Raw genomic sequence first — 56779 nt, forward strand, 5'->3', positions numbered from 1 at the left:
GCCACCGCCACGTTGGCGCAGGCACCGGCGCCGCGGCGCCTGCCGCCGCCGGTGTCGACCGGCGACCTCGTGCGGCCGCTGATGCCGGCGCAATTGCAGGATTTCGATGCCTACATGGCCGATACCCTGAGTACGTTCAAGGTGCCCGGCATCGCGGTGGCCATCGTCAAGGACGGCAAGGTGGTGATGGAGCAGGGCTTCGGCGTACGCGAACTGGGCAAGCCGGATCGGGTCGACGCGCATACCCTGTTCGCGATCGCCTCCAACACCAAGGCGTTCACCGCGGCAGCGCTGCAGCAGCTGGCCGAGGCGGGCAAGCTGAAGATGGACGACCGGGTGATCGATCACCTGCCGTGGTTCCGCATGTCCGATCCCTACGTGACGCACGAGATGCGCATCCGCGACCTGCTGGCGCACCGCAGCGGGCTGAGCCTGGGCGCGGGCGACCTGCTGTACTGGCCGCCGACCTCGTACACCACGAAGGAGGTGGTCGAGCGGCTGGCGAAAGTGCCGCTGAAGAACGGCTTCCGCAGCCACTACGCCTACGACAACATCCTGTTCGCGGTGGCCACCCTGGTCATCGAGCAGGCGTCCGGCCAGCGCTATGCCGATTACGTGCGCGAGCACCTGTTCAAGCCGGTCGGCATGGACGAGTCGCTGATCGACATGACCTACCTCAAACCCGGCATGGACGTGGCCACCGGCCATGCGCCTTACGATTTCAAGGACGTCGAGCCGGTGCCGCCGATGGCCTGGCTCAACGATCCGGGTGCTGGCGGGATCTATGCCAGCGTGCACGACCTGGCGAAGTGGATGAACGTGCAACTGGCTGGCGGCGCGTTGCCCACGAAAGATGCCGACGGCAAACCGCAGCGTGTGTTCTCCGCAAAGAGCCACCACGAGATGTGGTCGATGCTGACGCCGATCCCGATCAAGCCGGCGTCGATTCCGGAACTGGCTCAGCTGACCCCGGATTTTTACGGCTACGGCGAGGGCTGGTTCCTGAGCGACTACATGGGCCAGAAACTGGCCTGGCATACCGGCGGCTGGCCGGGTTTCGTGTCGCGCGTGACGATGGTGCCGAAACTGCACCTGGGCGTGGTGGTGCTGACCAACCAGCAATCCGGTGCGGCGTTCAATGCCGTCACTTACCGCGTGCTGGATGCGTATCTGAACCCGTCGCACAAGACCGATTGGGTCGCGGTCTACCAGAAGGCGGTGCAACAGGCCGAAGCCAAGGCGGACGACAGCGTGGCGAAGCATGAACAGGCACGCGATCCACGCAGCAAGCCCTCGCTGCCGCTGGCCGACTATGCCGGCACCTATCGCGACCCGTGGTACGGCGATGTCGTGATCACCAGCGAGCACGGCAAGTTGCGCCTGCGTTTCAGCAAGACGAAGCAGTTGATCGGCACGCTGACGCCGTGGCAGCACGACAGCTTCACCGTGCGCTGGGACGACCGCTCGCTGGATGCCGATGCCTTCGTCGATTTCGCGCTGGACATGGACGGCCATATCCGCGAGATGCGCATGCAGCCGATCTCGCCGCTGACCGATTTCAGTTTCGATTTCCAGGACCTGCGGCTGGTGCCGGTGGCGAATGAGCATCCACCCGTGTCGAAGCATTGAGAACTTGCCGCAACGTCTGTTGCACCACGTCCAAGGGGAAAATCATGGGTTACCGTCGTCATCTGACAGCGATCCTGCTGTCATTCGGCCTGTTGGCAGGTGTTGCCCAGGCACGCGTCCAGAACGCCACCGAACACGGCTTCTTCCACGTCCGGCTCGGTGCCGCCAGCGCGCAGCCGACCTCGGGCCGCCTGCTGCTCTTCGCTATCGATGCGAAAACCGCGGAAGCGGCGGCCATGGCCGAATCGAAGGGCAAGAGCAGTGTGGTCGAAGAGGTCGATGCCAACCCGTTCCGGGCTACCGAGACCAGCGTCGCCGCTCGCGAGATAAGTCGCTGGATGCCAGGGCAGGAAGTGGATATCGATACCGACCGCCTGGCATTTCCGACGGCCTGGTCAAGCTTGCCGCCGGGCGATTACTACGTGCAAGCGGTGCTGGATGTCGATCACGACTACAACTACGGCGGCCGCGGTGCGGGCGACCTGATCAGCGCGGTGGTGAAGATGCATCTGCCGGCGTCGTCGATTCCCACGTTGAGCCTGGAGCGGGTGCTGCCTGCACACGATCCCTGGGCCCTGAGTGAGCGGACGCCGGAGGCACAGCGCAAGGCCCTGCCGGCGGTGCGCCAGCACGCCCGGCTGATCGATTTCGACAGCCCGTCGCTCGGCGCATTCTGGGGGCGCACGATCCACATGCGTGGTCGCGTGCTGTTGCCGCCGGATTACCACGCGGATTCGAAGAAGACCTGGCCGGTGGTGTATTACACCCAGGGTTTTGGCGGCAACAACGATCGTGTGATCGGCACCATGAGCAACGTCTACACGGCGATGGCGCAGGGTGAAATGCCGCCGATGATATGGGTGTTCCTCGATGAGTCCGGCCCGACCGGTACACACGAGTTCGCCGACTCGGTGAACAACGGACCATGGGGGCACGCGCTGACCACCGAGCTGATCCCGCATCTCGAAGCCAGCTACCGGATGGACGCCCGGTCGAGCGGGCGCTTCCTGCAGGGGCACTCCTCCGGTGGCTGGGCCACGCTGTGGCTGCAGACGCGTTATCCGAAGATTTTCGGCGGCACCTGGTCGACCTCGCCCGATCCCGGTGACTTCCATGATTTCACCGGCATCGATCTGTACGCGCCGCATGCCAATGTCTACCACCGGCCGGACGGCTCGGCCTATCCGCTGGTGCGGGATCACGCCAAGGTGCTCGGCACGTTCGAACAGTTTGCGAAGCTTGAACGGGTGCTGGGCAGCTACGGCGGCCAGCTGGCTTCATTCGAATGGGTGTTCTCGCCGCGTGGCGAGGATGGCCGGCCCGAGCCGATGTTTGATCGCGACACCGGCGATGTCGACCCGGCGGTGGTGACGTACTGGCGTGATCACTACGACATCGCCTGGCGCCTGCAGCATGAGTGGCCGGAATTGAAGGCCGACCTGGACGGCAAGATCCATCTCTACGTGGGTACCGCCGACACGTTCTACCTTGATGGCGCCGCGCACAAGCTGAAGGCAGTGCTCGACGGTCTCGGCGCGAGGTCTGACATCCGCTTCCTGCCGGACCGCACCCACTCCGACCTTTACCGGATCGGCAAGGACCGGCATGGCCTGCTCAAGCAGATCAGCTGGCAGATGTATGCGGTGGCGCGTCCGGGTTCGACCTTGCGCGCGCCTGCGGCGGCTGCGCCTTGAGTCGGTCGCGCGGCGGTTTCGCAAGTTCCTTCGGAACGGCCGTCTGCCGGATGAACGCGACCGATCGGCAGTCTCTTGCGAACATGATTTTGCGGCATAGTTGCGCGGCAGGCATCCGTCGTCACCGATGCCTGGGTGCATCACGAATTCGTCCTGGAGGGAGTCCGCAATGAAATCATCGATCTTGGCTGCAGTGGCACTGGCTGGCCTGTTCCTGGGTTCGGCCGCTTATGCGCAACAGGCATCCGCACCTGCCGGTTCGACCGGCCAGTGCAAGGATGGCAGTTACACCAGCACGGCGAGCAAGCGGGGTGCCTGCCGCGGGCACAAGGGAGTGAAGGAGTGGTACGCCGCCGCCAGCGCGCCGGCGGCCGCCGCGGCGCCGGCAGCTGCCGCGGCACCCATGGCAGCTGCGCCCGCTGCTGCGGCCGCGCCTGCGGCGAATACCGCCATGAAGTCGCACCACATGATGCCGGCCCCGGCCGCCAACGCCGCAGCCGGCGGCGGACCGGGCATGGTCTGGGTCAATGGCAAGGTCTATCACTGCTCCACCGACAAGTGGTACGGCAAGACGAAACATGGCGAGTACATGAGCGAGGCGGACGCCAAGGCGAAGGGCGCGCACCCGGAGCATGGCAAGGTCTGCACTCCGTAACCCATCGCGCTGTATGTGATGACCACGAGGCCGGCGCAAGCCGGCCTCGCTTTTTCTAGTCGATGTACCAGGGGTCGTAACTGCCGAAATACCACAGATGGCCTTCCGGATCGCGGCAGCTGTAGCCGGCGCCGCCGTAGTCCTTTTCCGAATATTCGTTGACGATCACCGCGCCGGTAGCGCAGGCCTGGTCGTAATGCGCCTTGCAGTCCGACACGATCACGCAGGCACATTGCGTTTCGCGGCCGCCGATCTCGTCGGGCTGGGCGATATGCCTGCCGAAGTCGTCATGGCGTACGCCACCCAGCATGATCATGCCGTTGCCGTAGACCAGCTGCGCGTGCTCGACTTCGCCGCGATCGTTTTCGTGGACGGCGTTCCTGGTGAAGCCGAATGCCTTGCACAACCACTCGATCGCCGCGTGCGCGTCGCGATAGCGCAGGCAGGGGATGATCGTGCTGCCAGCAGTCTTCGACATGGCGGTCTCCTTGAGTGAGTAGGGCGCCAGATTAGCCCTGCAGCGCGGCGTGGTCTTTTAGATTTCCGTCGATCAATCCAGCGGCAGATGATTCGGATACGGCCCGCGCACGGCCATGAATGCCATCGGCGTAACGCCGGCGAACTCGCGGAACTCATGGGTCAGATGGGCCTGGTCGCAGTAGCCGCAGTCGGGGTGGAGGGTTGCAGTCCAGCGCGGCGGTTCAGCCGGTGCGTTCGTCGTGCTCGGCCAGTGGCGGCAGGGTGCGGACCAACTGCGCGCGGATCAGCGGCAGGCGCGCTGCGCGCAGACGCTCCAGGATCTCGAACAGCAGATCGCTCTTCACGCCGCTGGCGTCCCGTGGACTGTTGACGTAGGCCACGCAGTTGAACGTCATCGCGCCGTCGTCGAGGTTCGCCAGTTGCACGTAGGGAGCGGGCGCGGCCAGGGTGCCGGGATGTGCGTTCAGCACGTCCAGCACCAGGGTGTGCACCTTGCCGGCATCGGTGTCCAGCGGCATCGGCAGCTTGACCTGCACGCGCCCGAGCGCATTGGCCTGGGTCACGTTGCGAACGTTCTCGGTGATCAGCTGCGAGTTCGGCACGATCACGGTGGAACGATCCCACAGCTGGATTTCGGTGGCGCGCACGTTGATCCGGCGGATGTCGCCCTCGACCGTGCCCAGGCTGACCCAGTCGCCCACCTTCACCGGCCGCTCGACCAAGAGGATCAGCCCGGAGATGAAGTTCTGCACGATCGCCTGCAGGCCGAAACCGATGCCGACCGACAGCGCGCTGACGATCCAGGTGATGCTGGTCAGGTTCACGTGCAGCGCGGCCAGCGTGAGCACCAGCACCAGCAGGCCGCCGAGGTAACCGAGCAGGGTGACGATGGAATCCTGCATGCCGGCTTCCATCGTGGACTTCGGCAGCAGTTGTTCGCGCAGCCAGCGCTTGAGCATGCGCAGCAGCAGGATGCCGATCACCATCACGGCCGCTGCGGTGAAGATGCTGCCGGGGTCGATCGGGAGGTCGCCCAGTTTCAGGCTGCTGAACGTGCGACTGGCGCTGGCCAGCAAATCGCCCGGGCCCGCACCGAACGGTGTGAGTACCGTGGCCAGTGCCAGCAGGGTCAGCAGGATCCGGGTCAGGCCGGCGAACAGGGTTGCGGCCTGATCCAGCGTGTGCGGCGCCAATTGGAAGGTGGCCTGCAGCCGCCGTCCGCCACGCCCGTGCGAGGAAAGCAGGGTATGGATCAAATCGTTCAGCAGGTGGAACAGCAGGTAGGCGCTGGCCACGATCACGCCGATCCACAGCATCTGCACCGCCACGAAAAATGCCAGGGCGATATAACCCAGCGCCACGCCCAGCCAGCTGGCCAGCACGCCGAGTACCGCCGCGGCTCCGAGCAGGCCGACCCACAGCGGACGATGTTCCACCTCGCCGTCGGCAGCCCGTTGCCGCCGCGCGCCGCGCAGGCGAAGCCACGCCACGCCGATCAGGCCGCTGACCACGAGTGCCATCAGGCCGCGCGTGGCCACCGTCGCCGGCAGGCTGGAGCCGATCGTGCGGCTGATCCGCTCGATCAGGCCGAACAGCAGGGCGGCGGCGCCGAGCAGCCAGGGAATCCGGCGCAGCCGCTGGGCGGCCAGATCGGATAGTGGCGGCAGGCGCCAGGAAGGCCGGCGCACCGACAGCAGCGCCCGGCCAAGGCCGGTGACAAAGGCGGCAAAGCACACCAGACGCACGGCGGAACTGGCCAGTGTGTCGAGGTCGGTATCAAGAATGTCGTTCCAGTTCAGCCCCAGATAGACCAGCTGCGCGGCGAGGCCGGTGGTGAACACCGCGGTCAAGGCCACCGCGGTGGCCATCGCGCTGCGGCGCAGATGGCCGTCCGGAACGCGCCGGGTCGCCAGTTGCAGCAGCAGCCGTTCCAGCAGCCAGCGGCCCACGCCGAGCAGGAGCGCCGCGCCGATCAAGCAGAGCAGCAATGGTCGCCGGTTTGGCGACTGCCACGCCTCGCTGCCGGCAGCGGCAGCGCGCGCGCCGAGCCGCTTGAGCCGAGCCAGGTCGTCGGGGAAGGTGCGCGCCGGATCAGCCCAGAAAGCGGCACTGAATGGCGTGGCCGTGCGCGAGGCCAGTCGCGCCTGGAACTCGTCGTTGCGCAGGCCGGTGAGCTGTGCCGCCAGTTGCAGCGCGTTCTGGTTGAGCAGTTGTGCCTGCTTGATCTGTGCGTCGAGGTTCGCCTGCGCCTTGTCGAGTTGCCGGCGCTGGCTGGCAACCTCGGCGGCTTCCGGCGGTGCCCCCTTGGCCGGCGGCGGACCCAGCACCGCGAGTTGCGCCTGCAACGCGGCCATCTGCGGTGTGAGGCTGCCGGCCAGCTGGCGCGCCTGGTCCTGCACGCCGAGGGCGGTATTGCGCAAATCGGCGAGCGGCACAGTCGCCTGCTTGTCCTTCAGCGCGGCCTTGACCGAATCGAGGCGGCCGCCCAATTGGTCCAGTGCCTGCGCCGGGGTCGCGGCGGACGCGGCGGGTGCCGGGAGGGGACTGCTGTTCTGGGCATGCGCGGCGAAGTTGCCGAGGCAGAGCAGCACGAGCAGGAGAGAGCGGCACAGGGTAGGCATCCGGCCATGATCGAAGCGATTCGACAGGCGGTCAATCGCGTTGGGCGTTGTCGCCTTGCCCGGCATGGGGACCGTTCAGATTGGTCCGCCTCAGCCCTGCTGCCGAGTCGACGCCAGCAGCGCTTCGCGCCGCGCCAGGCTGGTGGCGGGCCAGTACGCGTCGCGATCGTAATACTCCGCCACCGCGGGGATATCCGGCGACAGCACGATCCACGGCTGCCTGGTGGAGGTGAAGATATGGATGTCCGGCGGCAAGCGATACGGTTCCCGCAGCGTACCCACGCGGACGAATGCCACCGCCTTGCCGGCGCCGGCGTAGTGGCTCCACAGTGCCACGTGGCAGCGTGGGCAGCGCACGATCAGCTGTCCCTCGCCGCTGTTCGAAGGCGTCTCGACGAGTACCGGTTCGCCTTGCAGCAGTTCCAGCCGAGCGCTTTCGATCATCGCGTTCAGTGCGAAGGCGGCGCCGGACTCGCGCTGGCACCAGGTGCAGTGGCAGCAGTGCACGAACAGCGGCGCGTCGGTCATCCGGTAACGGATTTCGCCGCAGGTGCAGGTGCCTTCGAAACTCGGCTCGGACATGCTGGAATCCAGACGGACGCGACGCCACATCGTCACACCGGCCGCATCGCGTATCAAGCACAATGCGGCATCCATCAAGCTGGCCCGCCCATGATCTTCCGTTGGTTCGAATCCCTCATCGACACGTTCAAGGATCCGGTCGATGGCATGCCGCCGCAATCGGTGGCGCGTTTCTACATGTTCTATCTGCGCCAGGTATGGCCGGTGTTCGCCGCGGCGATCGTGGTCGGCTTCGGCGTGGCGGTGGTGGAGGTGTCGCTGTTCGGCTTCATCGGCCGCATCGTGGACATGGCGCGCGGCACGCCGGCGGATCTGTTCCGCCAGCATGGCCGCACGCTGGTGTGGATGGCGGTGGTCGCGCTGGTGGCGCGGCCGGTGCTGGGCGGCCTGCACGACCTGCTGATGAACCAGACGATCCTGCCCAGCCTGAACAATCGCATCCGCTGGCAGAACCATCGCTACGTGATCCGTCAGAGCCTCGGCTTCTTCCAGAACGATTATGCCGGGCGCATCGCCAACCGGATCATGCAGACCGGTGGCGCGCTGCGCGAATCGGCGGTGCAGATGGTGGATGCGCTGTGGTACGTGATCATCTACACCGGCAGCGCAATCGCGCTGTTCGCGCAGGCCGATGCGTGGCTCGCCGTGCCGCTGGTGGTCTGGGTGTTCGCCTACGTCGGCCTGCTCGCGTTCTTCATCCCGCGCGTCAAGCAACGCTCGTGGAAGGCGTCGGAGGCGAAGTCGAAGCTGATGGGGCGCATCGTCGACGGCTACAGCAACGTGCTCACCCTGAAGCTGTTCGCGCATACGCGCCGCGAGGAAGCCTACGTGGCCGATGCGATGGCCGAGCAGACCGACAAGCTGCGCTTGATGACCCGCATCACCACCCTGATGGACGTCAGCATCACCACCCTCAACGGCTTCCTGATCACCGGCACGTCGGCGCTGGCGATCTGGCTGTGGAGCGAGGGCCGCGTGACGGTGGGTGCGATCGCGCTGTCGACCGGGCTGGTGATCCGCATCAACAACATGTCCGGCTGGATCATGTGGGTGGTCAACGGCATCTTCGAGAACGTGGGCACGGTGCAGGACGGCATGACCACGATCTCGCAGCCGCGCGCGGTACAGGATCACGAAGGCGCGATGCCGCTGGAGGTAGTCAACGGCGCGCTGCGCTTTGATCATGTCCACTTCCACTACGGCAAGCAGGGCGGCGTGATCGCGGGGCTGAACCTGGACGTGCGCGCGGGCGAGAAGATCGGCGTGGTGGGTCCATCCGGCGCCGGCAAGTCGACCCTGGTCAACGTGCTGCTGCGGCTGTACGACCTCGAGGATGGACGCATCCTGGTCGACGGCCAGGACATCGCCGGCGTGACCCAGGAAAGCCTGCGCTCGCAAATCGGCGTGGTCACCCAGGACACCTCGCTGCTGCACCGCTCGATCCGCGACAACATCCTGTATGGACGTCCCGATGCCAGCGAGGCGCAAATTGCCGAGGCGGTGCGCAAGGCCCGCGCCGACGAGTTCATCCCGCAACTGATCGATGGCGAGGGGCGCAGCGGCTACGACGCGCTGGTCGGCGAGCGCGGCGTGAAGCTCTCCGGTGGCCAGCGCCAGCGCATCGCGATCGCGCGCGTGCTGCTGAAGGACGCGCCGATCCTGGTGCTCGACGAGGCCACCTCGGCGCTGGATTCCGAAGCGGAGGCGGCGATCCAGGACAGTCTCGACCTGCTGATGCAGGGCAAGACCGTCATCGCCATCGCGCATCGGCTGTCCACCATCGCGCGGATGGATCGGCTGGTGGTGCTGGACAAGGGCGCGATCGTTGAGACCGGCACGCACGCCGAGCTGATCGCGCAGGACGGTCTGTATGCACGGCTGTGGAAACGGCAGACCGGCGGCTTCGTGGCGGCGGACGATGCTTTGGCGTGAACCAGCTCGGCAGGGTACGCAGGTTTCCCGCCGTTCGCTCCCTTGCCAGCCTTGACGGACTTCGGCATGATTTTGTCAGGGTGAATCCAGCTGCAAGTCTTCCGACCTGAAGGCGCCGCGCGTTTGTGCGGTGCTGCGATGTGCAACGGATCTGCGGCACGCGAGGGGAAACGCGATGAGTAGCTGCAGGTGGCCGTCGGGGTTGGCGCTGTTGTTGCTGCTCGGTGGCTGCGCCACCGGCTATCACTCCGACCAGGGCGTGATCCGCGGTTACACCGGCGGCTACTGGGATCAGCCCGGCCCGGGCGAACTGCTCAAGGTGGGTTTTGGCGGCAACGGCTATATCGACCGCGACACCACCCATGCCTACCTGATGTATCGCTGTGCAGAGCTGGCGCTGCAGCGGCACAAGCCGTATTTCCGCATGTACGAATCCTTGCCGGATGCGATCCGTGACCGGCCCGCGATGGATCTCACCGTGGGCCGCGTGGCCGGCGCGATGGGCGACTGGGTGTTCGTCCTGTTCGACCAGAACTATTCAGCGGGCGACCTGTCGGCGACCGAGGTGGAGCAGCGCTACGCCTCCTATATCCATCCGCAGGGAGCCCACTCGTGAGCCGCCGCGGACGCATCACCCGTCGCCTCGGCGCTGGCCTGGCGCTGGCCATGCTCGGCGGTTGTGTCGGCCTGCCGATGTATCAGCCTGGGCCGAACCAGCCGCTGGCCACGATCAGGCTGTCGCCAAGCATGGCCAGCCAGTCGATGCCGTTGAGCATGTGCGACGGCCAGCACTGCTACGACCTGAAGAACAGCCATGGCGAATTGCAGGTGCCCGTCGGCCATCGCCTGATGCTGTTCAAGGTACTGGTGGCCACCGGTTACCAGCGGATGTACTCGTGTTCGCCGGACCTGAGCTTCGTGCCGTATGCCGGCGTCGTCTATTACGCCGATTTCGCGCTGCGCGCCGAACATTGCGTGCTGGGCCTGTACCGGGATGCGCCATTCAGCCGGGTCGGCGTCATGCTCGAGCCGACCGTGCGCGGCGTGCCGCACAAGCGCGCGGGGTGAGCTTGCGCGGTTGCCGCGGCGCCCTTTGAAGACGGCGGATCGGCGATCGCGGCTTCGACGCGATCAAGCGATACTGCCTCTCACTCCTTCGAAGGAACGATCCATGTCGTCTCGCCTGATTCCCGTCATGCTGCTTGCCGCCCTTGCGCTGCCTGCCCTGGCGAGGGCCGACGCGGTTGCCGACTTGCGTGCCAGGTTGGACCGCTTGCAGGCGACGCAGCCACTGACGGCGACCGTGAAGGTCAGCAGCACCGTGAGAGACGAAGACGGCAAGACCTCGCAGGCGCAGTTGGAAATCAGCGTGGCCAGTGGCGGCGACGGCCTGCGCATCGGCTTTTCACCGGCGCTGTTGCAACGCGCGTCGCGCGAAGCGGCGGCCAACGCGAAGAACAAGGACGCACCCACGCCGATCGAGGACCTGCTTGGCAAGCTCAGCCCGGTGAACGTGCAGCCGATGGTCGACTACGCGCCGGTGCTGCGCCGCCAGCTCGATGGAGTCACCCTGGCCGGCCAGCGCGACGAAGTGCGTGACGGCAAGCCCACGCACCTGCTGGTATTCGACGTGCCGTTGCCAGCCTCGGCCAGCAAGCAGATGACGATCAAGCACTACACCGGCCAGATCATGGTCTGGACAGGGGCGGATGGCGTGCCGGTGGCAGTGCGCAACGTGATGGATGTAAAGGGGCGAAAACTGCTGATCAGCATCGAGCTCGGCACGACCACCGACTACCGGCTGGCCGTCGTCGGCACGCGCCTGGTGGTGTTGTCGCGTCGTACCGAGGAAACCCATTCGGTGTTCGGCAAGGCCGGCAGCAGCGTCACCGCGGCGACCATGGTCCCGCTGCCGGCCACGCCGGGCGCCTGAATCCACGGCATGTCGGAGCGTGCGGGGCAGGTCGCAGACGGCATCGTCCACCGGAGAAGTGATGCCCTGTCGCAAGAGCCGGTCTGACCGTTTGCGGGCGACCAGGCCACCAGCATGGTTCCCTGCGTTGGGTGATCCGCGGAGGGCGACATCGCGTCCGGACGTCCAAACCCGGTCACCCATCGGTGACTGGGACCGCGGACTGCGACATGGTATCCAGACAGGCGCCTGGCGCCGCGGCACGCTTGCTCCCATGCACCCCGCCACGACGGCAACCCCGCGTGGCAGGCACCCGGCACCTGCCGATGGCCGCCCAGGTCGGTTATGGTGCCGGCAGGCACACATGTTGGTGCACCATGTTTCCCGGCGTCGCCTGACGGCGCCCAACCACGACCGGCAGCAACCCATCGCGCGGTCAGGCAGCAGCAAACCACCGCAACACCCACCTGTACAGGAGATTGCAGATGAACACCCGTTTTGAACGCACCGGCCCGTTGACCGAACTGAGCAGCTATCCGCAATGGGCGCAGGACATGGTGGCCGATTGCGCCAGCACCAAGCAGAAGGTGCTCGACCATGAACTTTGGGCGCGGATGGCCGATACGACGCTTGATCCCGTGGCAACGTCGAATTTCATGGTGGCGGTCTGGCCCTTCATCGAAAGATTTCCCTCCTACATGGCGCTGAATCTGCTGAAGACCCGTTACGGTCGCAGCCCGGGCGACGACCTGGCACGCCGCTGGCTGGTGCGAAATATCCGCGTCGAACAGAATCATGCCGAATACTGGCTGAGCTGGGCGGCGGGCGCAGGGGTGGCTCGCGATACGGTATTGAACGAGCGGCCGGCATTTGGCTCCCAGGTCCTGGCCGATTGGTGCGAGGACATCAGCGCCCATGGAACGCTGGCGGCGGGCATGCTGGCCACCAATTATGCAATCGAGGGCGTTACTGGCGAGTGGTCGCAGCCGATCTATGAAAGCCAGATCTATGCGGAGAGCTTTCCGCCGAATGTCCGCACGGGCAGCCTGCGCTGGCTGCAACTGCATGCGGCGTATGACGATATTCACCCGTGGGAGGCGTTGGAGATCGTCTGCACCATCGTCGGAGCCGCGCCCAAGGCAGTTGAAGTGGCCCATCTGGGAGAGTGCGTACGTCGCAGCTACACCAGCATGCACATGGTGGGCGATTTGTGCATGCAGGCACATCGGTATTTCAATACGACCAAGGCGGTGGCCTGAACTGGCGGCTCTGCCGATGGGCCATGCCATCGACAGCCCGCTCGTGACATAAGATAAGCTGCGGTCCATGCGCCATCAGCAGCACTTTTTGCAGCAGCCCCTGTCGCGGCGTTTGATGCCGCTGGGCTACGGGTTGGTGCTCGTTGTCGGCATGGTCGTGCTGCTGACATGGGTGGCCTTGAGGGCCCAGACCACTCTCGCTGGTTTTCTGAACAGCGAGAGCGTCTGGTCGAAGGCGCAGAAGCAGTCGGTGATTGCGCTTGACTCCTATGCGATCAGCGGCAAGGCAGCCGATCTCGATCTGTTCCTCAGCAACTATTCCATTCTCGATTCCGATCGCCGCGCGCGCGACGCGATTGCGTCGGGTCAGTTTGATCCGGACCTGGTGAACGAGGCATTCGTGCGGGGCAGTGTGATGCCGTCGGCGCAGCCGGGCATGATTCTGTTTCTGCGGAATTTTTCGGGTATGCCTCATCTCAGGGAGGCCCTGCAGGCCTGGCGGTCGACCGACGGAGAGATCGATCAATTGGCCGCGATCGCCAGTGAATTGCGCCAGGCGTATGCGACCGGGACCATTTCTCCCGCAATGGCCAGCCACCAGCAGGAGCGTATCCACCAGCTCAATCAGTCGATCGAACCGCAGGCGAACCGGTTTTCGCTGGAGATCGCCCATGGGGCTTCCTGGTTGGGACAGGTGTTGTTCTTTTGTGTGCTGGGGGCTGCATGCCTTGCTGCCGTGCTCTGGCTGGGCATGGCCCGGCGCATCCTGGCCAGCATCCGTGGCAGCGAGGAGCGCTATCGCCTGTTGTTCGACAGCGCCGGCGACGCGATCGTGATGGTCGATGAGACCAGCGGGCGCATCCTGGATGTCAACCGCATCGCCGCAGCGTGGACCGGCCGCAGCGCCAAGGAGCTGATCGGCGATCGCTACGTGCACCTGTTCATGCAGTCCATGGTGGGCCAGCAGACCGGGCGTGCCGCCACCAATGTCCTGCTTGCCGCTGACGGCAGCACCCGACCGGTGGAGACGCAGACCAGCATTGCCCGTTGGGGTGACGTGCCGGTATGCCAGGCGATCATCCGCGATATCTCCGAGCGCGTGGCAATGGAGCAGGAACGCCGGGTCGCGGCAGAGGCGCTCGCCAGCATCGCCGAGGGCGTGATCATCGCCGACGCCCGGCGACGGGTGATCTCCACCAATGCCGCGCATACCGAACTTACCGGCTTCACCAGCCACGCGCTGTTGGGTCGACGCCTGGACGACACGCGCCGTCTGGCCGACGGCAAGCCGCTGCCGCAGGCCATCTGGGACGGCGTGGCGGCCGGTCGCAACTGGAGCGGCGAGGTGCACAGCACGCGCTTCGATGGCAGCTACTACCCGGAGCACCTCAGCATCAGTGCGATCCGCAATGCGGACAACCAGGTGGTCTACTACGTCGCGGTCTGCACGGATATCCACGAAGCCCAGGCCAACCAGCGCCGGCTGGAACACCTGGCCCGGCATGATGCGTTGACGGGTCTGGTCAACCGGGCGGAATTCGAGCGCCATTGCAGCGACGCGATCGCGCTGGCCGAACGCGAGCGGCTGGCCGTGGTGGTGCTGTTCATCGACCTCGACGCCTTCAAGATCGTCAATGACAGCTACAGCCATGCGATCGGCGACCGCCTGCTGGTCAAGGTCGGCGAGCGCGTCCGCAAGCAGCTGTCCGATGGAGACGTCGCCGGCCGCATCGGTGGCGACGAGTTCACCGTGCTGTTGCCGCGGCTGAGCTTGCGCGAGGATGCCAGGGCAATCGTGAACCGCCTGCTCTCGACGCTTTCCGAGCCCGTGCTGCTGGACGACTACGAGATCGTGCTCACCGCCAGCATCGGCGTGGCCGGCTATCCGCTCGACGGCAGTGATGCCGCGACGCTGATCGCCAATGCCGATGCCGCCATGTATGCGGCGAAGACCGAGGAACGCAATGCGTTCCGCTTCTATACGCCGATGATGCACGCCGACAACCGGCGCCGGCTGCAACTGGCCACCGAACTGCGCCAGGCACTGAGCCGCAACGAGTTTTATCTGGTGTTCCAGCCCAGCATCGAACTGCACACCGGACGGATCGTGGCGGCCGAGGCGCTGGTGCGCTGGCGGCATCCGGAACGCGGCGAGGTGCTGCCGGCGGAGTTCATTCCGGTGGCTGAAGGCCTCGGCCTGATCCGGCGCATCGACGAGTGGGTGCTGCAGGCGACCTGTGCCCAGATCCAGGCCTGGGACCTGGCCGGGGTACCGCCGATCCGGGTGGCGGTCAACATCTCGGCGCGCTGGTTCGGCCATCCATCCTTCGTCGAAGGGGTCAAGCGGACCCTGCAATCGCGTCACCTGTCCGCCCGTCGACTGCTGCTGGAGATCACCGAAAGCGCGATGCTGCGGCTGGGCGACGATACCCAGCGCACCATGCAAACCCTGCACACGCTGGGTATCGACGTGGCGATCGACGATTTCGGCACCGGCTACTCGTCGATGGCCTACCTCAAGCTGCCCGCGGTGGCCTATCTGAAGATCGACCGTTCCTTCGTCACGGGCCTGCCTGGCGACGCGAACGACGCGGCCATCACCGAAGCGATGCTGGCGATGTCCAGGAGCCTCGGCCTGATCGCCATTGCCGAAGGCATCGAAACCGAGGCACAGCACGATTTCCTGTTGCGTGCGGGTTGCGCCGAAGGGCAGGGCTACCTCTATTCCTACCCGTTGAAACCGGATGAAATCCAGGCGCTGCTGAGCCCGAACCAGCCCGGTACTCCGGCCAGGCTCAGGCTGGTGCCGCCCAAGCGCGGCTGAGTGTCCGCGCCGACTGGTGGTTCAGAGTGGCGCGCAGTGGCGGGTAAGCCACTCAAGGTCGGCGCCGTCGAGCAACGGACTGAGCGCCGCGCGAACGATCGCATGGTAATCGTCCAGCCAGGCGCGCTCCTCCGGATTGAGCAGGCCCGGCTCCAGCGCACGGCGATCGAATGGGCACATCGTCAGCGTCTCGAACGCGCGGTATTCGCCGAATTCGGACTGCTCCGCCTCGACCACCACCGCCAGGTTCTCGTGGCGGATGCCATGTCGGCCGGGCTTGTACAGGCCCGGCTCGATCGAGCTGATCATGCCCGGCTCCAGCGCCACCAGCGCGCCGCCGGCCAGCGGCGGACGGATGCTGTGCGGGCCTTCGTGCACATTGAGAAAGTAGCCGACGCCATGACCCGTGCCGTGGCCGTAATCCATGCCTGCGGCCCACAGCGGCGCACGCGCCAGCGCATCCAGTTGCGGGCCGCTGGCGCCTTTCGGAAAGCGCGCGCGCGACAGGGCGATCATTCCTTTCAGTACCAGGGTGGCGTCGCGGCGTTGTTCCGGCGTGGTCTCGCCCAGCGCCAATACGCGGGTGATGTCGGTGGTGCCGCCCAGGTACTGGCCGCCTGAGTCGATCAGCAACAGACCCTTCGGGTGCAGCGTGCTGTGCGATTCGGGCGTGGCGCGGTAGTGCGGCAGCGCGCCGTTGGCCTGGTAGCCGGCGATCGTGGCGAAACTTTCGCCGATCCAGCCGGGCTGGGCCGAGCGCTCTTCATGCAGCAGGCTGTCGACATCCAGTTCGGTGACCGTCATGCCGGCCGCAAGGCGCTGTTCCAGTCGGCGGAAGCCGCGCACCAGGGCGGTGCCGTCGCGGCGCATCACCTCGCGGATGTGGTCCAGCTCGGTGCTGGTCTTGACCGCCTTGAACGCCGTGCTCGGGTTGGCCGCCTGGATTCGCTTCACGCCAGGCGCGACGGCCGCGGAGATCGCGCAGACGATGCGGTTTTCATCCAGCAACAGGCTGTCCGATCCGCCCAGTTCGGCGAGCGTCGAGGTGGTCGATGCGTAATCGGCGATGCCGATGCCGTCGGCGGCCAGCGCGGCGACCAGGGCATCGTCGAGCTTGCTGCGCTGGACGAACAGGGTGGCGCGATCGTCCGGTTGCAGCAGCAGGTGGGCGAGGAAGATCGGGTTGCACTCGACATCGCTGCCGCGCAGGTTGGTCAGCCAGGCGATGTCGTCCAGGCTGGACAGCAGGTGATGGCTGGCGCCGAGCTTGCGCATCGCCTGGCGAACGCGCTTGAGCTTGTCGGCGCGCGGCGTGGTGGCATAAGCCGGATCATGAGCGAACACCGGCGCCAGCGGCAGGGCCGGGCGATCCGCCCAGACCACGCCGGGGAGATCCAGGTCCGTCCGCACGCTGGCGCCGACATCGGTCAGCCGGCGTTGCATGTCCTTGCAGGCGCTCATGGCCACGCTGTCACCGGCCACGGCCAGCACCTCGCCTTCGCCCAGATGCTGCTGCAGCCATTCCAGATGCTCGGGGGTGTGCGGCACGCGCAGCTTCATCAGGTTGATGCCGCCGCCGGCCAGTTGCTGCTCGGCCTGGGCGAAATAGCGCGAGTCGGTCCACAGCCCGGCTTGCTCGCGGCCGACGATCAGGGTGCCGGCCGAGCCGGTGAAGCCGGACAGCCATTCGCGTGCCGACCAGTGCGCCGGGAGATATTCGGACAGGTGGGGGTCGGCGCTGGGAACCAGCACGGCGGCGACACCATATTCCAGCATGGCCGCGCGCAGGGCGGCGAGACGGGCGGGGACGGGGTTGTTCATCCGCGCATGCTAGCAGGCCGGTCGCGATGGTTTCACGCGTGACGAGGCGCTGGAAATGAACGCGCCGGAGAAATTTTCGCCCGCCACCTCGCGGCGCGGCGGTTCTGCCGCTAAAATGACTATTTCCAGCACGGCTGCTTTCCATGACCCCCCTGATTTTCGTCACCGGCGGTGTGGTGTCCTCGCTTGGCAAGGGCATTGCTGCGGCGTCGCTCGCTTCCATCCTCGAAGCGCGCGGCCTTTCGGTCACCATGATGAAGCTCGATCCCTACATCAATGTGGATCCGGGCACGATGAGTCCGTTCCAGCACGGCGAGGTATACGTCACCGACGACGGTGCCGAAACCGACCTCGATCTCGGTCACTACGAGCGCTTCGTGCGCACCCGCCTGGCCGGCAAGAACTCGATCACCACTGGCAAGATCTACGAGGCGGTGATCCGCAAGGAACGCCGTGGCGACTACCTGGGCGCTACCGTGCAGGTGATTCCGCACATCACCGACGAGATCAAGCACTGCATTCACGAGGCGACTCGTGGTTTCGACGTGGCGCTGGTCGAGATCGGTGGCACCGTGGGCGACATCGAATCGCTGCCGTTCCTGGAGGCGATCCGTCAGCTGCGCATCGAGCACGGCCCGGAGAAGGTGGTGTTCATGCACCTCACCCTGGTGCCGTACATCAAGGCTGCCGGCGAGATCAAGACCAAGCCGACCCAGCATTCGGTGAAGGAGTTGCGCTCGATCGGCATCCAGCCGGACATCCTGCTGTGCCGCTGCGAACAGCCGCTGCCCGAGGGTGAGCGGCGCAAGATCGCGTTGTTCACCAACGTGCCGGAGAACGCGGTGATCAGCGCGGCCGATGTCGACGTGATCTACAAGCAGCCGCTGTGGTTGCACCAGCAGGGTCTGGACGAGATCGTGGTGAAGAAGCTGGGGCTCGATGCGAAGCCGGCAGACCTGTCCGAATGGCAGCGCACCGTCGATGCGGTCGAGCATCCGAAAGACGAAATCACGGTGGCCATCGTCGGCAAGTATGTCGAGCACAAGGACGCCTACAAGTCGCTCGGCGAGGCACTGCGCCACGGTGGCATCAAGCAGCAGACGCGGGTGAACCTGGACTGGGTCGACTCCGAGCAGGTCGAGGCCGAAGGTGCCGCCAAGGTGCTGGGCAACGCCGATGCAATCCTGGTGCCTGGCGGTTTCGGCAAGCGCGGTTTCGAGGGAAAGGTGATGGCCGCGAAGTTCGCGCGTGAGCACGGCGTGCCGTACTTCGGCATCTGCTACGGCATGCACGCCGCGGTGGTGGACTTCGCACGACATGTCGCCGGTCTGGCCGACGCCGATTCCAGTGAGAACGACCGCAACACCCCCAATCCGGTGATCGGCCTGATCACCGAATGGACCACGGCGAGCGGCGAGGTCGAGCAGCGCAACGACCGCTCCGACCTCGGCGGCACCATGCGCCTGGGTGCGCAGGAATGCCGCCTGAAGGCCGGTACCCTGGCGCGCGAGTTGTACGGCCAGGATGTGGTACGCGAACGGCATCGACACCGCTACGAGTTCAACAACCGTTACCGGCAATCCTTCGAGGATCTGGGCCTGGTGGTCTCGGGCAAATCGATGGACGACCTGCTGGTGGAAATCGTCGAACTGCCGCAACAGCAGCATCCCTGGTTCCTGGGTTGCCAGGCGCATCCGGAATTCACCTCCACCCCGCGCGATGGCCATCCGCTGTTCATCGGCTTCGTGCGCTCCGCACGGGAGTACAAGGCCGTGCGCGACAGTCACAAGCTGGCGCAGGAGTCGATCGCATGAAGGTTTTTCACCTCCCTGTGTCTGGGTCCCGGCCAATCCATGGCCGGGATGACGGGCCGGCGACATCGCTGCAGCCACGAGGGCTGCAGCGATGAAACTCTGCAATTTCGAAGTGGGGCTGAACCAGCCGCTGTTCCTGATCGCCGGCCCCTGCGTGGTGGAATCCGAGCAGCTGCAGCTCGATACCGCCGGCACGCTGAAGGAGATCACCGGGCGGCTCGGGGTGAACTTCATCTTCAAGTCGAGTTTCGACAAGGCGAACCGTTCTTCGGGCGAAAGCTTCCGCGGACCGGGGCTGGAGGAAGGCCTGCGCATCCTGGGCGAAGTGAAGCGCCAGATCGGCGTGCCGGTGCTCACCGATGTGCATGAGTACACGCCGATGGACGAAGTGGCGTCGGTGGTCGACGTGCTGCAGACGCCGGCCTTCCTGTGCCGGCAGACCGACTTCATCCAGAAAGTGGCGCGCGCCGGCAAGCCGGTGAACATCAAGAAGGGCCAGTTCCTGGCGCCGTGGGACATGAAGCACGTCGTCGCCAAGGCCAGGGCCGTCGGCAACGACGCCATCATGGTATGCGAGCGTGGCGCCAGCTTCGGCTACAACAACCTGGTGTCGGACATGCGCTCGCTCAGCGTGATGCGCGATACGAACTGCCCGGTGGTGTTTGACGCCACCCATTCGGTGCAATTGCCGGGCGGCCAGGGCGCTACGTCCGGTGGCCAGCGCGAGTTCGTGCCGGTGCTGGCACGCGCCGCGGTGGCGGTCGGCGTGGCCGGCCTGTTCGCCGAGACGCATCCGGATCCGAGCAAGGCACTATCCGACGGCCCGAATGCATGGCCGCTGGGCAAGATGGAAGCGCTGCTGGAAACCCTGATGGAGCTGGACGCCGTGACCAAGCGGCACGGTTTCCTCGAACAGGATCTGCCGTTGTAGGAGCCCCGCTCGCGGGCGATGCTTTTTCCCGCCATCCCAACCAGGAGCATCGCCCGCAAGCGGGCTCCTACGACAAACTTCACTGACGGACGACCATGACCACATCGATCACCCGCATCCACGCCCGTGAAATCCTCGACTCGCGTGGCAATCCCACGCTGGAAGCCGAAGTCACCCTGGCCGGCGGCGGCTTTGGCCGCGCCGCGGTGCCGAGCGGCGCATCCACAGGCTCGCGCGAGGCAATGGAACTGCGCGACGGCGACAAGTCGCGCTACGGCGGCAAGGGCGTGAAGAACGCGGTGGCGAACGTCAACGGTGCAATCGCCGAAGCCTTGAAGGGTTTCGATGCGGCCGATCAGAAAGGTCTGGACGCCAAGCTGATCGCGCTGGACGGCACGCCGAACAAGAGCAAGCTGGGCGCGAACGCGCTGCTCGGTGTTTCGATGGCGGCGGCACATGCGGTGGCCGCCTCGCGCGGTGTTCCGCTGTGGAACTACCTGTCTAACGGCAAGCCCGGCGCGTTGCCGGTCCCGATGATGAACATCATCAATGGTGGCGAGCATGCCGACAACAATATCGACGTGCAGGAATTCATGGTGTTGCCGGTGGGCATGCCCACGTTTGCTGAAGCCTTGCGCGCAGGTGCCGAGATCTTCCATGCGCTGAAGAGCGTGCTGAAGGGCCGTGGCCTGAGCACGTCGGTGGGTGACGAAGGCGGTTTCGCACCGAACCTGCGCTCCAACATCGAAGCGCTCGATACGATCCTCGAAGCAATCAACAAGACCGGTTACAAGATCGGCGGCGAAATCCTGCTCGGTCTCGACGCGGCCAGCTCGGAGTTCTACAAGAACGGCAAGTACGACCTGGCCGGCGAAGGCAAGCAGTACAGCTCGGCCGAGTTCGTCGACCTGCTCGCCAGTTGGGCGAAGCAGTACCCGATCGTGACCATCGAGGATGGCATGGCCGAAGGCGACTGGGACGGCTGGAAGCTGCTCACCGACACGATCGGCGATCGCATCCAGGTGGTCGGTGACGACCTGTTCGTGACCAATCCGGCGATCTTCCGCGAGGGCATCGAGAAGAAGATCGCCAACTCGATCCTGATCAAGGTGAACCAGATCGGCACGCTGTCGGAGACGCTGGAAGCGATCGCGATGGCCGACGCGGCGAAGTATTCCGCGGTGATCTCGCATCGTTCCGGTGAGACCGAGGACACGACCATCGCCGACATCGCGGTGGCCACCACGGCAACCCAGATCAAGACCGGCTCGTTGTGCCGCAGCGACCGCGTGGCGAAGTACAACCAGTTGCTGCGCATCGAGGAGGCGCTGGGTTCGGTTGCGCGCTATGCCGGACGCGACGCGTTTCCCAACCTGACCCGTCTGCCGGGCTGAGCGGTCGCCCATGCTGCGCTGGATCGCCCTGCTTCTGCTCCTGCTGCTGATCGGGCTGCAGCTGAAGCTGTGGTCGGGCAGCGGCAGCATGCGTGAAGTGGACAGCTTGCGCCAGGCGGTGAAGAGGCAATCGCAGGAGAACGCCACGCTGCTGAAACGCAACCAGGCGCTGGCTGCCGATGTGCATGATCTCAAGCATGGCGACCAGGCCGTCGAGGCGCGTGCGCGCACCGAACTGGGGCTGATCAAGCCCGGTGAAGTTTTTTACCAGGTGGTCGAGCCACCGGCCCGGCCGGCCAGTGCTCCGGCGCCCGCAGCGACCACCGGATCGCCATGACCACACGGGCCCTGTGGTGCGTGGTGCCGGCTGCGGGGCGCGGCACGCGGGTCGGTGGGGACCGCCCGAAGCAGTACCAGTTGCTTGCCGGAAGACCGTTGATCGAGCACACCCTGGCGCGCCTCGCCGCGCACCCGCAAATCGCCGGCCTGCTGGTGACGCTGGCCGCCGGCGACCCGCACTGGTCCGGCGTGGAGACGCTGCAGGGCAAGCCGGTCCGCACGGCGGTCGGCGGCGTCGAGCGCAGCGATTCGGTGCTGGCCGGGCTCGATGCCTTGCCCGCCGAGGTGGGCGTGGATGATTTCGTGCTGGTGCACGATGCGGCGCGCCCGTGCGTGCGGCTGGCCGATATCGGCAAGCTGATCGAGCTTGCCGCGGCGACGGATGGCGGCCTGCTCGGGGCGCCGCTAAGGGATACGCTCAAGCACGCCGATGCCGCGGATCGGGTCGAATGCACCGAGCCGCGCGAGCGCCGCTGGCGCGCGTTCACGCCGCAGATGTTTCGGCGTGGCCCGTTGTCGACGGCGCTGCGCGAGGTGGCACGGCTTGGCATGAAGGTCAGCGACGAGGCGATGGCGATGGAGCAGGCCGGCTTCGCACCCTTGCTGGTCGAAGGCGCCGAGGACAATATCAAGGTGACCACGGCGGCGGATTTTGCGCTGGCCGAGTTCCTGCTCGGGAGAACGGCATGATGCGCATCGGAACCGGGTTTGATGTACATGCCTTCGGCGAGGGCGACCATGTCGTCATCGGCGGCGTGCGCGTGCTGCATGGGCGGGGCGTGGTTGCGCATTCCGACGGCGACGTGGTGATCCACGCCCTGTGCGATGCGATCTTCGGCGCGCTGGCGCTGGGCGACATCGGTAGACATTTTCCGCCCACCGATCCGCGCTGGCGCGGTGCCGACAGCCGCCAGTTCCTGCGCCATGCGGCGTCGCTGATGGCGCAGCACGGTTACGTGCTGGGCAATGCGGACATCACGGTGATCGCCGAGGCACCGAAGATCGGCCCGCACGCGCAGGCGATGCGGGAAAACCTCGCCGCTGACCTGGGCTGCGAGATCGACCGGATCAGCGTGAAGGCCACCACGACCGAGCAGCTGGGTTTCTGCGGTCGTGCGGAAGGCATTGCCGCACAGGCCTGCGTGCTTCTGGATCGCGTGTGAACGAGGCCGAGGCCCGACGCCCCACGCATCGTCTGCACGACCAGGTCGAGGCTGTCGCCGAACTGCTGCGTCGGCACGATGACGAGGGCTTGACGGCATCGGCGCAGGCGGTATTGCGCGAGCAACTCGACGAACTGCATCCCGCCGATATCGCCTTCATCCTGGAATCCCTGCCGCTGGACGACCGCCTCGCCCTCTGGCAGCTGGTCGGAGCCGATCATGACGGCGAGATCCTGCTTGAGGTCTCCGACGCGGTGCGCGATTCGCTGATCGCAGACATGGACCGGCACGAGATCCTCGCTGCGGTCGAGCCACTTGACGCCGACGAGCTGGCCGACCTGGTCGAGGACTTGCCGACCGCGGTGTTGCCCGAACTGATGGCGAGCCTGGGCTCGCAGCAACGCGAACAGGTGCAGTCCGCGCTGTCCTACGAGGACGACCAGCTCGGCGCGCTGATGGATTTCGAGATGGTCACGATCCGCGAGGACGTGAGCCTGGAAGTGGTGCTGCGCTACCTGCGTCGCTGGGACGAACTGCCGGAGCAGACCGACAAGCTGTTCGTGATCAACCAGGACAACCTGCTCACCGGCGTGCTGCCGCTGCACCGGTTGCTGGTGAACTCGCCCGACAAGATGGTGAGCGCGGTGATGGCGCCGGACGTCAACACCTTCCATCCCACCGACGATGCCTACGAAGTGGCGCAGGCGTTCGAGCGTTACGACCTGGTGACCGCGCCGGTGGTCGACGACCGCGGCCATCTGATCGGCCGCATCACCATCGATGCGATGGTCGACGTGATCCGTGAAGAGAGCGAGAGCGAGGCACTTGGGCGCGTTGGCCTGCGCGAGGAGGAGGACATTTTCGCCTCGGTGTGGGCAAGCTTGCGAAACCGCTGGATGTGGCTGGCCATCAACCTGATGACGGCTTTCATCGCCTCGCGCGTAATCAGCCTGTTCGAAGGCTCGATCGAGCGGCTGGTGGCGCTGGCTGCGCTGATGCCGATCGTGGCCGGCATCGGCGGCAATTCCGGCAACCAGACCATCACCATGATCGTGCGTGCGCTGGCCCTGAACCAGATCAGCGCCGACAGTGCGAAACGGCTGTGGCGCAAGGAGCTGACCGTGTCGTTGCTGAACGGGCTGGTGTGGGGTGGCGTGATCGGCGTGGTGGCGTGGCTGTTGTACGACAGCGCCTCGCTGGGCCTGGTGATGACGGCCGCGATGACACTGAACCTGCTGCTGGCGGCGTTCGCCGGCGTCGGCATTCCGATGATCATGACCCGTTTCGGTCGCGATCCCGCACTCGGCTCCAGCGTGCTGATCACCGCGATGACCGACAGTGGCGGTTTCTTCATCTTCCTGGGCCTTGCCACGATCTTCCTGTTGTAGCGTGTGCCTGCCGCGCTGCCCGAAGGCAGCGCGGCCAGTTGCTACGATGTTCGCGTGTTCCATTCCTTCGCAAAGGGATTTCCATGTCCGAGCTTCCCCGCGCCTGCGGCGAACCGCCATTGACGGCGCGATTGCGCGCCAGCCCCGAGGACTTCCAGGTCGAGGAGATTCTCGGCTATGACCCCGACGGCGCCGGCGAACACCTGCTGCTGTGGGTGGAAAAGCGCGGCGCCAACACCGACTGGGTGGCGCGGGAACTGGCGAAATTCGCCAGCGTGCCACCGGTCGCCGTCGGCTATGCCGGCTTGAAGGATCGCCACGCGGTGACCCGCCAGACTTTTTCGGTGCAATTGGCCGGCCGGCCCGATCCGGACTGGTCCACCTTTCCGCACACCGAGGTGACTGTGCTTGCCGCCACGCGCCATTCACGCAAGCTCAAGCGGGGCGCCCTGCGCGGCAACCGCTTCGTGCTGGTGCTGCGCGAGGTCAAGGGTGATCTTGCAGAGGCGGAGAACGTGTTGCAGCAGATCGCCACGCGCGGCGTGCCGAACTATTTCGGCGAACAGCGGTTTGGTCGCGAGGGCGCCAATGTGGCGCAGGCGCGCGCGATGTTCGCCGGACGTCGAGTCGATCGCGACAAGCGCTCCATGCTGCTGTCGGCGGCGCGTTCGCAGATATTCAACCAGGTGCTGGCCGCGCGGGTCGAGCGGGCCTGCTGGGACACACCGCTGGAGGGCGAGGTCTGGTCGCTTGCGGGATCGCGTTCGTGGTTCGGCCCCGAACCCCTCAGCGATGCATTGGCCGAGCGATTGGCGCACGGCGATATCCACCCTTCAGGACCGTTGTGGGGGCAGGGCGAGCCGCCGACGCAGGGCGACGCGGGCATGCTCGAGCGCGAGATCGGTGCGGCTCATGGCGACTTGGTTGCCGGCCTGGCTGCCGCACGGATGGATCAGGAACGCCGCCCGCTGCGCCTGCTGCCGGGCCACCTGCGCTGGCGCTGGCTGGCGGACAACGCGCTGGAGCTGAGCTTCGAGTTGCCGGCGGGGGCTTATGCGACGGTGGTGGTGCGCGAGCTGGCTCGAGGGCAGGAGTGAGTGGAGAGGAGTGAGAAGTGAGAGAAAGGCAGGGCTCAGCGATACCAATGCTCTATCTCACTTCTCACTCCTCTCCACTCACTTCTCACCCTTCAGCAAAACCACCACCGCCCCGGTACCGCCGAGCGCGGGCCGCGCCGAGGCGAAGGCGATGACATCGTCGCGTCTGCGCAGCAGGCGATCGGTGAGCGCCTTCAGTACCGGCCCGGCGGCTTTCGAGCGCAAGCCCTTGCCATGGATGATGCGTACGCAGCGGATGCCCGACTGGCGGGCTTCGGCCAGGAACGCGATGATGCTGGCCTGTGCGGCAGCGGCATTCATCTGGTGCAGGTCGAGGTCGTCCTGCACGCTGAACTGGCCTCGCTTGAGCTGGCGCAGCAGTTTCGCCGGGTAGCCGTCGTGCAGGTAGGCGAGTTCCTCGCCCATTTCCAGGCTGGCCGGATCGAACACGAAGTCCAGCAGTTCGCCCGGCACGGCCGCTTCGTCCGCTTCGAGCATGTGCGGATGCGGCGCGGGCTTGCCCGGGGCCGGTGCGGGCGCGACCGGGTTGAAACGTTGCACGTCGCCGATTGCCTCGCGGAACAGGCGGCGGTCGTCGTCGGTGATCTGGGCAGGGTGACGCGGCTTCATGGAGCCATCCTAACCAGACGTGCCGGCCGGATGCGACCGTTCCGTGGGGTGAACCCAAGTGAAACGGCGGGCACGCTACGGTAGACTTGCTTCCATCATGCAGTAGCCACGGACGTGTCGGTGGCGCACGCAGTCAGTCTTCTACGGAGCATCATGCGAGTTCTGGTCAGCAACGACGATGGCGTGGATGCGCCGGGCATCCGCGTCCTGGCCGAGCGCCTGCGCGCCGTGGGCGAAGTTACCGTGGTGGCGCCGGATCGCGATCGCTCCGGAGCCAGCAATTCGCTCACGCTTGACGCGCCACTGCGGGTGCTGCCGATGGGCAACGGCTACTACCGCGTGGCCGGCACGCCGACCGATTGCGTGCATCTGGCGCTGGCCGGGCTGCTCGACGATGAGCCGGACATGGTGGTTTCGGGCATCAACAACTCGGCCAACCTGGGCGACGACGTGATCTATTCCGGTACGGTCTCGGCAGCCATGGAGGGGCGTTTTCTGGGTTTGCCGGCGATCGCCGTGTCGCTGGTCAGCGAGGATCACAAGGGCGTGCACTACGACTCGGCGGCCCAGGCGGTGTTGCTGCTGATGCAGCGCCTGCTGGTCGATCCGCTGCCTGCCGACACCATTCTCAACGTCAATGTGCCGGATCGGCCGTGGTCCGGGATCGAAGGCTTCGAGGTCACCCGGTTGGGGCGGCGGCATCGTTCCGCGCCGTGCATCGCGCAGACCGACCCGCGCGGCCGGCCGATCTGGTGGATCGGCCCGGCCGGCGAAGTGGATGACGCCGGACCCGGTACCGATTTCAACGCGGTGAGGCGAGGCTTCATCTCGGTCACGCCGATCCATGTCGACCTGACCCGGTTCCAGGCGCTGGACAAGGTCAGCAGCTGGATGCAGGCGCTGAGCGACGGCATGGCCTTGGGTCGAACCGGCAAGAACGAGGCGGCCTGACCCGTGCACACGTATCCGTTGCCGCCGGCAGAACTCAAGGGCGAGGGCATGACCTCGCAGCGCGCGCGTGACCGGCTGGCGGCGGTGCTGCAGGGAGCGGGCATTCGCGACCCGCGCGTGATCGAGGTCATCCGCAACCTGCCGCGCCATCACTTCATCGATCAGGCGCTGCATTCGCGCGCCTACGAAAACGACGCGCTGCCGATCGGCCATGGCCAGACCATCTCGCAACCCTGGGTGGTGGCGCGCATGACCGAGGCCATGCTGGAGCATTTCGAGGGGCGCCGGGACATGCCGCGTAAGGTGCTGGAAATCGGCACCGGTTCCGGTTACCAGGCCGCGGTGCTCGCCGCGCTGGCCGCCGAAGTGTTCACGGTCGAGCGGATCGAGGCCCTGCTGCGCCAGGCGCGCCGCCGATTCCGCCAGCTTGGCCTGACCAACCTGCGCTCGCGTTATGACGACGGCAAGCTGGGCTGGCCGGATGAGGCGCCGTTCGACGCGATCATCCTCACCGCGGCCGGCGATACGATTCCCAGCCGGATCCTCGATCAGCTCGATCCTGCCGGCGTGCTGGTGGCGCCCGTGGGCTCGCCCAGCCGGCAGAACCTGATCCGCATGCGCGGTGACGGCCAGGGTGATTTCGCCCTGGAAGAGCTGGGACCGGTCAGCTTCGTGCCGCTGCTCGGCGGTATCGGTTGATGCGCCTGTTCGGGACACTTTATGCGCGTGCACTGGTCTGGGCCCGCGCGCCCCGCGCGGTGTACTACCTGTGCGCACTGAGCTTTGTCGAGGCGTTCATCTTCCCGGTCATGCCGGAGGTGATGCTGGCGCCGATGATGCTGGGCAAGCGGCACCGGGCGTTTTTCTACGCCAATATCTCGCTGCTTTTTTCCCTGCTGGGAGCCCTGGTCGGCTACGCGCTGGGGCACTGGGCCTACGAGGCGGTGAAACCCCTGTTCAGCGTGCACATGCAGGAGATCGTCACGACGTGGGTGGAGAACCTGCGTACCGACATGAACCAGCATTGGCTGGCCATGCTCGGTGCCCTGGTGCTGGCGGCGCTGCAGCCGGTGATCCCGATGAAATTCGTGACCTGGGCCGCCGGCATCGTGGGCGTGCCGATCCTGCCGTTCATGGCATGCATCGCCATCGGCCGCGGCAAGCGGGTGTGGCTGCTGGCCTTGCTGATCCGGCTGTTCGGCGAGCGCGCCGAGCGCATGCTGCATCGGCATATCGAATGGATCGGCTGGCTCGCGCTGGCGGTGCTGGGGCTTTTGCTGGCGTGGTGGCTGTGGTCGCGTTGATGATACGGCCGGGAACGTTGCACGCATGAAAAAGCCTGCTCGCCTCGTTATGCTGGTGCGCATGGATCGAACCTTTCGCTGGTTGCCCCTGCTCCTCGCGTCGGCCTGGCTTGCCGCCTGCGGCACCATGCGCAGCTCGGTGGTGGTCGAGCCGACGGCAACTGCTGCTGCGGCGCGCAGCCCCGCGCCGTCGGCCACGCTGGCGCGCACGCCGATTCCGGGTGGCAGCTATGTCGTGGTGAAGGGCGACACGCTTTACTCGATCGCCTTTCGCAAGGGCGTGGATTTTCGCGACCTCGCGCAGTGGAACGGCATCGCCGCGCCCTATACGATCTGGCCGGGCCGGCACCTGACCCTGTCACCCGCGAGCCCGGTTGCGACGGCCAGCAAGCCGGTCACGCCCCCTCATTCCGCCGCGTCGGCGGCGCCGGTATTCGAGCCCGTGGACAACTCCCGGGCCGCCTCGTCAGCAGCGCCTGCGTCGTCGACGCAGGCACCTCCCGGCCTGCCCACCATTTCTGCACCGCCGCTGCATCCGGCGAAGTCAGCCTCCGAGGAGCCGGCGCCTGTGGCAGGCGTCGCTCCGGTCCTGTCGCCGCCTGCCGTACCCGCTTCCAAACCGGTAGCTGCTGGCACCGCGCGGGTCGCGGGCGGGGTGAGCTGGCGCTGGCCGGTCGACGGCACCCTGATCAGCCGGTTCAACAGCAGCGATGCGATACCCGGGATCGAGATCGCCGGCCACTCCGGCGATCCGGTGCGCGCAGCCGCCGACGGCGTGGTGGTGTACAGCGGCAATGGCCTGGTGGGCTATGGCGAGTTGGTGATCATCAAGCACAACGACAGTTTTCTGTCGGCCTATGGCCACAATCGCAAGCGTCTGGTCAAGGAAGGGCAACGGGTGACAGCCGGGCAGCAGATCGCCGAGATGGGTTCCACCGGAGCGACCCGCGACGAGCTGGAATTCCAGATCCGCAAGGATGGCAATCCGGTCGATCCGTTGAGCTACCTGCCGCTGCGTTGAGCGCGCGCCCGCTGGAATCCATCTCCGGTGCTGTTTGCGCTGGCGGCGGTCAGGCCGACGGCAGGATGAATCCGGCAACCACGCGTCGGCCTTCACCTGCCAGCAGGTTGTAGGTGCGCGCGGCGGCGGCATTGTCCATGACCTCGATCCCGACCCCCTGGCGCAGGAAGCCGGCCATGAAAGCGGCTGCGGGAAAAACCTGCCGCGGCCCGGTTCCCAAAATCACCACTTCCGGCTGCAGGGCGAGCAGGGCCTCGACATGGCTTGCGTCCAGGCTGGTCGCCGCCGCGACGGGCCAGTGTTCGATGACTTGCGCGGCGGTGAGCAGGAAACTGCTGTCGAGCACGCGGTCAGCCAGGGTGATGCCGTGCGCATCGACGCGGCGCACGAACAGGTAGCCTTCGGGGCGATCGAGCGACAGGTCCATCCGGGCGTCCTAGCGGGGCAGGGCGATCTTGGGCTCGTCGGTGTTGCGCCTGAACAACACCACGACATGGCCGATCTGGTGGATCTGCTCCGCCTGCGTCCCGGCAGTGAGTGTGTCGATCTGCGCCTGCCGCTCGTCCTTGTCGCCGCCGGAGAGTTTCACTTTCACCAGCTCGTGGATCTCCAGCGCCTGGCCAAGTTCCTTCACCACCGCTTCGGTAGCGCCCTTGTTGCCCAGCAGCACCACCGGACTCAGGTCATGGGCGAGGCTGCGCAGGTAGCGGATCTGCGAGGAAGTAAGGGACATGTGGCGGGGCCCGATTCACGGTCAATTGACTGCACAGGGTATCATGGGGCTGCCCATCCCTTCGATATGCCTCCCACCACATGGCCCGCAGCAAGAGCAGCGCAGTCTGGCTGCGCGAACATTTCAACGACGAATATGTGAAGAAAGCCCAGGCCGAGGGCTTGCGTTCGCGTGCGGTATACAAGCTGGAGGAACTGATCGAGCGCGACCGGCTGCTGAAGCCGGGCATCAACGTGGTGGACCTCGGCGCGGCGCCGGGCAGCTGGTCGCAACTGGTGCGCAACCGGCTCGGCGACAGCGGCAAGGTGTTCGCGCTGGATATCCTGCCGATGCAGAGCATCGCCGGCGTGGATTTCCTGCAGGGCGATTTCCGTGAGGAGTCGGTATTGCGCGAACTGGAGGCCCGGCTGGAGGGGCATCAGCTGGATCTTGTACTGTGCGATCTGGCCCCCAATATGAGTGGTGTGGCGTTGGCCGACCAGATCCGGGCGATGGCTCTGGCCGAGCTGGCGCTGGATTTCAGTCGACAGTGGCTCAAGCCAGGCGGCTCCTTTCTGATCAAGCTGTTCCAGGGAGTCGGCTTTGACGATTATTTGCGCAGCTTGCGCGCAGACTTCAGTCGCGTGACCATGCGTAAACCCAAGGCCTCGCGTGCCCGTTCGCGCGAGGTGTATGCACTGGCGACCGGGCGCAAGCCCACCGCGGTGCCACCGGCGAGAACCGTGCATGAATGAAACAGCGAAAAATGTGTTGCTCTGGGTGATCATCGCGGTGGTCCTGTTCACCGTGTTCGAGAGCTTCAATCCGCGCGGCGGGCGTTCCTCCGACCTGGCCTACAGCGCGTTCGTGCAGAACGTGGAAAGCGGCAATGTCTCGAGCGCCACCATCAGCGCCGACCAGCCCGCCACGATCAGCGGCAAGCTGAAGGACGGCAGCGCGTTCCGCACGGTCGCGCCAATGCTGGGCTTCTCCACCAATGCGGTGGTCAAGCAGATGCAGGACAAGAACGTGGAGGTGCGCCAGGATCCTTCCGAGGGCTTCTCGCTGATCGGGCTGCTGGTGAGCTGGCTGCCGGTGCTGCTGATCGTGGGCGTGTTCATCTGGTTCATGCGGCAGATGCAGTCCGGCGGTGGCGGCCGTGGCGCGATGAGTTTCGGCCGTTCGCGCGCCAAGCTGCAGGGCGAGGATCAGATCAAGGTCAATTTCAGCGACGTCGCCGGTTGTGACGAAGCGAAGGAGGAGGTCGGCGAGCTGGTTGAGTTCCTGCGCGACCCTGGCCGGTTCCAGAAGCTCGGCGGCAAGATTCCGCGCGGCGTGCTGATGGTCGGGCCGCCCGGCACCGGCAAGACCCTGCTGGCCAAGGCGATTGCCGGTGAGGCGAAGGTGCCGTTCTTCGCGATCTCCGGTTCCGACTTTGTCGAAATGTTCGTCGGCGTCGGCGCCAGTCGCGTGCGCGACATGTTCGAGCAGGCCAAGAAGCATGCCCCGTGCATCATCTTCATCGACGAAATCGACGCGGTCGGCCGCCATCGCGGCGCCGGCCTCGGCGGCGGTCACGACGAGCGCGAGCAGACGCTGAACCAGCTGCTGGTCGAGATGGACGGCTTCGAAGGCACCGAGGGCATCATCGTGATTGCTGCGACGAACCGTCCCGACGTGCTGGATCCTGCGCTGCTCCGGCCGGGCCGCTTCGACCGTCAGGTCGTGGTGGGCTTGCCTGATGTGCGCGGCCGCGAGCAGATCCTCAAGGTGCACATGCGCAAGGTGCCGGTTGCCAGCGACGTCAACGCGATGACGATCGCGCGTGGCACGCCGGGATTCTCCGGCGCCGACCTGGCCAACTTGGTCAACGAGGCGGCGTTGTTTGCTGCGCGCGAAAATGCCCGCGAAGTGCGCATGGCTCATCTGGACAAGGCACGCGACAAGATCCTGATGGGCACCGAACGTCGCTCGATGGCGATGAGCGAGGACGAGAAGAAGCTCACCGCCTATCACGAGGCTGGCCATGCCATCGTTGGGCGGCTGATGCCCGAGCATGATCCGGTCTACAAGGTGACGATCATCCCGCGCGGGCGCGCGCTGGGTGTGACGATGTATCTGCCGGAGGGTGACAAGTACAGCATCAATCGCGTGGCGATCCAGTCGCAGCTGTGCTCGTTGTATGGCGGCCGGGTGGCCGAGGAGCTGATCTTTGGTGCCGACAAGGTCACCACCGGCGCGTCCAACGATATCGAGCGGGCGACCAAGATGGCGCGCAACATGGCCACCAAATGGGGTCTGTCCGACGAACTCGGTCCGATCACCTACGGCGAGGATGAGGACGAGGTGTTCCTCGGTCGTTCGGTAACCCAGCACAAGAGCATTTCGAACGAGACTGCCAGCAAGATCGATGAAGTGGTACGCGGCATCCTTGATCGCGCCTATGCGCGCAGCAGGGAATTGCTGACCGCAAACCTCGACAAGCTGCATGCGATGGCCGACGCGTTGCTGCAATACGAAACCATCGACGCGCACCAGATCGAAGACATCATGGCGGGGCGTGAACCCGGGCCGCCGGCGGACTGGACGAAGAATGCATCGACCGGCTCGGTACCGCCGCCGCCGCCGAAAGGCGGTGCAGGGGCGCCGTTGGGCAAGGTCGGTGATCCGGCAGCGCAGAGTCGGGCCGGTTTGGGCGACTGACGGATTTGGACGGCCATACCAGGCCGTGGAGCAGAAGGTTCGGCATGACGGGAAGGGCGGCCATTGGCCGCCCTTCCCGCGTCGGGGTCAGACGGAGGCCGGTCTTGTCCGGGCGACATCGCGCGTTTCGACGAAGAAATTTCAAGAAAAAGGTTGACGCATGCGCGCGGAGCCTGAATAATTCCGCTCCTTGCTTCAGTGCTTCGATGCCAAGGCATCTAACGCATGGGGCGAAGGTTTTTCAGTGCGCCCGTAGCTCAGTTGGATAGAGTACCTGGCTACGAACTAGGTGGTCGGGAGTTCGAATCTCTCCGGGCGCACCATTTTTATTCGGCGAGGCGGGGTGCTTGCACCCCGTTTTGTTTTCATCGCGGCGAGTGCTTTGTCGCGGTGAGGACGATGGGTTCAGACGACATGGTGTGCTTCATACGGATTGACTGAGCAAGGCGTCACCCGTAACATTTCAAGGCTTCGGTGGCGAACGCGATCGAGGATTCGGAAAGCGGGGTATAGCTCAGTCTGGTAGAGCGTTGCGTTTGGGACGCAAAAGTCGGGGGTTCGAATCCCTCTGCCCCGACCAGCAACATGTTCTACTGGTGATGACTGCGCTTGTAGCTCAACCGGATAGAGCATCGGCCTTCTAAGCCGAGGGTTGCAGGTTCGAATCCTGTCGGGCGCGCCAGTATCAAACGATGGTGGATGTAGCTCAGCTGGTTAGAGTCCCGGATTGTGATTCCGGTTGTCGTGGGTTCGAATCCCATCATCCACCCCAGTTTCACCCCGGTTTCCGGGTACATCCCAGTCAATGGGCCGTTAGCTCAGTTGGTAGAGCAGTTGACTCTTAATCAATTGGTCGAAGGTTCGAATCCTTCACGGCCCACCATACAAGGCAAAACGCCGGTCGCTTGCGATCGGCGTTTTGCTTTACGCGTTGAAAGCCGATGGCACACAGGGCAGGTGGTGGATCGGGTTGTGCCAGGCAGTTCGCTGCTGCTGGAACACGCGGAACCTCACCTTTCGGCGCGCTTGTGCTGCAAGGTGGTGCAACCGTAAAATGGCTCGCTTTCGCATAAGGGAATCATCGACTTAGGCGGATGTGGCTGAAGGGGCTTGGTGCGGCTTTCCGCTTTCGCCTGGCGGATCGGAAATTGGCTTCAATGCCCTGTAGTTACGTGCGTTTGACAAGAATGGCAAGGCGAGAGTGGCGGAATTGGTAGACGCACCAGATTTAGGTTCTGGCGGTTAACCCCGTGGGGGTTCGAGTCCCCCCTTTCGCACCATGCCCCGGTGGTTTTCTTGTTTTTTTTCAGGCGGCATGGCCGCCATGGCGCCTGTGGCAGGGCCACAACATCAAGCAGTACCAGGAGACGTCATGCAGGTTTCGGTTGAGAATGTCGGTTCGCTGGAGCGCAAGCTCACGGTGAAGTTTCCCGCGGAGCGGTTCGAGACGCAGGTCAGTGCGCGGATCGCGGAAATGGGCCGCACGGTTCGTTTGAAGGGTTTTCGGCCAGGCAAGGTGCCGGCGACGGTGATCAAGCAGCGCTTCGGCGAGCAGGTGCGCGGCGAAGTGTTGTCCGACCTGATCGGCAGCACACTGCGCGAGGCCGTGGAACAGGAAAAGCTGCAGCCGATCGCGAACCCGGCGATCAATACCACCGGCAGGCCCGAGAACGGCGAGATCGCCTATACCGCGACGTTCGAGATCATGCCGGCGTTCCCGGAGATCGACGTCTCCACGCTGGAAATCCATCGCGCGACGGCGGAAGTCACCGACGCCGACATCGACCGGATGCTGGAAACGCTGCGTCTGCAGCGGCGCAGTTTCGAGGAGGTGGAGCGCGCCTCGGCCGAAGGCGATTTCGTGATGTTCGAGTACGCTGCCGTGACGGGTGACTATCGCTTCCCGGCCGAGGGTCAGGAGCGCGCCGGCAGCGTGCTGGGTTCGGGCACCTTGTTCGCCGCGCTGGACGAGGCCCTGACCGGCCACCAGGCTGGCGACAAGTTCGATGCAGAGATCGCGTTTCCGCAAGATTTCCGCAATGAGCAACTGGCAGGCAAGACCGCCGAGGTCAATTTCCACGTGATCAAGGTGCAGGAACCGAAACTGCCCGAGATCGATGGTGAGTTTGCCAAGCTGTTCGGTATCGAGGACGGCGACCTGGAGACATTCCGCAAGGAAGTCCGTGCGAACCTGGAGCGCGAGCTGAAGGCTGCCTTGATGGCGCGTCTGAAGTCCGAGGTGGCGGAAAAACTCGCCGATGCGCACGGTGAACTGGACGTTCCGAAGATGATGGTGCAGGCCGAGGCGCGCACGCTAGCGGCAGGCAGCGTCCCGCAGGGCCAGCAGCCTCCACCGCAGTTGATCGACGCTGCCATGCCGATGGCCCGCAAGCGCGTGATCGCGGGCCTGCTGATGGGTGAGGTTGCGCGCAAGCAGGAGCTCAAGATCGATCGCAAGCGTATCGCCGAGCAACTGGCCGCGATTGCCTCGACCTACGAGGAGCCTGAACAGGTCATTGAACTCTACAACGGCGACCCCCAGTTGATGTCCGGGCTGCAGAATCGCGTGATGGAAGATCAGGTAGCCGAGTGGGTGGCCGAGCATGCCAGGACCACCCGGCACGATCTGAGTTTCGACGATGTGATGCGCCCGGCCAACACCTGAGCGAGTATCGTCAGGTCCATCCACTCAAACGCCGCGAGCATGACCATGGATCCCATCACGAATCTCAACCTGGTACCGATGGTCGTCGAGCAGACTGCCCGCGGTGAGCGCTCCTACGACATCTACTCGCGCCTGTTGAAGGAACGGGTGATCTTTCTGGTGGGCGAGGTCAATGACCAGGTCGCCAACCTGATCGTGGCGCAGATGTTGTTCCTGGAGTCGGAGAATCCGGACAAGGACATCAATTTCTACATCAACAGTCCCGGTGGGGCGGTCACCGCCGGGCTGGCGATCTACGACACCATGCAGTTCATCAAGCCGAACGTCAGCACCATGTGCATCGGCCAGGCCTGCAGCATGGGCTCGTTCCTGCTGATGGCCGGGGCCAAGGGCAAGCGGTTCGCGTTGCCCAACTCGCGCATCATGATCCACCAGCCGTCGGGCGGGGCGCAGGGTCAGGCGACCGATATCGAGATTCAGGCGCGCGAGATCCTGTACATCCGTGAGCGTTTGAACAAGTTGTATGTCCAGCACACCGGCCAGCCGCTGGAGAAGATCGAGCTGGACATGGAGCGCGACCGCTTCATGAGCCCGGTGGACGCAAAGGCTTACGGCCTGATCGACGAGGTGCTCGACAAGCGCGCCGGCGAAACGGTCAAATCGGCCTGATTTCCACGTTCTACCCACGAGCCGTGAAGCGGGCTCTGCGTCTGGGTGCAGACGCGGAGCCCTGTGTTATTCTCGCGGCGCATCCAGATTTACCAGCGGGATCGAAAGTATGAGCGACGACCGGCAGGGGCGTTCCAGCGACAGCGGCAAGATTCTCTATTGCTCGTTCTGTGGCAAGAGTCAGCACGAGGTGCGCAAGCTGATTGCGGGTCCGTCCGTGTTCATCTGCGACGAATGCGTGGAGCTGTGCAACGACATCATCCGTGAGGAACTGGAAGAGAAAGCCGCTTCCGGCCGTACCCAACTGCCCAAACCCAAGGAGATCCGCGAATCGCTGGATCAGTACGTGGTGGGTCAGACCCGCGCCAAGAAGGCGTTGGCCGTGGCGGTGTACAACCACTACAAGCGGATCGAGTCGCGCCAGAAGAGCGACGACATCGAGCTGGGCAAATCCAACATCCTGCTGATCGGTCCGACCGGTTCGGGCAAGACGCTGCTGGCCGAAACGCTGGCGCGCCTGCTCAACGTGCCGTTCACCATCGCCGATGCCACCACGCTCACCGAAGCGGGCTATGTGGGCGAGGATGTCGAGAACATCATCCAGAAGCTGCTGCAGAAGTGCGACTACGACGTCGACAAGGCGCAGTCGGGCATCGTCTACATCGACGAAATCGACAAGATCTCGCGCAAGAGCGAGAACCCGTCGATCACCCGCGACGTGTCGGGCGAAGGCGTGCAGCAGGCACTGCTGAAGCTGATCGAAGGCACCCTGGCTTCGGTGCCGCCGCAGGGCGGGCGCAAGCATCCGCAGCAGGAGTTCCTGCAGGTCGATACCAAGAACATCCTGTTCATCTGCGGCGGTGCGTTTGCCGGCCTGGAAAAAGTCATCCAGCAGCGCTCGGAGAACACCAGCATCGGCTTCTCGGCCGAAGTGCGCAGCAAGGAGCGCACCGAGAATCTGGGCAAGGTGCTGGCCGACGTGGAGCCCGCCGATCTGGTGCGCTTCGGCCTGATTCCCGAATTCGTTGGGCGCTTGCCGGTGGTGGCCACATTGGACGAGCTGGATGAGGCGGCACTGGTGAAGATCCTCACCGAGCCGAAGAATGCAGTCACCAAGCAGTTCAAGAAGCTGTTCGAGATGGAGGAAGTGGAACTCGAGTTCCGCCCCGAAGCCTTGCAGGCGATTGCCAAGAAGGCGCTGAAGCGCAAGACCGGCGCGCGCGGCCTGCGCACGATCCTGGAGCAGGTGTTGCTCGATACCATGTACGAGCTGCCTTCGCTGGAGCATGTCAGCAAGGTGGTGGTGGACGACGCGGTGATCGATGGGCAAGCCGAGCCTTATCTGATCTATCGAGGCAACCTGCAGCAGCGTGTCGCGGGCGATGGTGGCGACGCCGCTGCCTGACCCATCTTCACGCCTGAAACCCGCGCGGCTCCGGTGGCATCACCGGGGCCGCGTCGTTTTTCGGGACGCCCCGCACCTTGAGCAGCCGCCATTCGCCTCCACTTGACGTCTAGACGGGCCCGGCGCAGTGTCGGGACGAACCCCTATCAGAATCCGAGGAATCGCTTTTTCATGGCCAAGCAAGCCCCCCTTCCCGTTGCGCTGGATGCTCTGCCGGTATTGCCCTTGCGCGATGTGGTGGTCTATCCGCACATGGTCATTCCGCTGTTTGTCGGCCGCGACAAGTCGATGCGTGCGCTGGAACGGGCGATGGAGGGTGAACGGCAGATCCTGCTGGTGGCCCAGAAGAGCCCGGATATCGATGATCCGGAGATTTCCGACCTGCATCAGGTAGGTACCCTGGCTGGCGTCCTGCAACTGCTGAAACTGCCCGATGGCACAGTCAAGGTGCTGGTCGAGGGGCAATCCCGCGTGGCGGTCGAGGACTTCCAGGATTCCGACGGCATGCTGATGGCGCGCTCCCGTCTGATCGAGCCGGCCTACAACGCGAAGGAGCGTGAGCTGGACGTCGTTTCCCGCACCCTGATTTCGTTGTTCGAGCAACTGGTCAAACAGAGCCGCAAGTTGCCGCCGGAGGTGCTGGCCAGCCTGTCGGGCATCGATGATCCCTCGCGTGTCGCCGATTCCATCGCGGCGCATCTTTCGGTTCGCATGGCCGACAAGCAGAAAGTGCTCGAGACGGCCGACGTCGGCAAGCGGCTGGAACTGTTGATCGGGTTGGTCGATGGCGAGATGGACCTGCAGCAGGTGGAGAAGCGCATCCGCGGTCGGGTCAAGTCGCAGATGGAAAAGAGCCAGCGCGAGTACTACCTCAACGAGCAGATGAAGGCGATCCAGAAGGAACTGGGCGACAACGAGGACGGCCCGAACGAAGTCGAGGAACTGCAGAAGAAGATCGAGGCTGCAGGCATGCCCAAGGCGGTGCTCGGCAAGGCGCGTCAGGAGTTCAACAAGCTCAAGCAGATGTCGCCGATGTCGGCCGAGGCCACGGTGGTGCGCAACTACCTCGACTGGCTGGTTGGCGTCCCGTGGAAGAAACGCAGCAAGGTACGCAAGGATCTGCAAATGGCACAGGAAGTGCTCGACGCCGACCATTTTGGCCTGGAGAAGGTCAAGGATCGCATCCTCGAATACCTCGCGGTGCAGCAGCGCGTGTCCGTCATGAAGGGTCCGATTCTGTGTCTGGTCGGGCCACCCGGTGTGGGCAAGACTTCGCTCGGGCAGTCGATTGCGAAGGCGACCAATCGCAAATTTGTGCGCATGAGCCTGGGCGGTGTGCGCGACGAGGCCGAAATCCGTGGCCATCGGCGTACCTATATCGGCTCGATGCCGGGCCGCATCGTGCAGAACATCAACAAGGCGGGTGCCAAGAATCCGCTGTTCGTGCTCGACGAGATCGACAAGATGTCGATGGATTTTCGCGGTGACCCCTCGTCGGCGCTGCTCGAAGTGCTCGACCCGGAGCAGAACCACGCGTTCAACGACCACTATCTGGAGGTCGATCTCGACCTGTCCGAGGTGATGTGGATAGCCACCGCGAACTCGTTGAATATTCCAGGTCCGTTGCTGGATCGCATGGAAGTCATCCGCATCCCCGGCTATACCGAGGACGAAAAGCTCGGCATCGCCCAGAAGTATCTGGTGCCAAAGCAGCTCAAGGCGAACGGCCTGAAGGTGGAGGAACTCGGTGTCTCCGAAGATGCCTTGCGTGACATCGTGCGGTACTACACGCGCGAGTCGGGCGTGCGCAACCTGGAACGCGAAATTTCCAAGATTTGCCGCAAGGTGGTCAAGGAGCTGACCCTGGGTCAGGTGAAGAAAGCCAGGACCAAGGCATCTCCCGCGAAGGTTTCCCGGAGCAAGGGCAAGTCCGCGCCGGACAGGGCCAAGGTGGAATCGGCCAACCTCGACCATTACCTGGGCGTGCGTCGTTTCGATTTCGGTCGCAAGGAGTTGCAGAACGAAGTCGGCCTGGTCACCGGGCTGGCCTGGACCCAGGTGGGCGGCGAGCTGCTCAGCATCGAGGGCTCGGTCGTCGCGGGCAAGGGCCGGTTGGTGCACACCGGGCAATTGGGCGACGTCATGAAGGAGTCGATCCAGGCCGCGCTCTCGGTGGTGCGCGCGCGCGCCGACCGACTGGGCATCGACCCGGAATTCCACCAGAAGCTGGATGTGCACATCCATGTGCCCGAGGGCGCCACGCCGAAGGACGGTCCCAGCGCAGGCATCGCCATGTGCACGGCGCTGGTGTCGGTATTGACCAAGGTGCCGGTGCGTTCCGAAGTGGCGATGACCGGGGAGATCACTCTGCGTGGCCGCGTGCTGCCGATCGGCGGTCTGAAGGAAAAGCTGCTGGCGGCACATCGTGGCGGCATCACCACGGTGATCATTCCGGAAGACAACAAGAAGGACCTTGCCGACATGCCGGCCAATATCACCTCGTCGCTGGAGATCCATCCGGTGCGCTGGATCGATGAGGTTCTCGACATCGCCCTGGAGCGCCCATTGCAGCCCAAGCCCGCCAGCGAAACACCTCCTGCTGCCGTCTCGAGTGAGGCGGCCGAGGGTCACCCCCTGACCCATTGATCCGATGCAGTCGATCCGATCCGATCACGTCGATCCGCTTGGCGTGGTTGGGTCGTGTTTCGCTTTTTTCGCCGTCGGTCGAAGAAGATGCGGTCTAGTCCTCCCGCATCCGTTTTGCAAGCGGTTTTGCGCGGGGGCGAATTGACGGAAACGTTGCTGTGTCTTGTGTTGCGGATTGCGGCAAGGCACTGGTATAAAGGCGTTACCGCAGCCCCTGTGTTGCCTGACAGTGCAGCGATGCGGGGTTGCGTTACGGCCCTGGCAACAGCCAACCATCCATGTCGGCGATGCCTGTCCTCGAGATGGGTCACGCTGGCGACATCCGAACAAGGGAGTTTTTCAATGAACAAAACCGATCTGATCAATGCCATCGCCGAAAAGGCCGAGCTGACCAAGGCTGACGCGGGCCGCGCACTGGAAGCCTATCTGGAGGCCGTGCAGAAGTCGTTGAAGAAGGGTGAGGATGTCTCGGTGGTGGGCTTCGGTACGTTCACGGTCCGCAAGCGCGCTGCGCGTACCGGCCGCAACCCGCGCACCAACGAAACGATCAAGATCAAGGCCTCGAAAGTGCCCGCGTTCAAGGCTGGCAAGAGCCTAAAGGATGCCCTAAACTAAGCGGCTTGCGCTTGGTTTTGGGGTGCTTAGCTCAGCGGTAGAGCGTCGCCCTTACAAGGCGGTGGTCGTAGGTTCGATCCCTACAGCACCCACCAGATAGTGCGGAGTGGTAGTTCAGTTGGTTAGAATGCTGGCCTGTCACGCCGGAGGTCGCGGGTTCGAGTCCCGTCCACTCCGCCACATTTCGCAAGGGCGCCCGTGTGGCGCCCTTGTCGTTTGAGTCAAGCGCGTTCGGGGTGTGCTGCTGGCAGCCCGACGCACACCGGTGAGGCGCCCAGCGCCTTGCGCGCTTTCAACCACGTTGCGGGAAGTAGGCAATGCTGCAGGCAATGCGTAACAAGATGCACGGATGGCCTTCCATCATCGTGCTCGGCCTCGCCGTTCTGGCGATGTCGCTGTTCGGCATGGAGAGCTACTTCACTTCGCACAGCGATACGTTCGTGGCGAAAGTGGGCAAGCGCGAGATCAGCCAGAACGCCTTCCAGGATCGCATCAACCAGCTGCGCCAGCAGGCCAGTGCGCAGCAGGGCGAGCATTTCGATCCCACGATCTTCGAAAAGCCCGAGACCAAGCTGCGCGTGCTCGACGCCATGATCGACGAGCAGTTGCTGCTGCAGGCCAATGCAGACTGGGGGCTGCGCGTGTCGGACCAGGCATTGCGCGACACGATTGCCGGTATTCCGGCCTTCCAGGTGAACGGGCAATTCGACCCCACCAGCTATCGCGCATGGCTCGCCAGCAGTGGCAAGACGGCAGACATGTTCGAGGACCAGATGCGTTCGTCGCTGGCAGGCCAGTTGCTGCCGTCCGCGATTACCGACAGCACCATTGTCGGCGATGCGCGGGTCGACGGTTTCCTGAATTTGCTCACCCAGCGCCGCGACCTTCGCTACTTCCTGTTGCCCAAGCCTGATGCAGCCGACACGCAGGTTACCGACGCCCAGATCCAGTCCTGGTACAAATCCCACCAGGCCGAGTACATGAACCCCGAGCAGGTCTCGGTGCAGTACATCGAGGTTGACGGTGCCACACTCAAGCCCGAGTCCGTGCCCAGCGACGAGGAGTTGAAAAAGCGATACGAGGATGAGAAGCAGCGCTTCGTGCAACCGGAACAGCGGCTGGTTTCGCACATCCTGATCAACGTGCCGGCCAATGCCACGCCGGAGCAGCAGAAGGCCGCGCTGGCCCAGGCGGACAAGATCGCGGCCGAGGCCACCCCGGCCGATTTCGCCAAGCTGGCCGAGAAGGATTCGCAGGATCTGGGTTCGAAACGCCAGGGCGGTGATCTGGGCTGGCTGGAAAAGGGCGTGACCAATGCCGCGTTCGATTCGGCGATGTTCTCGCTGCAGAAGGGCCAGATTTCCAAGCCGGTATTGTCTTCCGACGGCTATCACATCATCTGGCTGCGTGATGTCCGCAGCGGTGAGTCCAGGCCGTTCGCCGAGGTGCGCGATCAGCTGATCAAGGAGGCGACCACGGCCCAGCGCGATCGCCAGTACAACGACCTGGCCGGGAAGATGGCCGACAATACCTATTCGAACCCGAGCTCGCTGGAACCGGCCTCGGCGGCGCTGGGCCTGCCGATCAAGACCACGCCGCTGTTTTCGCGCACGGATGGCCAGGGCCTGACCGCCAATCCCAAGCTTGTCGCCGCCGCTTTCAGCGACGACGTTCTGGTTCAGGGCAACAACTCCGGCTTGGTCGATCTCGGCAACGACCACTCGGTGGTGATCCATGTCGAGAAGCACGTGGCCGCCGCGGTCAAGCCCCTGTCGGAAGTCCAGGCCAAGATCAAGGACAGCATTCTCGAAGCACGCGTGGCGGAGGCGGCCAAAAAACAGGCGGATGACGTGCTGGCGCGTTTGCGCAAGGGCGAGGCGATGCCGGCGGTTGCCAAGGCGCTTGGCGCTTCGGTCGTCAGCGTGCCGGACGCCGTGCGCGAACAGTCGCTGCAGGTACCGCCTCCACTGTTGAAGGAGGCATTCCTGCTGCCGCACCCGGTTGCGGCAGGCAAGCCGGAATTCGCCGCGGTCGACATGGGCGACGGCGGATTTGCGTTGCTGGCAGTGGACAAGGTGCAGAGTGGCGACCTGTCCAAGGTGACGCCGGATCAGCGTGAGGCGCTGCGCCATCAGATGGCCCAGGCTTATGGTTCCGAGGCAACCCGGGAATTGCTGGAAATGCTCCGCTCCGGGACCAAGATCAAGATCAACAACAGCCTGATGTAATCAGGTTCGTCCCGCCACACCGTTGCCGCAGCGATGGCGGCAACCTGGCCGGCGGGTTGTGGCCGCCCCGGTCAGCACATGTCGCCCACTCGGGATCCTTTTCGACGGGCGGTGGGCTGGCCGTGATGTTTGCTCAGTCGACATCATCCAGCTGCAGCACCTGACCTGGCCGAATCGCGTCGTCATGCAGGTGATTGAGCTGTTGCAGGCGGCTGATTTTCGTCGAATATTCGCGGGCGATTTGCCAGAGGCTCTCGCCGGGACTCACCACATGGGTCTGATGATGGTGTCGGGGTGCGACAGCTTTGCCGTCCAGCGATGCAATTCGCGTTGAACCAGTCGGAGCTGTCTCCTTCGGCGCTCCGTATGAGGCAAGGCGGAATTGTTCGGCATGACTGGCGGGCAGCATCAGGTACGAAGCGATGCCAACCTCGATCGTGTCGCCACTGAATGCCGGGTTGAGGTGCTTCAACGCATCCACCGACATGCCCGCCTGACTGGCGGCCTGGGCCATCGGGATGGAAGCGGTCACCGACGTCTGTACCAGATGCTCCGCTTCCGACGGGACGGGCAGACTCACCTGGAATCGCGCCGGTTCGCGTACCACGCAAGCTATCGCGAGCAGTTTGACCAGATGCTCGCGAGCAATCCTGCTTGCCGGCCATGCGGGGATCACGGGTTCGGCCGCCGGGAGGCCATGCTCCCGAACGAGCTTGCGCACGCGGAATTCACCCGAGTTGTAGGCGTAGTCGACCACGCGCCAGTCGTGAAATTGATCGTGATATTGCTCCAGCAGCTTCATGACGGCGTGCGCGGCAGCAGGCATGTCGAGCCGGGCATCGTAGTGGCGGTCCACGCGCAAGCCCATGGCGCCAGCGGTGACCGGCATGATTTGCCATATGCCGGCGGGGCTGCGCTTGCGTGCGGGAGTCGGTCGATAGTGGCTTTCAACCCACGGCAACAGCACGAATTCGCCGGCAACGTTGTACTGGGCAGCGACTTGCTGCACGAAGGCGAGGCGCGGTAGCGCCGATCGCAGTTGCCCCTCGAATTGTTTCGGCTCACGCGTGTAGCGTTTGGCCCAGCCCAGCACCGCCGGGTCCGCGTTGCAATCGGACATGGCGAAGCTGCGGCGCAATTTGTCCCAGATGTCCTGGACTGGCGTGGGCTCCGCCACCCCGGAGGTCGTGGCGGCCGCCGCGGGCACCGTCGTCGTCGATGCGGGGAGCGGCGCGGCTGGCACTTGCGATCCCTGCGGAGGCAAGCTGGCGCAGGCAGCCAGCAAGGCAGACAGGGTCAGCGGGAAGGCGCGTCGCAGTGTTCTGTTCATCCCTTGAATACATCCTTGGCTGCACGCACCGCAGCAAACCGCGCGACGCGGTCGCCGCTGACACCGCGTCGCCGACACCAGGCGCTGACCGCTTCGGTGTCGACCCGCAGGAACGGGTTGGTAGCGAGCTCGCTCTCCAGGGTTACCGGCAGCGTGGGTAGTCGATTTGCGCGCAACTGGGCGACTTGCTGGCGGCGCACCTGCAGCAGTGCGTTGTCTGGTTCCACCTCGCTGGCGAAACGACCATTTGCTTCGGTGTATTCGTGGCCGGCGCAGACCAAGGTTGCAGCGGGGAGGGCCGCCAGCCGGTCCAGCGAAGAGAGCATTTCTGCCGGCGTGCCTTCAAACAGCCGGCCGCAGCCGAGACTGAACAACGTGTCGCCACACAGCAGCAGTCCGGCACCCAGGTAACCGACGTGGGTAAGCGTGTGTCCGGGGATTGCCAGCACGTCGAACTGCACGGCTGGCGATGCCAGTTCGATCCGGTCGCCGTCGCCCACTTTTTTGGTGGCACTGGTGATGCGCTCGTCCGCCGGCGCATGGACGGGGACGGCATGCTGCTGTTGCAGCGCGGATGCGCCAGCGACGTGATCGGGATGGTGATGTGTCAGCAGCACGGCGCGCAGGCGCAAATGCCGCGTGCTGAGTGCGCGCTCGACGACTTGCGCATCGCCTGGGTCGACGACGACGGCATTGTCTTCGTCATCGTGCAGCAGCCAGATATAGTTGTCGGCCAACGCCGGTAGCGGTATCAGGTGCAAGACGTTTCCTGATGCGTTCGAGCAGGGTGGCGGGGTGAGCAATGCCGCCCCGATCAACGACAGACGCAACCTTGTCGGCTGCGCGCGAAGCGACCGACTATAGAGTGGCTCTTTCAGCCGATCGTTAGAGTGGTGTTAAAAAGGCGGTGTGGCGTTCAGGTGTGTGCGGCAGTTCCGTGTTGTCCGCGATCCGACGCCGCCCACCGTTAAGCCGCTAAACTGGAGGCAGGTAAAAAGACCCTGGGTCGGTTGCATGCATCTCGGTGACAACGATATTTATGTCAGTGCGCCGCTGCGCCGATTGCTTGATGCACAGATGCGCGTGCTGACACCGGAACTGCAACGTTGCTTCGGCACGCATGCCCTGTTGCTGGGTGCGGCGAAGGATGACATTCCACCGGCGTTGCCGATGCTTGGCAGCTGGGTTCGCCTCTTTCTGGACGGCAATTGCTACCGGGGCGATTTGCTTGCAGCAACAGGTGAATCGTTGCCTTTCAGTGACGATGCCTTCGATCTGGTCCTGCTCAGGCACGCGCTGGAAGTGTCGCCGGCTGCATCGGCCTTGCTGGCCCAGGCGATCCGGGTGCTGGCTCCCGGTGGCTTGTTGGCACTGACCGGCGTTCATCCACTCAGTGGCTGGTCGCCGTGGTTGCGCTGGCAGGCGAAGGGGCGGCCACTCAGACTGCAACTGCCTCTGCGGCTGCATCAAGTCTTGCGACAGGAGGGGCTCGAGGTCGAGTTGGCGCAGCGTGTCGGACGCAGCTGGCCGGGGCTTCGCTCCCGGGACAAAAAGGTGGTCAACGTGTTCGGTGGCGGCTATGTGTTGATTGCCCGCAAGCGCCGACGCGTGGCCTTGCCGCGACGGAATGTGCCGGCCACTGTGGCGGTGCCGGCAGGCGGTCGATTGTCGCCGGGCACGCGGCGCAGTTCGGCTCTGCAAACAACACGGGACACGTGAGCAACGATGAGCGAAGTGGAAGCATTCACCGATGGCGCCTGTCTGGGCAATCCGGGCCCAGGAGGTTGGGCGGCGCTGTTGCGGGCGCAGGGTGGCGAGCGCCTGGTGGCTGGTGGCGAGGCGGCCACCACCAACAATCGCATGGAGTTGATGGCGGCGATCGGTGCGTTGGAGGCATTGAAGCGGCCATGTGCGGTCACGCTGACCACGGACTCGCGCTATGTCATGCAGGGCATCGAGCAGTGGATGCCGAAATGGCGGGCGAACGGCTGGCGCACGGCCGACCGGAAGCCGGTGAAGAACCAGGATCTGTGGCAACGTCTGTCCGATGCCGTGGGTGCCCATCGGGTGCGCTGGCAGTGGGTAAAGGGCCACAACGGGCACGTCGAAAACGAACGTGTCGACCGGGCTGCACGTGAACAGGCCGAGCTGATCAGGGAAGCCCCATGAGGCAGGTTGTGCTCGATACGGAAACCACGGGCCTGGAAGTTCGTCAAGGGCATCGGCTGGTGGAAATAGCCTGTGTCGAACTGGTGGAGCGCAGACTCACCGGCCGGCACTACCAGACTTATCTCAACCCGGACCGGGTGATTGACGAAGGCGCCCGCCTGGTCACCGGCATCGAGGACGAGTTCCTGCTCGACAAACCGCGTTTTCCCGACGTGGTGGACGAGTTCCTCGGCTTCGTCGACGGCGCGGAGCTGATCATCCACAACGCCAGCTTCGACATCGGCTTCCTGGATGCCGAACTGCTCCGGTTGGGTCCGGCGCGAGGCCGGATTGGCGATCGTTGCAGCGTGCTCGATACCCTTGCCATGGCCAGGGAGCGCTATCCGGGTCAGCGCAACAGCCTCGACGCGCTGTGCAAGCGGCTCGGCGTGGACAACTCGCGCCGTGAACTGCACGGGGGATTGATCGACGCCCAGTTGCTGGCCGATGTCTACCTGGCCATGACGTCCGGGCAGGTCGGTTTCGATCTCGGGTTTGACGTCTCTGCGGAGCAACGAGATGTGATCGTGGTGAGACCGGCATCCCTGCAGGTGCGCCCGCACGTGCTGCATGCTTCGGCCGACGAATCGCAGCTTCATGAGCAACGTCTGGATGACCTGGACAAGAGCGCGGGCGGCCAGAGCCTTTGGCGACGCCTGCATGATTGAAAGGTAGGCTTCGAGCCGCCCTCAGCGGCAACGCACGACGACACCGGTGATATTGTCGTCGCCGCCAGCGTCGAGTGCGGACAGCAGGAGCTGATCGGCACATTCCTGCGCAGCCAGATCATGGCGGGCGATGGTTCGCGCAATCGATGCGTCGTCGACGCATTCGGTCAACCCGTCGGTGCACAGCAGGAACGTCATTCCCGGCTCGAGCGCGCCGCGGGCGATACCGATATGCAATTGCTCGGTCGCGGTCACCCCCAGGGCCTGGGTCAGCAGATTGCGTTGCGGGTGTCGCGAGGCTTGTGCCGGATCGAGCTGGCCCGCCTCGACCAAGGCCTGTACCAGCGAGTGATCGTGGCTGATCCGGCACAACGCCTGCGTCCACAAGTAGATTCTGCTGTCGCCAACCCAGGCGACCTCATAGCCGTCGCCGATGATCCGGAGCGCAGCGATCGTGGTACCCATGGGCAGCGCATCGAAACTCGGCCGGGTGTGCGCGAGCAGGCGATCGGCGGCTCCGTTGACCGCTTCGATCAGTCCGCGCCCGGAGCCGACCAGTTCGACCACGGCATCGCGCACCAGCGCCGATGCCACTTCGCCATGCTGGTGGCCGCCCATGCCGTCCGCCACCAGGAACAGGCCGAGCGAGACATCGGCATGATAGGTATCCTCGTTGCGCGTGCGGCGCAGGCCGACATGTGTTCCGTGTCCTAGTTCGATCATGGGGCTTCAGTCAGGGTGTGCTGCCGCAGCATGCCGCAAGCCCGGCTTATTGTCACGATACCCTTGCTCGCGTATGATTCGCGGCTCGCATGCGCCACCATGCATCCCATCGGAGAGGTGGCAGAGTGGTCGAATGTACCTGACTCGAAATCAGGCGTACGTGTAAGCGTACCGTGGGTTCGAATCCCACCCTCTCCGCCAGATACGCAAAACGCCCCGTTCGGGGCGTTTTGCGTATCTGGCGGAGAGGGTGTTGTGGACGAACCCGCCGGTTCGACAAATTCGTCTGGAACGACAAGGACGACCGCAGGTCGGCCCCGTAGCGCAATGCGCGAAGGGGTGAACCCCAGGGATGGGGTTCACAATCCCCGCCATCGCCGCGTAACACGCCGCTCCATCGAAGGGGCGTTTTGCGTATCTGGCGGAGAGGGTGTCGTGGACGAACCCGCATCCAAAAACAAAGGCCGCTTGCGCGGCCCTTGTCACTGTCATCCCGGCACCCTGTTCAGAACTTGTAGGTGCCCGTCATGCTGATCACGTCGCCGTGATCCTTGAACTTGCCGTCCATGGTGCCGGCACCGAGCCCGAGCTGGTTGACCATGTCCACCCGGGCATCCTTGACGAACTGATGCTGGTAGCCAAAGTCGAATGCCAGATGCTCGCTCGCCTGGTATCCGAAGCCCATCCCCAGCAGTCGGCGCGAGCCGTCTGGAATGCGCGGATCGCGGCTGATGATGTTGGTCGGCGTCTGGTCGTAGCCGACACCGGCGCGCAGCGTCCACTGGTCATTCAAGTGATAGTCACCACCCACGCTGTACACGAACGAGTTCTTGTACTTCTGCGGCAATCCGACGAGTTCATTGCCGTTGGAGGTCAGCACCAGGTTGTTGAAGCTGGACCACTGGGTCCATTTGATGGAGGTGGCCAGGGTGAACTTGCTGTTGAAGTCGTGCACCCAGTCGAGGCTCGCAAACGCCGGTGTGTTCAGTACGGCGTTGGCGCTGTCGCCATCGACGTTGAGCGAGGGCAGGCCTCTGTCCGGGAATAGCGTGGGCCCCAGCACGATCAGGTTCATGCCTGCGGCGCTGCCATACAACTTATAATGACCGCCGAGGGTCTGGTTGATGCGCGAGTGATAGCTGATGCCGACGCTGTCCTGCGTTGTGGGCTTGAATTCGGCACCGACGAAGTAGCCGAAGGCCATCGACTTCTTGAGCGTCACATTCAACTGCACATCCTCGCTCTGCGGAGCACCCGCGATCGGCGCGCCAAACAGTGCCGATGCCGTACCAGTCGGATCGAGTACGGTGTTGAGCTGGGCCTTGGTTCGTTGGCCGACCACACCCAAGCCCAGCGAGAACTGGTCGTTGACCTTGAAGCCGGCAGAGAAGCTCACGGCGATCGACTGCAGGCTCGTCTTGGTACCGAAGTAGCGACCCTGCCAGGTCGGGTTGTACTCGCTGACCAGACCGAAGGGCACAGAAAGGCTGCCGCCGAGCGTCACGTGGTCATTGATCGGCGCAGCGAACGCCATGTTGGGGAACGGGATGAACTTGCCGAAACCATTCGGGTTGTTGCCCGTCACCGGGTTGCCCTGTTGGTCATTGAACTGACCTTCGAATTGGGCGCTTGGCCGGATGCCCGTGCCGGTGACCTGCAGCAAGGGTGCGGTGAAGAACGCCATCGCCGCCGGGTTGTTGTAGACCGCGGTGGGATCATTGGCAAACAAAGAGCCGCCGGCGTTGGCGCGGGCCCAGCCGGCGGCATTGTCGGTGGGCAACTGGAAGGAACCGGCTTGCGCGCGCAAGGGCAGGGCCAGTGCGCCCGCCACGGCCAGGGCGAGGCTGGCTTGTTTTCCGAGTCGGATGAGGCGTTGTGGATGGTGACGGTTCACGTGGTTTCTCCTGTGACTAAGGTCCGATTCGCATGCTGGTGGTCGGACTGAGGTGGGGCGTCGATCGGCGGTGCCGGAATCGTTGACGGCTGGAACGTGCTTTTCTTGCTGCTTTTTCAGGAGGCCAGCCTCCCTTCCTTGAGCCACTCCAGCGCAGTGGAACGCTGGCTTGGGTCATGCTCTGGCCGGACCGGCGTTTCGGCACTGGTCCTGGCGCTGGTGCTGTCGAACTTCAGCACGCGTTCGATCACGTCGATTTGCTCCGGTGTGCCGAACGGTGCGGTGAGAATGGGTACCAGCAGCGAAACCAGTCGCGCCAGCAGTTCGGTATCGTTGATCTCCTGGCCCTGACTGACGCTGGCAATCAATGCCTGCATGTCTTCGCCAGCCAGCATGCCGGATAGCGCCTTCAACGCGAAATGCAGGCGCAGTCCAAGTTCCCTTCGCGGCAATGCGGGCAGCGCGCGCGAGAATGCCTCGAAGAAGCGCCCGGAGATCGGTCGGTAGTGTGCTTCCAGGTAGCTGCGAATGAATGGGGATGGGTCGCTGTAGACGCGCCCGAGCAGGCGCATGAAGGCGGGACCGGACGCGTCGCCGTGACTGAGCCGGAACGCGGGGATGAACAACATCGCGAGTACGGCAGCCGCATCCAGAGCCGCTGGTTGTTCCTGCTCACAGGCGCTGAGCAGTTGCAGGCGCTCGCGGTTGAGTCGGTCCAGGCGTTGCGCAAGCACCTCCTGCATCAGCGCTTCCTTGCTGCCGAAGTGGTAGTTCACGGCGGCCAGGTTGGCACTGGCGCGTGCCGTGATGTGGCGCAGCGACATCGCCTCGTAACCACTCTCGATGAACAGCCACTCAGTGGCCTCGAGCAGTCGCTTGCGGGTATCGCCGTGGCCGGTGCGTTGGGTCCTGCTCAAAATCTGCCCCCCGTGACCCGTGGTGGAGAATGCATTTACGGCCGCTTCAAATGTGAAATTGAAACATGTGTATGAACGTTAACGGTGGCGCTGATGACAGGCAAGCTGCAGCGCAAGGCAGGCTGAAGGACGTTTGCCCAGTGCCATTGCGCCGGGGTTTCGAAGGGTGGAAGTGTTGCCCCGCCTGCGATGCCGTGCGGCGCCGCAGGTCTTTGGGCAAATGAAAGGGCCGGGTGGTCCGGCCCCATTTGGTGCAGTGCGGTACGGATGATGAGCGAGCCATTCAGGCTGGCAGTATCAGCCAGCCTTCTTTTTCGCCAGCCGCAGCCAAGTGTCGACCACCGTGTCCGGATTCAGCGACAGCGATTCGATGCCTTGCTCCATCAGCCACTCGGCCAGGTCCGGATGGTCGCTTGGGCCCTGGCCGCAGATGCCGATGTACTTGCCCTTGGCACGCGCGGTCTTGATCGCCATCGCCAGCAGCTTCTTCACCGCCGGGTCGCGTTCGTCGAACAGGCTGGCGACGATGCTGGAATCGCGATCGAGGCCGAGGGTGAGCTGGGTCAGGTCGTTGGAGCCGATCGAGAAGCCGTCGAAGATGTCGAGGAACTCGTCGGCGAGCAGGGCGTTCGAGGGCACTTCGCACATCATGATGACCTTGAGTTCGTGCTCGCCCTGCTTGAGGCCGTTCTTCGCCAGCACCTCGATCACCTTGCGGCCTTCGCCCAGGGTGCGCACGAACGGGATCATCACCCACACGTTGCTGAGGCCCATCACTTCGCGTACGCGCTTGACCGCCTTGCACTCCAGCCCGAACGCCTCGGCGAAGCTCGGGTCGACGTAGCGGCTGGCGCCGCGGAAGCCGATCATCGGGTTTTCTTCGTGCGGTTCGTAGCGCGAGCCGCCGAGCAGGCCGGCGTATTCGTTCGACTTGAAGTCGGACAGGCGCACGATCACGGGCTTCGGATAGACCGACGCTGCAATGGTGGCGATGCCTTCGGCGAGGCGGTCGACATAGAACTCGACCGGACCGGCGTAGCCGGCGATGCGCTCGTCGATCTTCGCCTTGGTCTCGGCGTCCTGCTTGGCGTATTCCAGCAACGCCTTCGGATGCACGCCGATGTGGCTGGCGATGATCATCTCCAGGCGGGCCAGGCCGATGCCGGCGTTCGGCAGCATGCCGAAGTCGAACGCGCGCTCCGGGTTGGCTACATTCATCATGATCTTCAGTGGCGCTTCGGGCATGTCGCCCAGATCGGCGGTGACGCGCTCGAACTTCAGGATGCCTGCGTAGATCGTGCCGGTGTCGCCCTCGGCGCAGGACACGGTGACCTCGGCACCGTCAGGGATATTGTCCAGCGCGTTGCCGGTGCCGACCACCGCCGGCACGCCCAGCTCGCGCGCGATGATCGCCGCGTGGCAGGTGCGGCCGCCGCGATTGGTGACGATCGCGGAGGCACGCTTCATCACCGGCTCCCAATCGGGATCGGTCATGTCGGCGATCAGCACGTCGCCCGGCTGCACCTTGTTCATGTCGCTCAGCGAGCGGATCACACGCGCCTTGCCGGCACCGATCTTCTGGCCGATCGAACGACCTTCGGCCAGTACCTTGCCTTTCTCGCTGAGGTGGAAGCGTTCCAGCTGGGTCGTGTGCGAGCGCGACTTCACCGTCTCCGGGCGCGCCTGCACGATATAGATCTTGCCGGTGTTGCCGTCCTTCGCCCACTCGATGTCCATCGGACGGTCGTAGTGCTTTTCGATGATCAGCGACTGGCGGGCGAGTTCCTGCACATCCTCGTCGTTGATGCAGAACCGGTTGCGCAGTTCGGCCGGGGTGTCCTCGGTCCTGACGCGCTCACCCGGCGCGCTGGAATAGACCATGCGCAACTGTTTGGCACCGAGATTGCGACGCAGCACGGCAGGCTTGCCCTCGCGCAGGGTCGGCTTGAACACGTAGAACTCGTCCGGATTGACCGCACCCTGCACAACCATCTCGCCGAGACCGTACGAACCGGTGACGAACACCACGTCGCGGAAGCCCGACTCGGTGTCCAGCGTGAACAGCACGCCGGCGGCGCCCACGTCCGAGCGCACCATCAGCTGCACGCCGGCGGAGAGGAACACGTCCTCGTGCTTGAAGCCCTGATGCACGCGGTAGGCGATCGCGCGATCGTTGTACAGCGAGGCGAAGACTTCCTTCACCTTGTGCAGCACGTCGTCGATGCCGACCACGTTGAGGAAGGTTTCCTGCTGGCCGGCGAACGAGGCGTCCGGCAGATCCTCGGCGGTGGCCGACGAGCGCACGGCGACGGCGATGTCCATTGATTTTTGCGATCGTCCCTGATCGCGGGAATCAAAAACCGGCCCTCCATGGCCGGACTCTTCACCAAGAGCGTCCTTGCACAGCTTGATATAGGCCGCGCGGATCGCCTGCTCGAGTTCGGCGGGCAGGGCGGTATCGACGATCCAGCCGCGGATTTCCTTGCCGGCGATGACGAGTGTGTCGACGTCATCGACATCAAGGTGCTCGAGACGATTCTGGATGCGTTTGGCCAGGCCGCTCTTTTCCAGATATTGCTGGAACGCGTCGGCGGTGGTGGCGAAGCCACCCGGCACGGACACGCCAAGCTTGGCGAGGTTGCCGATCATTTCGCCGAGCGAGGCGTTCTTGCCGCCGACCTTGCCCAGGTCAGTCATGCGCAGTTGGTCGAGCCAAAGCACCAAGTCGTTCAAGGGTGTCTCCTCGGAATGGCTGAAAGTCAGGAAGATGGGGGTGTCGTCCAGTCGCCGGACGGGCTGCAAAGAACTGGTATTGTCCGCTGCCGATGGTGCACAGCACAAGGAGACCAATGGCAGACGATGTCATTCCAACCGGATACCAGTCAGCGGGCGGTCAATCGGCGACAGGGTTTGATGCTTGAGCTAAGGTGCCGGCAAGTGCACCTCGATCGACGGAATCCCGCATGCAGCGAACCGTGTTTTTCATCTCCGACTCCACTGGTATTACCGCGGAGACGATTGGCAACAGCATCCTGGCGCAGTTCGAAGGCGTGCAGTTCGACAAGCATCGGCTGCCGTTCACCGACAATGCGCACAAGGCGGAGGTGGCTGCGCTGCGGATCAAGACCAATTACGCGCAGAGCGGACAGCGGCCGATCGTCGTCAACACCATGGCCGACCGCGCACTGTGTGACATCGTGGCGACCAGCGGCGCGTTGATGCTCGACGTTTTCGCGCCCTTCATCGGACCACTGGAAGATGAGCTGCATACCCGACGCTCCGGTGCGGTCAACCGCTCCCACGGCATGGTCGACTTCGACAAGTACGAGGCACGCATCAACGCCACCAACTACGCGCTGTCGCATGACGATGGCATCGACGTGAATTACGCCGATGCCGATCTGATCCTGGTCGGCGTGTCGCGCTCGGGCAAGACCCCGACCTGCCTGTACATGGCCTTGCATTACGGGGTGAGCGCCGCCAATTATCCGCTGACCGACGAAGATCTCGAGAAGCTGGAGCTGCCGCCGCGCCTGCGTCCGTACAAGGATCGGCTGTATGGTCTGACTATCGATCCGGCGCGGCTGGCGCAGATCCGCGAACAGCGCCGTGCCGGCAGCCGCTATGCCACGTTGAAACAATGCCGCTGGGAGCTGGAACAGGCCGATCGCCTGATGCGGCAGGCCGGCATTCCCAGCCTGAATACAACGCATGTGTCGATCGAGGAGATCGCCAGCAAGATCTTCGACCGTTTCGGAATCGAGCGGACGATGTTCTAGACAGCCCACCGGAGTTTGCGCGCCGCCCATGAGCGCCGTACTGGACAATCGCCACAGCCTGTTGCCGGGACGCTTCGAGTTCCTGATGGGGTTGTACGCGGAGAACTATCACCGCCTGGCACGGTTGTTCGCACCGCAGCTGTTGGCGCCTGGCCGCTATGTCTCGCGTGTGGAGGATGGCCTCGACGTGCACCTCCACGTGCAGGAATGCCACCCGTACACGCTGGAACTGGAGTTGACCTACGACTTCGTCGACGCGCATACCGGCCAGCGGGCGCCGTCGGCGCAGTTGAGGATGTATACCGACGCGCATGTGGCCGAGGCGCTGCACTGCCATCCCGGTCGGCACCTCTGGCAGGTTCTGGGACCGTTCTCGCCGGCACACACGGTGTTCCAGCATCGCCTGCGGATGAATCGGTTTCTCTCGCGCTGGCTGGAATATCTCGCCGAACAGCGGCACTCCATCGACACCCTGGAGCCCCTGCGCGAGCAAGCCAGGTAAAACTCCAACAAAAAGCCCGCGCAAGGCGGGCTTCTTGTTTGAATAGTGGCGGAGTGGACGGGACTCGAACCCGCGACCTCCGGCGTGACAGGCCAGCATTCTAACCAACTGAACTACCACTCCGCATTTGCAACATCTTCCAGCGTTCAGCCAACTCGTTGCCACTTGACCTCGACAGCCATTGTTGGCTGCCGGGTTAAAGTGGCGTCCCCACGGGGATTCGAACCCCGGTCGCCACCGTGAAAGGGTGATGTCCTAGGCCTCTAGACGATGGGGACGGATAAGTTGGTGGAGCCAGGCGGGATCGAACCGCCGACCTCCTGCATGCCATGCAGGCGCTCTCCCAGCTGAGCTATGGCCCCGCCGCTGGAAGCCGAGAAGAATAGGTTGGGCCTGCCTTTCCGTCAAGCTTTTTTTCGAGAGCAAAGACAACGGCGCCGCGGAATTCACGCCGCACTTCCGCGGGATCGATGCGGATCTCGCCCGGCACTCGTTTATGCTGCCGGGAGGCACATGATTGCGAAGGCAGGCGATGCACGAAATCGGCTTCATCCGTGACCTTGCCGTGGTGATGCTGGTGGCCGGGGCCACCACCATCCTTTTCCAGCGCATGCGCCAGCCGGTGCTGCTGGGTTACATCCTGGCAGGCGTGCTGATCGGGCCGCATACGCCCGGCATGCTGGTCGGCGATGCGCAGGCGATCGACGACATCTCCAACCTCGGCGTGGTGCTGTTGATGTTCACGCTGGGCCTGGAGTTCAGCGTGCGCAAGTTGCGCGAGGTCGGCATCGGGGTGCTTGCCGTGGCGGTGGGCGAGGTGGGCCTGATGCTGTGGATCGGCTTCGGCATCGGCAGCCTGTTCGGCTGGAAAGGCATGGACGCGCTGTTTCTCGGCGCCATCATTTCCTTGTCGTCGACCATGGTGGCCACGCGCACCCTGTCCGAGGGCGGTCATCGTCAGCAGCCCTTCGCGCAATTGGTGGTCGGTTTGCTGGTGGCGGAGGACATGCTCGCCATCGTCCTGCTGACTTTGCTGAGCGCGGTGGCGATTGGCGGTTCGGTGCAGGCCGGCACCGCTTTCAGCCTGATCGGGCACCTGGGCCTGTTCGTGGTGGTGGGCATGATCCTGGGCCTGCTCCTGCTGCCGCGGCTGGTGGATTACGTCGCCGGGTTCGATCGCGACGAAACCCTGCTGGTGAGTGTGCTGGGGATCTGTTTCGGCGCCAGCCTGCTGGCCGCCTGGATGGGTTTCAGCGTCGCCCTGGGAGCGTTCCTCGCCGGCGCGGTGGTGGCCGAATCGCGCAGCGTGGGGCGCGTATTGCATCTGGTGGAACCGCTGCGCGACATGTTCGCCGCGCTGTTCTTCGTGGCGATCGGCCTGAAGATCGACCCGGCCATGTTGCTGCAGTACGCATTGCCGGCACTGCTGATCGCCGGCGTGGTCATCGTGGGCAAGACGCTGGCTTGCAGCCTGGGCATCTTCTTCGTCGGCCATGAACCGCGAACCGCGTTGCGGGCGGGGCTTGGCATGGCTCAGATCGGCGAGTTCTCCTTCGTGATCGCGACACTGGGGCTGTCGCTCGGCGTGATCAGCAAGTTCATCTATCCGATCGCCGTCGCGGTTTCGGTGGTTTGCATGGCCGCGTCCCCTTACATGTCGCGTTCGGCCGATGG

48 protein-coding genes and 12 tRNA genes (2 of these 60 cut by a window edge) are annotated in these 56779 nt (G+C 64.5%); 44 read left to right on the plus strand and 16 right to left on the minus strand.

The annotated features are described in order from the left end of the window. The 3 genes from B0E47_RS00335 to B0E47_RS00345 all read left to right on the plus strand — a co-directional run. On the plus strand, positions 1-1629 hold the 3' portion of the coding sequence (locus tag B0E47_RS00335; protein ID WP_077511342.1) for a serine hydrolase. 72 nt of this gene lie to the left of the window's left edge; 1629 of the gene's 1701 nt are visible here — the last part of the coding sequence; the start codon falls outside the window, past its left edge; it ends in the stop codon at positions 1627-1629. Between the two features lie 44 nt (positions 1630-1673). Then, positions 1674-3323 carry an alpha/beta hydrolase-fold protein gene (locus B0E47_RS00340; protein WP_077511344.1) on the plus strand — a complete coding sequence of 550 codons (1650 nt, stop codon included), beginning with the start codon at positions 1674-1676 and terminating at the stop codon, positions 3321-3323. Between the two features lie 169 nt (positions 3324-3492). After that, the gene (locus B0E47_RS00345) at positions 3493-3978 is read left to right on the plus strand and encodes a DUF3761 domain-containing protein (RefSeq protein WP_077511346.1); all 486 of its coding nucleotides are present in this window, start codon (positions 3493-3495) and stop codon (positions 3976-3978) included. A 55-nt stretch (positions 3979-4033) separates the two neighbouring features. Here B0E47_RS00345 and B0E47_RS00350 read toward each other — a convergent pair whose 3' ends face one another. From B0E47_RS00350 to B0E47_RS00360, 3 genes are all read right to left on the minus strand, one after another. Beyond that, positions 4034-4456 carry a VOC family protein gene (locus B0E47_RS00350; protein ID WP_077511348.1) on the minus strand — a complete coding sequence of 141 codons (423 nt, stop codon included), beginning with the start codon at positions 4454-4456 and terminating at the stop codon, positions 4034-4036. 223 nt (positions 4457-4679) lie between these two features. Continuing rightward, positions 4680-7079 carry a DUF3772 domain-containing protein gene (locus B0E47_RS00355; RefSeq protein ID WP_077511475.1) on the minus strand — a complete coding sequence of 800 codons (2400 nt, stop codon included), beginning with the start codon at positions 7077-7079 and terminating at the stop codon, positions 4680-4682. Between the two features lie 90 nt (positions 7080-7169). Beyond that, positions 7170-7661: a GFA family protein gene (locus B0E47_RS00360; protein WP_077511477.1), complete on the minus strand. Its 492-nt coding sequence runs from the start codon at positions 7659-7661 to the stop codon at positions 7170-7172. A 93-nt stretch (positions 7662-7754) separates the two neighbouring features. On the opposite strand from B0E47_RS00360, the gene B0E47_RS00365 reads away from it, so the two are divergent. From B0E47_RS00365 to B0E47_RS00390, 6 genes are all read left to right on the plus strand, one after another. Continuing rightward, entirely contained in the window at positions 7755-9593 is a 1839-nt protein-coding gene (locus B0E47_RS00365; protein WP_168170985.1) for an ABC transporter ATP-binding protein, read from the plus strand. 175 nt (positions 9594-9768) lie between these two features. After that, positions 9769-10209 carry a hypothetical protein gene (locus B0E47_RS00370; protein WP_139351285.1) on the plus strand — a complete coding sequence of 147 codons (441 nt, stop codon included), beginning with the start codon at positions 9769-9771 and terminating at the stop codon, positions 10207-10209. Next, a complete protein-coding gene (locus B0E47_RS00375) occupies positions 10206-10661 on the plus strand; it encodes a hypothetical protein (RefSeq protein WP_077511355.1) in 456 nt (151 codons plus the stop codon). Before B0E47_RS00370 ends, B0E47_RS00375 begins: the two co-directional genes overlap by 4 nt. A 103-nt stretch (positions 10662-10764) precedes the next feature. Beyond that, positions 10765-11526, plus strand: a complete 762-nt coding sequence (locus B0E47_RS00380) for a hypothetical protein (RefSeq protein ID WP_139351286.1) — start codon at positions 10765-10767, stop codon at positions 11524-11526. A gap of 464 nt (positions 11527-11990) precedes the next feature. Next, the gene (locus tag B0E47_RS00385; protein ID WP_077511359.1) at positions 11991-12764 is read left to right on the plus strand and encodes an iron-containing redox enzyme family protein; all 774 of its coding nucleotides are present in this window, start codon (positions 11991-11993) and stop codon (positions 12762-12764) included. A 67-nt stretch (positions 12765-12831) separates the two neighbouring features. Then, entirely contained in the window at positions 12832-15588 is a 2757-nt protein-coding gene (locus B0E47_RS00390) for an EAL domain-containing protein (protein ID WP_077511361.1), read from the plus strand. 21 nt (positions 15589-15609) lie between these two features. Here B0E47_RS00390 and B0E47_RS00395 read toward each other — a convergent pair whose 3' ends face one another. Next, positions 15610-17409, minus strand: coding sequence for an aminopeptidase P family protein (locus B0E47_RS00395; protein WP_077511363.1), 1800 nt, complete (start codon positions 17407-17409; stop codon positions 15610-15612). 143 nt (positions 17410-17552) lie between these two features. Between B0E47_RS00395 and B0E47_RS00400 the strand changes: the two genes are divergently transcribed. The 8 genes from B0E47_RS00400 to truD all read left to right on the plus strand — a co-directional run bounded on the left by B0E47_RS00400 (position 17553) and on the right by truD (position 25535). After that, positions 17553-19223: a CTP synthase gene (locus B0E47_RS00400; protein ID WP_077511365.1), complete on the plus strand. Its 1671-nt coding sequence runs from the start codon at positions 17553-17555 to the stop codon at positions 19221-19223. 91 nt (positions 19224-19314) lie between these two features. Then, positions 19315-20154: a 3-deoxy-8-phosphooctulonate synthase gene (gene kdsA / locus B0E47_RS00405; protein ID WP_077511367.1), complete on the plus strand. Its 840-nt coding sequence runs from the start codon at positions 19315-19317 to the stop codon at positions 20152-20154. A gap of 95 nt (positions 20155-20249) precedes the next feature. Continuing rightward, entirely contained in the window at positions 20250-21548 is a 1299-nt protein-coding gene (gene eno, locus B0E47_RS00410) for a phosphopyruvate hydratase (RefSeq protein WP_077511369.1), read from the plus strand. Between the two features lie 10 nt (positions 21549-21558). Beyond that, the gene (gene ftsB / locus B0E47_RS00415; RefSeq protein WP_077511371.1) at positions 21559-21885 is read left to right on the plus strand and encodes a cell division protein FtsB; all 327 of its coding nucleotides are present in this window, start codon (positions 21559-21561) and stop codon (positions 21883-21885) included. Continuing rightward, entirely contained in the window at positions 21882-22577 is a 696-nt protein-coding gene (gene ispD / locus B0E47_RS00420) for a 2-C-methyl-D-erythritol 4-phosphate cytidylyltransferase (RefSeq protein WP_077511373.1), read from the plus strand. The genes ftsB and ispD overlap by 4 nt, the downstream gene beginning before the upstream one ends. Continuing rightward, positions 22577-23050, plus strand: a complete 474-nt coding sequence (ispF, locus tag B0E47_RS00425; protein ID WP_077511479.1) for a 2-C-methyl-D-erythritol 2,4-cyclodiphosphate synthase — start codon at positions 22577-22579, stop codon at positions 23048-23050. The genes ispD and ispF overlap by 1 nt, the downstream gene beginning before the upstream one ends. After that, positions 23047-24438: a magnesium transporter gene (gene mgtE, locus B0E47_RS00430; RefSeq protein ID WP_077511375.1), complete on the plus strand. Its 1392-nt coding sequence runs from the start codon at positions 23047-23049 to the stop codon at positions 24436-24438. The genes ispF and mgtE overlap by 4 nt, the downstream gene beginning before the upstream one ends. An 83-nt stretch (positions 24439-24521) precedes the next feature. Further along, positions 24522-25535 (plus strand): tRNA pseudouridine(13) synthase TruD, encoded by a 1014-nt coding sequence (truD, locus tag B0E47_RS00435; protein WP_077511377.1) that lies wholly within the window; start codon positions 24522-24524, stop codon positions 25533-25535. A 78-nt stretch (positions 25536-25613) separates the two neighbouring features. Here truD and B0E47_RS00440 read toward each other — a convergent pair whose 3' ends face one another. Then, a complete protein-coding gene (locus B0E47_RS00440) occupies positions 25614-26165 on the minus strand; it encodes a Smr/MutS family protein (protein WP_077511379.1) in 552 nt (183 codons plus the stop codon). A 153-nt stretch (positions 26166-26318) separates the two neighbouring features. On the opposite strand from B0E47_RS00440, the gene surE reads away from it, so the two are divergent. From surE to B0E47_RS00460, 4 genes are read left to right on the plus strand one after another with little or no spacing between them, the layout of a single operon-like run. Further along, the gene (surE, locus tag B0E47_RS00445) at positions 26319-27116 is read left to right on the plus strand and encodes a 5'/3'-nucleotidase SurE (protein ID WP_077511381.1); all 798 of its coding nucleotides are present in this window, start codon (positions 26319-26321) and stop codon (positions 27114-27116) included. A gap of 3 nt (positions 27117-27119) precedes the next feature. Next, positions 27120-27815 carry a protein-L-isoaspartate(D-aspartate) O-methyltransferase gene (locus B0E47_RS00450; protein WP_077511383.1) on the plus strand — a complete coding sequence of 232 codons (696 nt, stop codon included), beginning with the start codon at positions 27120-27122 and terminating at the stop codon, positions 27813-27815. Continuing rightward, on the plus strand, positions 27815-28420 hold the full coding sequence (locus B0E47_RS00455; RefSeq protein ID WP_077511385.1) for a VTT domain-containing protein: 606 nt from the start codon (positions 27815-27817) through the stop codon (positions 28418-28420). Before B0E47_RS00450 ends, B0E47_RS00455 begins: the two co-directional genes overlap by 1 nt. A 49-nt stretch (positions 28421-28469) precedes the next feature. Further along, entirely contained in the window at positions 28470-29441 is a 972-nt protein-coding gene (locus B0E47_RS00460; RefSeq protein WP_077511387.1) for a peptidoglycan DD-metalloendopeptidase family protein, read from the plus strand. Positions 29442-29490: 49 nt separating this feature from the next. On the opposite strand, the gene B0E47_RS00465 is transcribed toward B0E47_RS00460, so the two are convergent. Further along, on the minus strand, positions 29491-29868 hold the full coding sequence (locus tag B0E47_RS00465) for an Mth938-like domain-containing protein (protein WP_077511389.1): 378 nt from the start codon (positions 29866-29868) through the stop codon (positions 29491-29493). Between the two features lie 9 nt (positions 29869-29877). Then, a complete protein-coding gene (gene yhbY, locus B0E47_RS00470) occupies positions 29878-30174 on the minus strand; it encodes a ribosome assembly RNA-binding protein YhbY (protein ID WP_077511391.1) in 297 nt (98 codons plus the stop codon). An 80-nt stretch (positions 30175-30254) separates the two neighbouring features. Here yhbY and rlmE point away from each other — a divergent pair, with 80 nt between their 5' ends. The 16 genes from rlmE to B0E47_RS00550 all read left to right on the plus strand — a co-directional run bounded on the left by rlmE (position 30255) and on the right by B0E47_RS00550 (position 43084). Beyond that, positions 30255-30908 (plus strand): 23S rRNA (uridine(2552)-2'-O)-methyltransferase RlmE, encoded by a 654-nt coding sequence (rlmE, locus tag B0E47_RS00475; protein WP_077511393.1) that lies wholly within the window; start codon positions 30255-30257, stop codon positions 30906-30908. Then, the gene (gene ftsH, locus B0E47_RS00480; protein ID WP_174566931.1) at positions 30901-32856 is read left to right on the plus strand and encodes an ATP-dependent zinc metalloprotease FtsH; all 1956 of its coding nucleotides are present in this window, start codon (positions 30901-30903) and stop codon (positions 32854-32856) included. Before rlmE ends, ftsH begins: the two co-directional genes overlap by 8 nt. 246 nt (positions 32857-33102) lie before the next feature. After that, positions 33103-33179, plus strand: a tRNA-Arg gene (locus B0E47_RS00485). A 180-nt stretch (positions 33180-33359) separates the two neighbouring features. After that, positions 33360-33436 (plus strand) — tRNA-Pro (locus tag B0E47_RS00490). A 25-nt stretch (positions 33437-33461) separates the two neighbouring features. Continuing rightward, positions 33462-33538: transfer RNA gene (locus B0E47_RS00495), tRNA-Arg, on the plus strand. Between the two features lie 13 nt (positions 33539-33551). Then, positions 33552-33628: transfer RNA gene (locus tag B0E47_RS00500), tRNA-His, on the plus strand. A 35-nt stretch (positions 33629-33663) separates the two neighbouring features. After that, a tRNA-Lys gene (locus B0E47_RS00505) sits at positions 33664-33739 on the plus strand. Between the two features lie 312 nt (positions 33740-34051). Next, positions 34052-34136, plus strand: a tRNA-Leu gene (locus tag B0E47_RS00510). 92 nt (positions 34137-34228) lie between these two features. Further along, positions 34229-35521, plus strand: a complete 1293-nt coding sequence (gene tig / locus B0E47_RS00515) for a trigger factor (RefSeq protein WP_077511397.1) — start codon at positions 34229-34231, stop codon at positions 35519-35521. A 45-nt stretch (positions 35522-35566) separates the two neighbouring features. Beyond that, positions 35567-36190, plus strand: a complete 624-nt coding sequence (clpP, locus tag B0E47_RS00520; RefSeq protein ID WP_217318871.1) for an ATP-dependent Clp endopeptidase proteolytic subunit ClpP — start codon at positions 35567-35569, stop codon at positions 36188-36190. 109 nt (positions 36191-36299) lie between these two features. Beyond that, on the plus strand, positions 36300-37595 hold the full coding sequence (clpX, locus tag B0E47_RS00525) for an ATP-dependent Clp protease ATP-binding subunit ClpX (protein WP_077511401.1): 1296 nt from the start codon (positions 36300-36302) through the stop codon (positions 37593-37595). A gap of 171 nt (positions 37596-37766) precedes the next feature. Beyond that, positions 37767-40241 carry an endopeptidase La gene (gene lon, locus B0E47_RS00530; RefSeq protein WP_077511403.1) on the plus strand — a complete coding sequence of 825 codons (2475 nt, stop codon included), beginning with the start codon at positions 37767-37769 and terminating at the stop codon, positions 40239-40241. 342 nt (positions 40242-40583) lie between these two features. After that, on the plus strand, positions 40584-40856 hold the full coding sequence (locus B0E47_RS00535) for an HU family DNA-binding protein (RefSeq protein WP_077511405.1): 273 nt from the start codon (positions 40584-40586) through the stop codon (positions 40854-40856). Between the two features lie 20 nt (positions 40857-40876). Next, a tRNA-Val gene (locus B0E47_RS00540) sits at positions 40877-40951 on the plus strand. A gap of 8 nt (positions 40952-40959) precedes the next feature. After that, positions 40960-41036, plus strand: a tRNA-Asp gene (locus B0E47_RS00545). A 137-nt stretch (positions 41037-41173) separates the two neighbouring features. Next, on the plus strand, positions 41174-43084 hold the full coding sequence (locus B0E47_RS00550; RefSeq protein WP_077511407.1) for a SurA N-terminal domain-containing protein: 1911 nt from the start codon (positions 41174-41176) through the stop codon (positions 43082-43084). Positions 43085-43217: 133 nt separating this feature from the next. Here the strand turns inward: B0E47_RS00550 and B0E47_RS00555 are convergent, their stop codons facing one another. Together B0E47_RS00555 and gloB are read right to left on the minus strand one after the other, a co-directional pair. Next, positions 43218-44414, minus strand: a complete 1197-nt coding sequence (locus B0E47_RS00555; RefSeq protein ID WP_343124524.1) for a LysM peptidoglycan-binding domain-containing protein — start codon at positions 44412-44414, stop codon at positions 43218-43220. After that, complete coding sequence (gloB, locus tag B0E47_RS00565; protein ID WP_077511413.1) at positions 44411-45175, minus strand: hydroxyacylglutathione hydrolase; 765 nt, start codon at positions 45173-45175, stop codon at positions 44411-44413. Before gloB ends, B0E47_RS00555 begins: the two co-directional genes overlap by 4 nt. A gap of 163 nt (positions 45176-45338) precedes the next feature. Here gloB and B0E47_RS00570 point away from each other — a divergent pair, with 163 nt between their 5' ends. From B0E47_RS00570 to dnaQ, 3 genes are read left to right on the plus strand one after another with little or no spacing between them, the layout of a single operon-like run. Continuing rightward, positions 45339-46133 (plus strand): methyltransferase domain-containing protein, encoded by a 795-nt coding sequence (locus tag B0E47_RS00570; RefSeq protein WP_254422754.1) that lies wholly within the window; start codon positions 45339-45341, stop codon positions 46131-46133. A 6-nt stretch (positions 46134-46139) separates the two neighbouring features. After that, complete coding sequence (rnhA, locus tag B0E47_RS00575) at positions 46140-46583, plus strand: ribonuclease HI (protein WP_077511417.1); 444 nt, start codon at positions 46140-46142, stop codon at positions 46581-46583. Further along, positions 46580-47290: a DNA polymerase III subunit epsilon gene (gene dnaQ / locus B0E47_RS00580; RefSeq protein ID WP_077511419.1), complete on the plus strand. Its 711-nt coding sequence runs from the start codon at positions 46580-46582 to the stop codon at positions 47288-47290. Before rnhA ends, dnaQ begins: the two co-directional genes overlap by 4 nt. A gap of 21 nt (positions 47291-47311) precedes the next feature. Here the strand turns inward: dnaQ and B0E47_RS00585 are convergent, their stop codons facing one another. Further along, complete coding sequence (locus B0E47_RS00585; protein ID WP_077511421.1) at positions 47312-48013, minus strand: protein phosphatase 2C domain-containing protein; 702 nt, start codon at positions 48011-48013, stop codon at positions 47312-47314. 111 nt (positions 48014-48124) lie between these two features. Between B0E47_RS00585 and B0E47_RS00590 the strand changes: the two genes are divergently transcribed. Then, positions 48125-48214: transfer RNA gene (locus B0E47_RS00590), tRNA-Ser, on the plus strand. A gap of 304 nt (positions 48215-48518) precedes the next feature. Here the strand turns inward: B0E47_RS00590 and B0E47_RS00595 are convergent. From B0E47_RS00595 to ppsA, 3 genes are all read right to left on the minus strand, one after another. Then, entirely contained in the window at positions 48519-49907 is a 1389-nt protein-coding gene (locus B0E47_RS00595; RefSeq protein WP_077511423.1) for an outer membrane protein transport protein, read from the minus strand. A gap of 116 nt (positions 49908-50023) precedes the next feature. After that, positions 50024-50824 (minus strand): TetR/AcrR family transcriptional regulator, encoded by an 801-nt coding sequence (locus B0E47_RS00600; protein ID WP_077511425.1) that lies wholly within the window; start codon positions 50822-50824, stop codon positions 50024-50026. A 297-nt stretch (positions 50825-51121) separates the two neighbouring features. After that, positions 51122-53557 (minus strand): phosphoenolpyruvate synthase, encoded by a 2436-nt coding sequence (gene ppsA / locus B0E47_RS00605; RefSeq protein WP_077511427.1) that lies wholly within the window; start codon positions 53555-53557, stop codon positions 51122-51124. A 230-nt stretch (positions 53558-53787) separates the two neighbouring features. Here ppsA and B0E47_RS00610 point away from each other — a divergent pair, with 230 nt between their 5' ends. Both B0E47_RS00610 and B0E47_RS00615 read left to right on the plus strand, forming a co-directional pair. Next, positions 53788-54603, plus strand: coding sequence for a pyruvate, water dikinase regulatory protein (locus tag B0E47_RS00610; protein WP_077511429.1), 816 nt, complete (start codon positions 53788-53790; stop codon positions 54601-54603). A 28-nt stretch (positions 54604-54631) separates the two neighbouring features. Continuing rightward, entirely contained in the window at positions 54632-55105 is a 474-nt protein-coding gene (locus B0E47_RS00615; RefSeq protein ID WP_077511431.1) for a DUF1249 domain-containing protein, read from the plus strand. 46 nt (positions 55106-55151) lie between these two features. Here the strand turns inward: B0E47_RS00615 and B0E47_RS00620 are convergent. From B0E47_RS00620 to B0E47_RS00630, 3 genes are all read right to left on the minus strand, one after another. Beyond that, positions 55152-55228 (minus strand) — tRNA-Asp (locus tag B0E47_RS00620). Between the two features lie 79 nt (positions 55229-55307). After that, positions 55308-55383: transfer RNA gene (locus B0E47_RS00625), tRNA-Glu, on the minus strand. Between the two features lie 8 nt (positions 55384-55391). Next, a tRNA-Ala gene (locus B0E47_RS00630) sits at positions 55392-55467 on the minus strand. A gap of 170 nt (positions 55468-55637) precedes the next feature. On the opposite strand from B0E47_RS00630, the gene B0E47_RS00635 reads away from it, so the two are divergent. Then, positions 55638-56779: the 5' portion of a cation:proton antiporter gene (locus B0E47_RS00635; protein WP_077511433.1), read on the plus strand. The gene runs 625 nt beyond the window's last position; the window shows 1142 of its 1767 coding nt (coding positions 1-1142); the start codon lies at positions 55638-55640; its stop codon lies beyond the right edge, outside the window.

This window comes from Rhodanobacter sp. B05 (assembly GCF_002001085.1).
Lineage (GTDB): Bacteria > Pseudomonadota > Gammaproteobacteria > Xanthomonadales > Rhodanobacteraceae > Rhodanobacter.

Coding starts and splice junctions, on each gene's coding strand:
- B0E47_RS00355 (WP_077511475.1), bottom strand. CDS start 7,079: ATGCCTACCCTGTGCCGCTCTCTCCTGCTCGTGCTGCTCTGCCTCGGC.
- rnhA (WP_077511417.1), top strand. CDS start 46,140: ATGAGCGAAGTGGAAGCATTCACCGATGGCGCCTGTCTGGGCAATCCG.
- surE (WP_077511381.1), top strand. CDS start 26,319: ATGCGAGTTCTGGTCAGCAACGACGATGGCGTGGATGCGCCGGGCATC.
- B0E47_RS00345 (WP_077511346.1), top strand. CDS start 3,493: ATGAAATCATCGATCTTGGCTGCAGTGGCACTGGCTGGCCTGTTCCTG.
- B0E47_RS00340 (WP_077511344.1), top strand. CDS start 1,674: ATGGGTTACCGTCGTCATCTGACAGCGATCCTGCTGTCATTCGGCCTG.
- B0E47_RS00610 (WP_077511429.1), top strand. CDS start 53,788: ATGCAGCGAACCGTGTTTTTCATCTCCGACTCCACTGGTATTACCGCG.
- B0E47_RS00555 (WP_343124524.1), bottom strand. CDS start 44,414: ATGAACAGAACACTGCGACGCGCCTTCCCGCTGACCCTGTCTGCCTTG.
- B0E47_RS00440 (WP_077511379.1), bottom strand. CDS start 26,165: ATGAAGCCGCGTCACCCTGCCCAGATCACCGACGACGACCGCCGCCTG.
- ispD (WP_077511373.1), top strand. CDS start 21,882: ATGACCACACGGGCCCTGTGGTGCGTGGTGCCGGCTGCGGGGCGCGGC.
- yhbY (WP_077511391.1), bottom strand. CDS start 30,174: ATGTCCCTTACTTCCTCGCAGATCCGCTACCTGCGCAGCCTCGCCCAT.
- B0E47_RS00615 (WP_077511431.1), top strand. CDS start 54,632: ATGAGCGCCGTACTGGACAATCGCCACAGCCTGTTGCCGGGACGCTTC.
- B0E47_RS00455 (WP_077511385.1), top strand. CDS start 27,815: ATGCGCCTGTTCGGGACACTTTATGCGCGTGCACTGGTCTGGGCCCGC.
- B0E47_RS00370 (WP_139351285.1), top strand. CDS start 9,769: ATGAGTAGCTGCAGGTGGCCGTCGGGGTTGGCGCTGTTGTTGCTGCTC.
- clpP (WP_217318871.1), top strand. CDS start 35,567: ATGGATCCCATCACGAATCTCAACCTGGTACCGATGGTCGTCGAGCAG.
- lon (WP_077511403.1), top strand. CDS start 37,767: ATGGCCAAGCAAGCCCCCCTTCCCGTTGCGCTGGATGCTCTGCCGGTA.
- ftsB (WP_077511371.1), top strand. CDS start 21,559: ATGCTGCGCTGGATCGCCCTGCTTCTGCTCCTGCTGCTGATCGGGCTG.
- B0E47_RS00550 (WP_077511407.1), top strand. CDS start 41,174: ATGCTGCAGGCAATGCGTAACAAGATGCACGGATGGCCTTCCATCATC.
- B0E47_RS00380 (WP_139351286.1), top strand. CDS start 10,765: ATGTCGTCTCGCCTGATTCCCGTCATGCTGCTTGCCGCCCTTGCGCTG.
- B0E47_RS00465 (WP_077511389.1), bottom strand. CDS start 29,868: ATGGACCTGTCGCTCGATCGCCCCGAAGGCTACCTGTTCGTGCGCCGC.
- B0E47_RS00535 (WP_077511405.1), top strand. CDS start 40,584: ATGAACAAAACCGATCTGATCAATGCCATCGCCGAAAAGGCCGAGCTG.
- rlmE (WP_077511393.1), top strand. CDS start 30,255: ATGGCCCGCAGCAAGAGCAGCGCAGTCTGGCTGCGCGAACATTTCAAC.
- ispF (WP_077511479.1), top strand. CDS start 22,577: ATGCGCATCGGAACCGGGTTTGATGTACATGCCTTCGGCGAGGGCGAC.
- B0E47_RS00585 (WP_077511421.1), bottom strand. CDS start 48,013: ATGATCGAACTAGGACACGGAACACATGTCGGCCTGCGCCGCACGCGC.
- B0E47_RS00395 (WP_077511363.1), bottom strand. CDS start 17,409: ATGAACAACCCCGTCCCCGCCCGTCTCGCCGCCCTGCGCGCGGCCATG.
- B0E47_RS00350 (WP_077511348.1), bottom strand. CDS start 4,456: ATGTCGAAGACTGCTGGCAGCACGATCATCCCCTGCCTGCGCTATCGC.
- eno (WP_077511369.1), top strand. CDS start 20,250: ATGACCACATCGATCACCCGCATCCACGCCCGTGAAATCCTCGACTCG.
- B0E47_RS00400 (WP_077511365.1), top strand. CDS start 17,553: ATGACCCCCCTGATTTTCGTCACCGGCGGTGTGGTGTCCTCGCTTGGC.
- B0E47_RS00360 (WP_077511477.1), bottom strand. CDS start 7,661: ATGTCCGAGCCGAGTTTCGAAGGCACCTGCACCTGCGGCGAAATCCGT.
- kdsA (WP_077511367.1), top strand. CDS start 19,315: ATGAAACTCTGCAATTTCGAAGTGGGGCTGAACCAGCCGCTGTTCCTG.
- B0E47_RS00385 (WP_077511359.1), top strand. CDS start 11,991: ATGAACACCCGTTTTGAACGCACCGGCCCGTTGACCGAACTGAGCAGC.
- dnaQ (WP_077511419.1), top strand. CDS start 46,580: ATGAGGCAGGTTGTGCTCGATACGGAAACCACGGGCCTGGAAGTTCGT.
- clpX (WP_077511401.1), top strand. CDS start 36,300: ATGAGCGACGACCGGCAGGGGCGTTCCAGCGACAGCGGCAAGATTCTC.
- ftsH (WP_174566931.1), top strand. CDS start 30,901: ATGAATGAAACAGCGAAAAATGTGTTGCTCTGGGTGATCATCGCGGTG.
- B0E47_RS00460 (WP_077511387.1), top strand. CDS start 28,470: ATGCTGGTGCGCATGGATCGAACCTTTCGCTGGTTGCCCCTGCTCCTC.
- truD (WP_077511377.1), top strand. CDS start 24,522: ATGTCCGAGCTTCCCCGCGCCTGCGGCGAACCGCCATTGACGGCGCGA.
- B0E47_RS00390 (WP_077511361.1), top strand. CDS start 12,832: ATGCGCCATCAGCAGCACTTTTTGCAGCAGCCCCTGTCGCGGCGTTTG.
- tig (WP_077511397.1), top strand. CDS start 34,229: ATGCAGGTTTCGGTTGAGAATGTCGGTTCGCTGGAGCGCAAGCTCACG.